Here is a 52,284-nt window from a genome sequence, read left to right on the forward strand (position 1 = left end):
CAGACATCCTCCAGCGACACGGCGAGCACGCCGGACGGGAAGCGCAGCGTCGACACGGTGATCCCGTCGGAATGGTCGAATTTCGTGCGCGGGTCCTTGCGCGTCAGCGTGGTGATCTCGTCGGGATCGCCAAACAGGAAGCGCAGCACGTCGAGGTGATGCACGCTCATATTGGCGAGCGTCAGCCGGTCATAGTCCTCGAGAAAACTCTGCCAGTGCGGGATGGCGTGCATGTCGATCTGCGCGAAGACGATGTCGCCCAGCGCGCCGCTGTCCATGATCTGCTTCAGCACGCGCATCGACTGGTCGTAGCGCATGTTCTGGTTGACCGAGAGGATCTTGCCGGCCTTCGCCGCCTCGTCGCGCAGCTTGACCGCTTCCTCGACCGACAGCGCCAACGGCTTCTGCGCCAGGATCGCCCTGATGTGCTTCTGCTTCAGCGCGTGCCGGATCAGCGCCGGCTGCTGGTCGGGTGGAAAGGCAAGATCGATGATCTCGACTTGTCCGTCCTCGATCAGCTTTTCCGGCGTATCGTGCACGGTGGGGATGCCCCAGCGCTTGGCGACCTTCTCGGCGCTGGCCTTGGTGCGCGAGGCGATCGCCACCACCGGGAAACCGGCTTCCTGGTAGGCGGCGAGATGGCACTCGGCCATGATCATGCCGGCACCGACGCAGCCGATCCTGTATTCTTTCGTGCGCACCTTCACGTCCGGCTCGAAGCCACTATCTACCATCTGATCCTCCCGAAGCTCTTTTCTTGCGGCCGCCGTCATCTCGCCAGCGCTCCCCCGCTTTGCCCGAAATAATGCACTCTGGCCGGCTCGCAGGATATCGCCACCATTGCGTCAGGCCGGATATCGGGCTGACCGCGCAACAATGCCTTCAGCCGCGCCTGCCCGGCAGCGAGTGTCACCACGGTGTAGCCGCCAAGCGGCTCAACCTCGAACACCCGCGCCGGGCGGCCCGTGCCCCCGTCCGCCCACGGACTAACCTTGATATCTTCCGGCCTGAGCCCGATCTCGACGGCATTGGCGGGAGCAGCCTTGTCGGCAATGCGGATCGCACCTTCGGCCGCCTCGACGCCGCTCTCGCCGCGCATAGATCTCAGGATATTCATCATCGGTGAGCCGAGCAGCCTCGCCACATAGGTGCTGGCCGGGCGGTCATAAATCTCGGCCGGCGCGCCGATCTGCCTGATCCTGCCGTCTTCCAGGATGGCGATGCGGTCGGCGACCGACATCGCCTCTTCCTGATCATGCGTGACATAGATCAACGTCTTGCCCAGCTCGCGCTGGATGCGTTTCAGCTCGACGCGCGTTTCCTCGCGCAGCCTGGCGTCGAGCGCCGAGATCGGATCGTCCATCAGATAGGCATTGGGATCGCGCACCAGCGCACGCGCAATCGCCACGCGCTGCCGCTCACCGCCCGAAAGCTGTGCCGGCGGCTTGTGCAGGATGTGGCCGATATGCAGCTTGGCCGCGACGTCGGCGACCCGCCTTTTGATCTCGAGCTCGGCGATCCGGCGTTCAACCAGAGGGAAGCGGACATTGTCGAGCGCGCTCATATGCGGAAAAAGCGCCAGGTTCTGGAACACCATCGCCACGTTGCGCTCGGCCGGCGACACCATGTTGACGGACTTGCCGCCGATCAGGATTTCGCCGGCGTCAGGCGTCTCCAGCCCTAGCACGAGGCGCAGGATTGTCGACTTGCCCGACAGCGGCGGACCGAAGAAGCAGAAGAACTCGTTGTCGTTGACAGTGAACGAGGCGTCGTCGACGGCGATTGTCTTGCCGTAGCGCTTGGTCACATTGCGAAAGACAATATCAGCCATCTCAACCTGCCTTGATCGCAAGGCCGGTAGCGGCATCGAAGACCCGCACCGCCGACGCGGCAGGCGCGACGACGGCGATGGCCCCGATCGCCAGTCCGACATCATTGTCGAACACCGTCTTCACCGTGCTCTCGCCCTGGCCGAGATGAACGATGGTGCGCGCACCGATCCGTTCGACGAAGCTTACCGGCATGGCGAGGCCCGGCCCATCTTGCACCAGCGACGCCTGTTCCGGCCGGAACCCGTAAAGCATCTCGCCGCGCGCGCCACGCATGGCCGCAGCGAGCGCGTCCGGCAGCGGCGGAGTGATGCCCAACGGCCCGAGATCGACGACCAGTCCGCGGTCGCTCTCCGCCGGCCTGCCCTTGAGCAGGTTCATGCCCGGCGCGCCGATGAAGCGGGCGACGAAGACATTGGCCGGATCGTTGTAGACCTCGAGCGGCGTGCCGACCTGTTGCAGCACGCCGTGATCCATCACCGCGATGCGGTCGGCCATGGTCATCGCCTCGAGCTGGTCGTGGGTGACATAGACCATGGTCTGGCGGAACTGGCGCTGTAGCTGCTTCAGTTCGGTGCGCATGACGGCCCGGAAAGCGGCGTCGACATTGGAGAGCGGTTCATCGAGCAGGAAGATCGCCGGCTCCATGATCGCCGAGCGGCCGATCGCCACCCGCTGCAAGATGTTGACCGACAGCCGGTCGGCCTTGCGGTCGAGCAGCGGCGTCAGTTGCAGCATCTCGGCGATCGCGCCGACGCGGCGGTCGATCTCTGCCTTCGCGGCACCTCGCATCTTTGGGCCGTAGGCGAGGTTCTGGCGCACCGTCATATGGGTGAAGATGGCATAGTTCTGGAAGACGAAGCCGACGCCGCGCCGTCCCATCGGCACACCGGCCATGTCGCGCTCGCCAAACAGGATCTTGCCGCCGGTCGGCTCCTCCATGCCGGCGATCATGTTCATTGTCGTCGACTTGCCGCAGCCAGACGGCCCGAGCAACGCCATGAACTCGCCATCCGCTATGGCAAGGTCCATGGTCTTCAGCGCGGTGAAGTCGCCGAATGTCTTGACCAGCTTTTGCAGATGGATCGCGCTCATGCCGGCACCTCGCGCGACCGCGCCATGCGCTTCATGGCCAACACCGCGACGATGGACAGCACGATCAATATGGCCAGCGCGATCGCCGCCACATAGCCCCAGATCAGGTCCTGCGTGGTCAGCTTGTAGATGTAGACGGAGATGGTTTCGGTGGCGACGCCAGGGCCGCCGCCAGTCATGATGTAGAGCGTGTCGAAGATCTTGAAGTTCTCGATCACCCTGATCGCCAGCGCGATGATGATGATTGTCTTCATCTTCGGCAGCACGATGGTGACGAAGCGCTGCCACGGATTGGCGCCGAGCAGCGTCGCCGCCTTGATCTGCTCCTCCGGCACGCCGACCAGGCCGGCAAGCAGGATGAGGAACATCAGCGGCGCCCACTGCCAGATGTCGGCGACCATGACGGCAAACAGCGCCAGCGTCGGGTCCGACAGCCAGGCAATGGTGACTGGAGAGCCGGTGAGCGACGACAATATGTCGTTCACCGGGCCGCCCGACTGGAACAGCATGAAGAACATGTAGCCGGCCACCGCCGGCACCACCATCATCGGCATCAACAGGATCGAGTAGAAGATGCGCTTGCCGGGAAAATCGTCGGCAAACAGCGTCGCCAGCGCCAATCCGAGCAGGAACTCCACTGGCACGCAGACGAACATGACGATGGCCGTGCGCTTCAGCGCACTCCAGAAGCGGGCATCGGCGGCAAGGTCGGTGTAGTTGGCAAAACTGTTCCACAGCGACCAGGCGTTCCACCAGCCAAGGCCCGACAGCGGCGACCAGTCGGTGACGCTGATGTAGAGCTGCATCAACAGCGGGAAGGCCGAGATGAACAGGACGAGGATCTGCGCCGGCAGTGTCAGCCGGAAGCCGAGCCTTGCCCCTTCGTCGCGCAGGGCCGGTCTTGCCTGGACGGTTTTCATCGCGTCCTCTGAAATCGTGGCAGTCACCGCGCTCATTGCTTGAGCGCTCCGAAAGTCAGCCCGCGCACCAGATGGCGCTGGATGGCGATGCCCATGATGACGGGCGGCACGGCGGCGATGAGGCCAAGGGCTGCCTTGGCGCCATAGAGCTGTCCGGTCATAGAGGAGGACAACGAAGCCATGTAGACGGGGATCGTCACCCATTCGCGCGTCGTCAAAAGCAGCGCGATCAGATAGTCTGACCAGTTGAGGATGAACACGAAGAGCGCGGCACTGGCCAGCGGCGCCTGCATCATCGGCAGCGTGATGCGGGTGAAGACGCGCAGCCGCGAACAGCCCTCGACAAGTGCCGCCTCCTCGATCTCGCGCGGCATGTCGTCGAAGAAGGTCTTCATCAGCCAGAAGGCGAAAGGCAAGGTGACGATGCCGTAGATCAGCGACAGCCCCCACCAGCTGTCGGTGAAATTGAGGAAGGCCCACATGATCATCACCGGGATCATCACCGCCATCGGCGGAAACAGCCTGAGCTGGATCAGCGCCAGCGGCAGGTTCTGGCCGGAGCCGAAACGCGACAGGCCGTAGGCCGCGGCCGTGCCCGCCGACATGGCGATAACCGTGCCGAACACCGCCGACAAGAGCGACGACAGGATCGGCTTCAGTGCGTTACGGTCGAGCGCGACGATCAAATTGTTTGTGGATTCGCCGAAGACGAAACGAAAATTGCTGAGCGTCGGGTTCTTCGGCCACCACGTCAGGTCGGCGCCGGTCGCCGACCATTCGGCGATCGGCTTGAACGCCATCGACACCATCCACAGGATTGGCACGAGCGTCACCGCCATCGCCGCGAAGATCGCGGCATAGCGGAATATCTCGAAGGGAATGGAACGCTTCATCTGGCAGCTTTGCTGGTGGCGTTGTGGGCGGAGGGGAGAAGCAAGCTCCTCCCCTCCTTCGACGGGATCCTGGGAGGATCAGGCGATCGGATCGAGAACTGTCGGCCAGGCCTCCTTGTTTGTCTTGATGGCTTCGAGCAGCTTGTCCTCGCCGGTGCGCCTAGCGATCTTCTTCCACTCGGCTTCGGTGTCGGCCATCGCCTGCTCGGCGGTCTTGGCCTTGGTCAACGCCGCCATGAGGTTCTCGTCCAGCGCATTGTGGAAGGCGGTGGCGCCGGGATAGTTGATGGTCGGCACGGTGCGGGCGACCGTCTCGCGCACCACGTCCATGTGGTAGGCATGGTAGGTCTGGCGCACCAGCGGATCGGAGAAATCCGAAAGCCGGAACGGGTCGAGATAACCGCCGGGGTTGGCGCTCATCCAGGCGTAGATGCGGGCGGAGCCCAGCCATTGCAGCAGGAGATACGCGACCTCCTGGTTCTTCGACTGCGACGAAACCATGCCGGTCAAAGAGAACCAGAGCACGGAGCGGCTGATCAGCTTGCCGTCGATTTCGCGGCCGGGCGGCAGCATCGAGCCGATCTTGCCGGTGACAGCTGAATCCTTGTTGCCGGCATTGTCGAGGAATTTCGGCAGGTTGGAGAAGGCGCAGGTCATCGCCGCCCCGCCCTTGGCGAAATTGCCGTATTGTTCCGGCCAGCCCCACGAGATCGCATCCGGCGAATGATGCGACAACGAGGCGACATATTCGTTGGTGGCTGCGATGCCTTGCTCCGAATTGATCAGGGGCTTGCCGTCATCGCCAAACAGGAACTGGTTGGGCGAGGCCATCGAGACATAGCGCTGATACCAGTTGGTGTAGCCCCAGCCCTGGTTGCGCAGGTCGGTCGAACCGAACAGGCCCTTGTCCGGGCGCTGGAAGAAGGCGGCGATGTCGCCATGCTGCTTCCAGGTCTTCGGCGGCGCCAGGTCGTAGCCGTATCTGTCCTTGAAGGCCTTCTTTTCGGCTTGGTCGCCGAACAGGTCGGTGCGGTAGACCCAGGTCTGGAAGTCGCCGTCCAGGGACACGCCATAATTCGAGCCGCGATATTTGTTGAGCAGCGACACGCCCTTGGCGCCGTTGACGTAGCCGGTCTTGGGATCGTCCCACTCAGGCTTGTACTGCGCGACAAAGTCGTCGAGCTTGGCGATGCCGCCGGTTTCGGCGAGGTCGCCGAGGCGGTTCCATTCCGTCGAGTAGATGTCATAGGCCCCACCCTTGGTGGAGATGTCCTGCATCGTCTTGGTGAATTCCTGGCCGTTCGGCAGGCCGACGATTTCGATCGGAATGCCGGTCTCCTTTTCCCACAGGTCCTTGATCGACGGCGCGCCGGCCGGGAACGGCTGCGTCAGCTGGCCGATCGAGCCGTCCGACAGGCCAAGCACGATCTTGGCCGGCGCCTTGCCGGCGCCCTTCAGCGCCTTGACCGCCTCGATGGCGCGGCCTTCCGGCGTGTCGGCGCCATACTGGTAGCGCTCGGCTCCTTCGAAGCCCGTCGGGCCGCCGATCATCCCTGGCGCCAGCGCGTCGGCCGCATAAGCGCGGCTGGGGCGAATGAATTTCGGTGCAATACCAGCGGCGGCCATGATCACGGCCGCTTTTCCTCCGGACGCCAGCAAGCGGCGCCGCGACATGCGGATCAAATTCGACATTGAGACTCCTCCCTCAGGGTCACGTTTCCTCCACGACCCTATTGAGGGATATTGACGACAGCAGGGGAAGGCTGTCAACATCATAAATAATCAAAACACCTCACAACATTGCAAATATAGCGAGAAAATGTGCCATACCAGGATCCATAAATCACTCCTGATGCCTCGATTTGATGGGAAATGCCTCTTTCCAGCCCTGCGCAGCTCTGTCGGACGATTTGAGTTAGCCCGGCGGCTTGCACATCGGCCAAGGGCGGATACATCATTTCCCATCAGAATCGCGGATGGCATGGAAGCCAGCGCCAGCCGACCTGACGCATACAGGAGATGAAAGACGGTGCGGTCCACCCTGACTGACATAGCCCGGGAAGCCGGTGTCTCGGCCGCCACGGTCGACCGAGTGCTCAACAACCGCCCCGGCGTGCGGGCGCGCACGCGTGAAATCGTGCTCGAAATGGCGCAGCGGCTCGGCTACATCGCCGAAGGCCCGAACGGGACGCCGCCGCGGCCCTTGCCCGGCGATGTCATCCGGCTCGACTTCGCGCTGCCCGCCGGCACCAATTCCTTCATAAAAATGCTGCACCGGCAGATCGAGGCGCAGGCGCAGTCACGGCCCGATCTCGATGTGCACATCGCCACCATCGAAGGTTTCAACCCGGACGGCCTCGCGCGCCTGCTGCAGGAATTGCGTGGCCAGACCCAAGGCGTCGGCGTCATCGCGCTCGACCATCCGACGGTGCGCGAGGCGATCCGTTCGCTGTCAGCCAACGACATCAAGGTGGTGACCATCGCCTCCGACATCCTGCATGTGCCGAGGGTCGCCTATATCGGCATCGACAACCGCGCCGCGGGGCGGCTGGCCGGCTATCTGCTCAACCGCTTCATGGGGCCGGGGCGTCCGGGCAAGGTGGCGCTTTTCGCCGGCTCGCTGTCCTATCGTGGCCACGAAGAGCGCGAGATGGGGTTCCGCCATATCCTGACGGAAGAATCGCCCAATCTGCAGATCGTCGAGATGCGCGAAATGCTCGACGACCGCGAAAAGGCCTATTCGGAGGCGTCCGCGCTTCTGGAACGCCATCCCGACCTTGCCGCGATCTACAATGTCGGCGCCGGCAACACCGGCATCGCCCGCGCGCTCAAGGAGCGCGGCCGCGCCCAGTCCATGGTTTTCCTCGGCCATGAGGTGACGGACGGCACCAAGGACCTTCTGCTCGACGGTACGCTCGACGCGGTCATCGACCAGAACCCGCGCGTCGAAGCCCGCGAGGCCCTCAACACCTTGACCCACGCGGTCAGGGGGCTGCCCTATGAATTGCACCAGCCAAGGCTGCAGGTGATCTTCAAGGAGAACATCCCGGAGATCTGACAGACCCAGCCGAACGGGGCACCGCTGCAAAGCAGCCCGCCCCATCAGATGCTTCTGGTCTACTGGACGGCGGCGATTTCCGTGGAGGCGGCGTCGACAAAGCTCTTGTCGACCCATTTGCCATAGTCGATCGAACCCTTCAAAAGCCCGGCGCTCGCCATGAATTTTTCCTCGCCCTGCAAGGCGGCGATCGCATCGTCGGTGAGTTTCGGGTCCTGGTGGAACACGCCGTCGGCATAGGTCTTGCGGACGGATTTTTCCGACGATTTGGTCGCCTCGACAAAGGTCTTGATCGTCTCGTCTGGGTGCGCATCGGCCCAGCGCGAAATCTCGATATCGACCTTCAGCAGCCGCTTGACGAGGTCCGGATACTTCGCCGCGAAGGCGCCGTTGGCCGAGATGACGTTCGGCACGTTCCATTCCGGATGGGTACCGGTGTCGAAGAGCACGCGCGCCTCACCGGTATCGACCAGCTTGGCCGCTGTCGAATCGGTCTCGACAATGGCGTCGATATCGCCGCGCAGCAATGCCGGACCCGATGCCTCGAAAGGCAGATTCAACCCTTCGACGTCATTGGTGGTCAGGCCGACGCTGTTCAGCGCCTTGCTGAAATTCGAATGCCGCACGGTGCCGGTGAGATAGGCGACCTTCTTGCCCTTGAGGTCCTGCAGCGTCTTCAGCGGCGAGTCGGTCTTGACGACGATGTAGGAGCCGCCGGCCTTCACATAGCTCGACAGGCCGATCAGCTTGACGTCGGCACCCGACGCCGCCACGCGCAGCGCCGGATTGTTGCCGGTGTAGGTGAACTCGATCGCACCAGTGGCCAATGCGGTGGTCGCCTCCGAGCCGCCATTGAAGGTCACCAGTTCGACCTTGATGCCGTCCTTGGCGAATTCCTTCTCCCACCAGCCGTCCTTCTGGGCGAGGATGAATTTGAGGTGCCCCGGCGCCGTGCTACCGATGCGGATGACATCGGGTTTGTCCTGCGCGAAGGCGGGCATGCCGCCAAGGCCGATGACGACGGCAATGGCGCCCTTCAGGAGCAACCGGCGAAATCCGTCGAATGAGGTGCTGGGCATGGAGAAATCCTTCCTGATTGGGTGAATGAATGGCTCAGATGAGCGAGGTCTCGGACTGGCCCTTCCAGGCAGTCGCCCAGCGTTCGAACCAGACGAGCAGGTAGTTGACGGTCAGGCCGATGACGGTAAGCGTCAGGATGCCGGCATACATGTCGGCCGTTTCCATCATCAGCTGCGAGTTCTGGATGAGGAAACCGAGGCCGGATTTTGCCGCCAGCATCTCGGCGCCGATCACCGCGAACAGCGAGGATTTCACCGCGAGCCGTGCACCGGCAACGATCGAGGGAATGCTGGCTGGCAGGATCACTTTTCGGAACAGATCGAAGTCGGGTGTACCCATCGAGCGCGCCGCCTTGATCAGCAGCGGATCGACCGACTTGACGCCACTGATCGTGTTGACCAGGAGAAAAAACACCGAGGAGTAGAAAGTGATCGCCACCTTCGATTCCTCGCCGATGCCGAGCAGCAGGATGAACACCGGCAGCAGTGCGAATTGCGAGGTGTTGCGCAGCGTCTGCACCAGGAGATCGCTGACCTTCTCGAACAGAGAATAGCGCCCCATCAACAGGCCGAGCGGGATCGCCACCAGCACGCCGAGTGCAAAACCGATCGCCGCGCGCTGCAGGCTGATGCCGATGTGTTCGATCAGCACGCCCGAGGCGAGCAGGTCCCACCAAGCAACCAACACTTCGCTCAGCGGCGGAAAGAAGATTCGGTTCAGCCAGCCGAGCCGTGGCGCGATCTCCCAGAGCAGGAAGAACAGGCCGAGCAGCGGCAGGCCATAGAGGAAGGTGCCGGAATGCGCCTTTTTCCTCCGAACCTTGGCGCCCTGGGCGACACCGCGCGCCTTGGTTGCGGGAACTTTTGCCGGAATCGCGGCCTCGCCGGTGCCGGCAAGGGCACGAAAGCCGATGGCGGGGCCAAACTTGTCGGTCAGATAGGCCATGGGTCTAGCTCCTCAGTGGCTGAAGGCTGGCGACAGCGTCCAGTCCTTCTGCGCCCTGTTGACCTCGTCGCGCAGCACGTCCCAGACGCGGGCGCGATATCCGTTGAATTCGGCGCTGGCGCGGATGTCGCTGTCGCGCGGCCGTGGCAGGTCGATGTCGATGATCTCCTTCACCGTGCCCGGGCGCGCCGTCATCACCACCACGCGGTCGGCCAGGAAGATCGCCTCGTCGATCGAATGGGTGACGAAGATCACCGTCGTCTTGATCTTGCCCCAGATCCGCAACAGCTCGCCTTGCAGGAGCTCCCGCGTCTGCTGGTCGAGGGCTGCGAAGGGTTCGTCCATCAAAAGCACTTCCGGATTGCTGGCCAAGGCGCGGGCGATCGCCACGCGCTGCTGCATGCCGCCGGAAAGCTGGTTGGGGAAACGGTCCTCGAAGCCGGCGAGGCCAAACAGCGACAACAGATGCCGCGCGGTCGCCGTGCGCTCTGCCTTGCCAACGCCGCGCACTTCCAGAGCATATTCGATGTTGGTGAGCGCGGTGCGCCAGGGAAAGAGCGCATATTGCTGGAAGACATAGCCGGTCTTGGGGTCGGGTCGGGTAATGCGCCTGCCGTCGAGCTGGACGTCGCCGCCGGTCGCCTGCGTCAGCCCGCCGATGATGTCGAGCAGCACTGACTTGCCCGAGCCGCTAGGCCCGACCAGTGTGATGAACTCGCCCTTGTGGATCGAGAGATCGACACCGTCGAGCACGGTGACGCGGTCAGTCGCCTCGCCGTCGACGGTGACGAACTGTCCCGGCTTGAGCTGGAAGGTCTTGGAGATCTCGCTGACGACAATGCGGTCCATGCTTGGGCGGTCCATGCTTGGGCGGTCCATGTCAGGGCGGTCCATGTCAGTCTCCGATCGGTTCACTGCGCCACGCGGATGCGGTGCGTCGGGTCGAATTCCGAGCCGCCGGCCTTGCCGCGCTTCCAGCCCAGCGCACGGGCATAGCCGCCGAATAGCTGGCGTGCATCGGCCTCGGCTTCGGTGATGCCGGTCGACCCTTCGGCGAATTCGGCCACATAAAGCGCGTCGGTCGGGCAGTAGATCTCGCACAGGAAGCAGGTCTGGCAGTCGTCCTGGCGGGCGATCACCGGCACGCCATTCTCCGTCGCGTCGAACACGTTGGCCGGGCACACCTTGACGCAGATGTCGCATTCCACGCAGCGCGTCGCCGAGACGATCTCGATCATGACGCCAGCTCCGCCAGCCGCTCGGGCGCCCCGGCGATGCGGAAATCATCGACGCCGGTGATCACCAGTCGGTGCGCCAAGGCCGGGCTCTTGCCCGGTAGATCGGTGCGGCGATGCATGCCGCGGCTCTCGGTGCGATGCAGTGCGGCTGCCACCGACCAGCGTGCGGCCGCGGCGATCGATGCCGCCTCGCGCGTGCGGACCCGGTCCAGCCCCTCGCCCTGCAGATGGTCACGCACGTCGCGCCAGACGCTCTCCAGCCGCTCGCCGCTCTTCTCCAGGCCGTCGCCGCTGCGGAAGAAATTCTTGTCGAGTGGTGTGACCTCGTTGCGCACCGTCTCGATCACCTCGCCTGCCGAGATGTCGGCGCGCGGCGATGCCGCCGGACGCAGACCGGCCTGGCCGAGCGATTGCACCGTGCCGCGAAAGGCCTTGCCGGTTCGGCGCCTGGCATGGGTCGAGGCACCCTTGCCTGCCCACCAGCCGCTGGCCAGTGCCCAGGACGAATTGACGGCGCCGCCGCCCGACACCGCCCCGGTCATGATCTCGCGGCTGGCGGCGTCGCCGGCGACGTAGAGGCCGGGCACGCCCGTGGCGCAATCGTCGGACACGATGTCGATGCCGCCGGTGCCGCGCACCGTGCCTTCGGCGCGCAAGGTGATGCGGAACAGCTCGCTGAACGGGTCGATGCCGGCGCGGTCATAGGGCACGAAGCAATTTGGCTGGCCCTGGCGCAGCCAGCCTTGCAGCGCCGGTTCGGCCTGGTCGAGTCGCGCATAGACCGGCCCGTCAATCAAAGCGCGCGCCACCTCTTCCTCGCGGTCGCCGATGCCGTTGCGCAACGGCTCGCCTGTCGGCCCGAGGATCGGCGAGCCATCCTCGCGATGGAACGAGGCCCAGCGGAACGGCAACCCCTTGTTCAGCGAGGAGCCGTAAGGCGCCAGCGGGTACTTGCCGGTGAACTCCATGCCCGACAGGCTGGCGCCGGCTTCGGCCGCCATCAGATAGCCGTCACCGGTCAGCCCGGTCGCACCGAGGATGCGTTCGCGGAAGGCGCAGCCGCCGGTCGCCAGCACCACAGCCCTGGCGTCGACGCGCCAGTCATGGCCGGCCTGCCTGGCGACGCCGGCGGCGCCGACGACGGCATCGCCATCCGACAACAATTCGAGCGCGGGATGATGGTCGAGCACGGTGACGCCGGCCAAGAGCACCCGGCGGCGCATGAAACGCATATAGTCCGGGCCGCGCAGATTGGCGATGTAGAGCCGACCGTCATCCTCGCTCGGAAACGGGTAACCCCATTCGGAGAGTTTCAGCAGGTTGCGATAGGCAGTGTCGACGCAGCGCAGCATCCAGCGCGGGTCGGCGAGTTCGCCGGTGCGCTGCCAGCGCCGCTCGACCACGGCGTGCCTGTTGTCGCCCGGCGGCACGCACCAGGTGCCGGTGTTGGACGGTGCGGTGGCGCCACTGGTGCCAAGATAGCCCTTGTCGGCCAGCACCACCTTTGCGCCGCTCTCGGCCGCAGCGACAGCCGCCCAGGCGGCCGACGGGCCGCCGCCCAGCACCAGCACATCGGCCTGGAGCTGCAGGACGTCGGAAACGGATCGTTGCGACTTTGGCATGGATGCTCGGTGACTGAGTTCGCGGCAGGAGACGGTGCTATGCGGCGCGGGCAGCGCTGGAGAGCCACACCGGCTCGTTGCCTGCGCTCCACTTGATGTTGCAGCCGATCGACGGCACCTGCTGGGTGGCGGGTCTGCCGCCCTCCAGCACGGTGTCGACCGCCGCGCGCAGATCAGCACCCGTCACCGGCTTGCCGTTGCCTGGCCGCGCGTCGTCGAACTGGCCGTGATAGGCGAGCCGCCGGTCGGCGCCGAACAGGAAGAAGTCGGGCGTGCAGGCCGCGCCATAGGCTTTGGCCGTCTGCTGCGACGCGTCTTTGAGATAGGGGAAGGAATAGCCGAATTTTTCGGCCTCCTCGCCAATGCGAGCCAGCGTCTCCTCTGGGTGCGCCTCATGGTCGTTGGCGTTGATCGCCACGATCTGAAGCCCCTTGGTGGCATAGTCCCTGGCGAAGGCAGCAAGCTGCTCGCGGATCAGCACGACGAATGGGCAGCGGTTGGAAATGAAGGCGACAAGCAGAACCGGCTTGGCATCGAAATCGGCAAGCCGGTGCAACACACCTTGCGCGTCCGGCAGCAGGAAATCGGCAGCACTGGTGCCAAGGTCGATCGGATTGGACTCTGTCTTTGGCATCGATGCACTCCCTTTTCAACCGGTTCCACAGGCCAAGGTGCGAGCGCTTTGAGCGTATGCAGTTAGTCTATGAATTTAGTAGAATTATAAACTGAAAGGCCCGCTCACGGTCAACCGCGCGGCTTAATGCATGTCGCCCAAAAGTGGCCCCGGTTTTGGGGCAACGACATGCATAAAAACAAAGACTTAAAGCGCGTCGCCTGAATCCGTTTCAATGCGACGCGCTTTAGAATATCGTGCCAATGTTTCCCGCCGAGCCGGCACGTTTTGTTCGAGCGCGGTCTGTCTGAAAGAAATGCGATTTGGGAAGGAAAGACATGCGCGGCGCGGGTCGGTGTTTGCGCTCCATCCAACTACCCCGCGCCGTCGTCGAAGTGGCGACGTGAAGACGGGCCGCACTTTCAGTCCACTCAGCCTGGGAGTCTCCCAATGCTGATGGTCGCCCGGCCATCCGCCCCAATGCCGATTGCGATACTGTCACCAGAAGCGATATCGCCGATGTCGCAGACCACCAGCGGCATGCGGATATCGTAAAGAAATTCGGCGACGATGGCGCCCACCGCCAGGATCGGGTCCGGCCGCTCCAAAAGAATGCCGGCTGGTGCCGTACCCCGGCGGATCGCTTCGGCCAGAACCGAGGATGAGGATGACGAGCCGCGCCCGCTCGGCATGACCAGGATCTTGCCTGCGACAGTTTGGCCGAGACCAGGATGCGAATGGTCCGTTATGGCGCCGGTCTCGGCGTCGATGCCGCCCCAGAAGCTGAGCGGCTGCGAAAACACCAGCGCCTGGCCCTCGGCCTCGCCAGCCAACTGGAAGGTGCCGGACCGCTCGACGGCCCTCGTTTCCACCGGCCGCGTCATGACGCACTCCGCACGACATGGCCGACCGCAGCGGAGCGGATGCAGTCCTTCATGTCGGCGAAGGCAACGGACACGCCGATATTGCCCGGCGCATAGTGCGCCCATTTGCCGGAATTGGTCATCACCACGCCGTCGAGCCGCTCCATGATCGAGGTGACATAAGTACAGGTATCGGCGACCGGGATCAGGCCGAATGCCTCCATGCCGGCCAGCGCGCCCTCCTCCTGCAGCCGCGTCAGCGTCACGCGGCCGGTGTTGACGTAGATCGGGATGCCCCTGCCCGGCGCGACCTCGCGCAGCAGCGGCAACAGCCGCATCCATTCCTCATGGGAAAAGTGTGGCGTGCCAAGCGACACGGCCGCTAGCGGCGCGCCGTCGGGCACACTCGACAGCCTGGCCAGCGCATGATCGATGTCGCTGCCGGTGATGCGGATTGGCTCCTCCGGCGCATGGCCCTGGAACGCCTCGTTAAGCGTTCTTGCCTCCGGCGTGACGCCGACGGCATGGAACAGCGCCACCGCGCCGGTCGTTGCCGCGGCGGCGCCCAGCGCCTTCAACTGGTCCTCGTCCCGCGGCCGCGGCAGGCCCGCAATTACCGGAACCCGGTCGCCGCTCGCTTGCCCGATGATCAGCCCAACGCCGACGAACAGGCTGTCGCTCGGTTCCGAATCAGGAATGGTCAGCTCGAACAGGATCCGGCCGCGCCGGTTCTCGCTCAGATGCAGGCCCCAGGCCGGCGCGCGCCCAGTCATGGCGCAGCACAGATCGATGAAATCGCCATAGCGGTTGGTGCGCGCACCGATCACCGAATTGGCAAACACGATGGCGTTGGATTCACCCCAGGCGATCTGCTGGCCGAAGCTTGGCCGAAACCGCGTCTGATAGGGTGCACAGGTGAACGTCGCCTGACAGCCAAGTTCCAGATGCGCCTTCATCAGCCGCCTCGCCGGCACTTCCTCCGCCGCCGGTATCTTCACCATGCCGGGGTGGATGAGGTCGAACGAGCCGACATTCAATGTCGTCGGCACCTGGACGCAGCCGCCGCCCTCGACCAGCCGCTCGACGAAATCGAGCCCGGCCTTGCCGTGATAGAGGCAACCATCGATATGGGCGCCGGCAATGTCGAGCAGGCTCTCCGCCCCGACCGCGTTGGAGAAGGCGACCAGGATTTTCATCGCGGCGGCCGCGGATGAACCTTGCTCGCCGTCGAGTATGGACTGGTCCTGGGCCGTCAATTCGAGCTTCATCGATGTGGCCCTTACTCGACGCTATGGCGGGACAGCGCCCCCCTCTGCCCTGCTGGGCATCTCCCCCTCCACGGGGGAGATTGGCTGTCATCACTGCTTTCGCAAATTTCCGGTGTTGAAGAAAGAGCAGCGACGCTGAAACCGCTGATCTCCCCACCTGAGGGGGAGAATGTCCGGCAGGACAGAGGGGGCGCGAAGGACCGCCAACCTCCCCATCCGGCGATGGCCCCGCCTAGCTCGCCGCGATCAGCACCGTACTTTCCGGCGACCAGCGCAACACCACCTCCTGCCCCTCGGCCAGCCGCTCGATGCCGGTGTTCTGCACGATGACCTTCAGCGTCTGGCCGGCACGTTCGACGAAGTACGTGCTGTTGTTACCGGCGAAGATGCGTTTCGACACTTGCCCCCGCAGCATGTTCGCATTCACAGCATCCGAGGCCGCGGCATCGGTGGCGATGCGGATGCGTTCGGGGCGTACGGCGCAGCTGGCCTTGGCACCGGCGGCAAGCTTGGCACCCGCGCCCGCGGCAATCGCCGTGCCGTCCGGCAGGCGGATGCCGTTGCCCGTCGTGTCGCCGCGAAAGATGTTGGCATCACCGAGGAAAGTGGCGGCGAATTCACTCTTCGGCCGGTCGTAGATCTCCTCCGGCGGTCCCTCCTGCACCAGCCTGCCGTCGCGCAATATGCCGATGCGGTCGCTCATCGTCAGCGCCTCTTCCTGGTCGTGGGTGACGAAGATGGTGGTGATGCCGATCTCACGCTGGATTCGCTTGAGCTCGATCTGCATGTCGACGCGCAGCGCCTTATCGAGCGCACCGAGCGGCTCGTCAAGCAATAGCACGCGCGGCTTGGTGACGATGGCACGCGCCAGCGCCACACGCTGGCGCTGGCCGCCGGAGAGCTGATGCGGGCGACGGCCACCGAGCTTGCCGAGTTGTACAAGGTCAAGGGCGCGCTGCACTTCGGCGGCAATCACCGGCTTGGCCTCGCCGCGCACCGACAGGCCGAAGGCGACATTGTCGGCGACGCTCATATTGGGAAACAGCGCGTAGTTCTGGAACACCATGCCGATGCGCCGCTTTTCCACCGGCACCCGCTCGACGCTCTCGCCGCCGATGGCGATGCGGCCTCTGTCGGGAAAGTCGAAGCCGGCGATCTGGCGCAGCAGCGTGGTCTTGCCGCTGCCCGACGGCCCGAGCAACGCATAAAAGCCGCCATCGGCGAAATCGATGGAGACATCGTCCAGCGCCTTGTGCGCGCCAAAGCTGCGCGAGACGTTCGATACCTGCACGCCGGCCATTATTTCTCTCCGCCGAATTTGAAGAAGCGCGCCGTGAGCAGCATCAGCGCCATCGACACGACAATGATGATCGTCGAGACCGCATTGATCTCGGGCGTGAACCCTTTGCGGATCGCGGCGTAGATTTCGACCGGCAGCGTCGTCTGCCCCGGCGTCGCCAGGAAATAGGACACCACGAACTGGTCGAATGACACCGCGAAGGCGAATAGGCCGCCGGCAATGACGCCAGGCATGATCCACGGCAGCGTGACGCGCCTTGTCACCTGCCACTGGTTGGCGCCGAGCGAGCGCGCCGCTTCTTCCAACTCCGGCGCGAAGGTCTGCAGCCGCGCTGAGACGACGACGATGACATAGGGCAGCGCCAGCGCGACATGGCCGAGCACGATCGCATGCAGGCCGCGGCCGATGCCGACGCCGAAGAAGAAGATCAGCATCGCCGTGCCGGTGATCAGCCACGGAATGGCAATCGGCGGAAACAAAAGCGCCTGCAGAAATTTCTTGCCGCGAAATTCATAGCGATAAAGCGCCAGCGACGCCGCCGAGCCGAGCACTACACAGATGATGGTTGTGATGACGGCGATCTCGACACTGTTCCAAGTGGCGGCAATGAGCTGGTCGTTCTGCCACAGCGAGGCGTACCACTCGATCGTCCATTCGAACGGCAGTTGGTAGAAGGGTGAGACGTTGAACGACATCAGCGCCATGATGATGATGGGCAGATAGAGGAAGGCGAGCAGCAGCCAGATATAGAGACGGCCGAGCCATTCGAGGATGCGCGTCGTCGCCATCAGGCGGCCCTCCGCAGCACCGGCGAGGCAATCGCCAGAATGACCAGCACCACGGCCAGCAGGATGAAGGAGAGAGCCGCACCGAGCGGCCAGTTGAACACGGCGACGAACTGGTCCTCGATGACCGTGCCGTAGAAGGTTCCGGTGCGGCCGCCGAGGATGCGCGGCTCCATGAAGGAGCCGACGACCGGTACGAAGATGAGCGCCGCGCCCGCCACCAGTCCCGGCAACGACAGCGGGATGATCACCCGCTTCAGCACCTGCAGCCGCGAGGCACCAAGAGATCGCCCGGCCTCGATCAGCGAATCGTCGATGGCCTGAAGCGTAAGATAACAGGTCAGCACCATGTAGGGCACGTAGGAGTGCACCAGCCCGATGATCACGGCCGGATAGGAATACATCAGGTCGATGTTGATCTTCAACGGCAGGATGGCATTCAGCGCCGTGTCGAGGATGCCGCCCTCGCGCAGCACCATCGCCCAGGAAAAGATGCGCACCAGCCCGTTCGACCAGAACGGCAGGATGACCAGCAGGAAGATCGCCTCGCGGCTGCGTCCCTTCAGCACCTTGGCGAGCACGTAAGCCGCGGGATAACCGATGACGATGCACCACAGCGTCACCTCGAGGCCGAGCCGGAGCGACGCCAGCAGCAGCGTCAGATAGAGGCTTTGCGAGAAGAAGGCGGCGTAGTTGCCGAGCGTGAACGCCCACGGCTTGCCCGACAGCGGCAACTCGGTCATGAACGAGAAGAAGACCATGGCCGACAGCGGCAGGAAGATCGCAACCGTCAGCCAGAGATAGGCAGGCGCCAGCAGTGGCAACGCAGATCTCAGCCCGCTTCGCGATGCAGTCGCAGCTGCCATGATGCTCTCCTCCCCAGGATTGGAAGACCAGCCGGCGCGAGCGCCGGCTGGTCCGGACGTGAACTCTACTTCACGTCGACCTTGAGCTGTTGCCACAGCGCCAGATAGGCTTCGCGCTGGGCATCGGTGATCGGCGCCTGGAACTGGATGCGCTTGGCGACTTCGGGGTCGCCCATCACCTTGCGGTTGAAGGCATCCTCCGGAAGCGCCTCCACCGCCTTGGTGTTGGCCGACACCGGAGCACCAACCTTGGTGACCCATTCGACGTAGAATTTCGGGTCGATCATGTAGTTGATGAAGGCCTCGGCCCCCGCCACATTCTTGGCGCCGACCGGAATGGAAAAGGCATCGAGCCAGGCAACGGCGCCTTCCTTCGGCACGACCAGCGAGACCGGCAGCTTGAAGTGGGTCTTGGCGCGATCGGCCGAGCCGCTCCAATAGGTGCCGATGTCGATCTGGTTGGAGGCGACCATCTGGTTCCAGTCGTTCTCCGAACTCCAGAAGGTCTTGATCTGCGGCATCAGCGAGGTGAGCTTTGCCTTGACCGCGTCCATGTCCTTGATGTCGTTGATGTTCTGGCCAGTCGCGATGGCGCCGAACTGGACCGCCTCGACGGCGTCGTCACGTATGACAACGCGGCCCTTGTGGGCGGGATTCCACATCTCGGCGATGCTCGTCGGCGGCTTGTCGAAGGATTTCTCGTTGATGGCGAGCGCCGTCAGGCCCCACACCCACGGCACGCCATAAACCTTGCCGTCATGGTCGAGCATCGGCGAACCCGACTTGTCCGGGCTGATATTGGCATAGTTCGACAGTTTGGAGACGTCGATCGGCTGGATCAGCTTTCCGCCCATCGCCTGGTCGTTGAAGGCCGCATTGATCATGACGACGTCGTAGAGGCCGGGATTGGTCCGGATCTTGGTCAGCATTTCCTGTTCGGAATTGAAGAAGTCGTTGACGACCTTGTTGCCGGTCGCCTTCTCGAAAGCCGCGACGGCCCACGGCTCGTCGGTGCCGTAGCCCTTCCAGTTGAGCACATGCACCTCGTCGGCCTTGGCCGCGAACGCGAGTGCGGAGGTGAAGACGGCGGTCGCCGTCAGCAGAGCAGTCAAGTCAGGCATGCGCATGGTTGGTTCCTCTCTGTGGGTTTGCCCGCTTCCCGGGCTTTCAGGCTTTCTGGCAGTTATGCATTGGCCTTATGTGTCCGGCCCTGCGCGCCGGACCCGTCGGCGGCATGGCTCAGGAATGTCTGGATTTCCTGGTCGGTCGGCGCCGACGAGCCGCCATGGCGGGTGACGGAAATGGCCGCCGCCGCATTGGCGTAGCGCGCTGCCTCGAAGGGCGCGATGCCCCGCGCCAGCGCGCAGACAAAGGCGCCGATATGCGTGTCGCCGGCGCCGTTGGTGTCGACGGCGGCGACCTTGAACCCCGGAATGATCTGGGCCGTGCCATCGGCCAACCGCACGAGGCAGCCCTTGGCGCCAGCGCGGATGATGACACCCGCGGCCTTCGGGCAGTGGTCAGCCAGCAGCCGCACCGCGACAGCCCCGACATCGCCAGGGCCCGCGATGTCAGCCGCCTCTGTCGTGTTGCAGCTCAGCCATGTGGTGCGGGCGAGCACCCGCGACAGGATGGGGCGGGGAATGTCTGAAATGATCGGCGTCGGATCGAAGGCGAACGGTGTTTCGGCCGGCAGCGCCTCGATCCATTCGGTGAGCGCATCGCGGCACTTGACATAGCTCAGCGTATAGCCGGAGGCGAATACCCAGTCGCCCGGCGCGACCGCCACGGGCGCCATCATGTCGAGGCTGAGCACACTTTCGGCACCCGGCCACGAGACGAAGGTGCGTTCAGCATCGGCGCTGATCATGGCGACGCAATTGCCGCTGTCCATCAAGGGCGAAGGCAGCGTCAGCGTCTCGATGCCCTCGTTGGCGAAAGCGGCGCGCAAAAAATCGCCATTGGGTCCACTGCCGAGCTGGCCGCCGAACACCACTTTCATCCCGGTGCGTGTGGCCGCGACCATCATGTTGAAGCCGCCGCCGGCGACCTGGGCAAAGCTCGACGCCGTCTTCTCCATGCCGGGCGCTGGCAAGGAGTCGATGCGGTAGACATAATCGACCACAGCACTACCGATATGGATGAGCCGCCCGTTCATGCCGCGGCATCCTTGCCTGATCCGGCCTTTGCCAGCCGCGCCGCAACAAGGTCGGCGGCGAGTTCGCGGACTTGCTCGATGTCGATGCCGACAAGCCGGGCTATGTGCTGTTGCGGCAATCGGGAAAAGCCCACGCAGGCTCCGGCCATGCCGGCGGCGATAGCGCCGATCGTGTCGGTGTCACCGCCGAGATTGGCGCTGATGACCGCCGCTTGCCACGGATCGCCACTGGCAACCTCCAGCACGGCGAAGGCCGCCGGGACAGATTCCTGGCTGGCGACGCCGGTGCCGACCAGGTCGGTGATCAGCCGGATCGCAGCCTTCATCGCCTTGCCGCGCACGATATCTTGCGCCCAGACGATGCGCGCGGCGATGTCGCCGCCGGTCACCCAATGACCAAGTGTCGCCCCTCGCCTCGCCGCCGCGATGGCGCTGTCGGATGCGGCGCGCCAGTCGCCGCCGGCGACGCCGCGGCTGATGGCAGCGGCAACGGCAGCGGCCGAAGCAATGGCGATCGAGGTGTTGTGCGTGGCGCGGCAAGTCTCCGCCACCTTGGCGACCAGCGCGTCGAGCGGCTCGAGCGGCATCATGATGCCGACCGGCGCGATGCGCATGGCCGCCCCATTGGTGTCGCCGCTGCGCCCGGCCTCCTCCGCCGGCGTGCCATTGTTGATGGCATCTATGGCGCGCTTGGTCGACGGCCCCAGCAGATCGTAACTGCCGCGCGCCTTGACCTCGCGCTCCCAGTCCAGCAGCGCGTTGACCCAGCGCGCATGGTCGAACCGATCGCCTGACTCAACCAGGATGCGGCCAAGCAGCAGCGCCTGTTCTGTATCGTCGGTGATGGTACCGGCCAGGAGCCCCTTCGACACCGGGTGGTCGGCGACGGGAGCGACGAAATCAACGACATGGCCATAGAACTCAGCGATGCGTGCCGGCGACAAGAGCTGCGTCGGCATACCGAGCGCATCGCCGATCGCCCCGCCGACAAGTGCGCCCATGGCTCGATCAATGGCTTTGCTGGTTGCATCCGGCATCGCTCAAAACCTCATATGCAGCGCGAAATGCGCGGGGTTGAGCAGGCTGGTGACATATTCGATCGGCCGGTCGTCGGCGGCACGCGTCAGCCGGCGGCCGCGCAGGAATGGCGTGCCTTGTGGGCAGCCGAGGATGGCGGCATCCTCGGCGTTGAGCATTTCGATGCCTACCCATTCCTCGCCATGGTCGGGAATAAGGCCGGCGCCGCGCAGCGTCTGGTGCAGCGATCCCTCGCGTAGACCGCGCAACGGCACATCTTCCAGTTCCGGCGACAGCGGCAGGCGGCTGCGCTCGATCGAGATCGCATGGCCATCGCTGGCGTTGGTGCGCACCCGGTCGACAGCGATGAAGAAAGAGCTTTCAATGCCAAGCCAGGCGGCAAGATCCGCGTCCTCGATCACTTCAAGCCGCAGCGTCCGCGTCTCGGCATTGGCGCCCGCATCGGCCAGCGCCCGCGACCAGCCGATCGCATCGTCGACCGGCTTGCCGTCGAAGGTGACGAACGAGCCGATGCCGACCTTGGTGGTGATCAGCCCACGGCTGGACAGTTCCTCAAGGCCCTTGCGGATCGTGTTGCGGCTGACGGAAAAGCGCTGGACCAGCTCGTTCTCGCTTTGCAGGCGATCGCCGAAACCAAGCACGCCCGAACGGATCTCATGCTCCAGAACGGTGGCGATCTGCTCGGGCTTGCCCGTGCCAGGAGACAGTTGAACCGCGCGCCGTTTCATATGCGTACCTGTCTAGTGAACCTGTATAGTCCTGTTCAATATACGGGTGCAAAATACAATGTCAACGGGATACCGAGGCAAGCCGAACGGGGGCAGTCAAATCTCCGAAAATAACGATGAATCAGGAGGATGGAGCCTAATCCTGATTCAAATTTGGCCGGACAGGCAACGGTCCTTCACGGGGTTCAACGAGGATGTCCGCCTCGATGGCGGCGTTGATGAAAGTCGCTCGTGCCACCGAGGCCTCTTTCTTTCCCTCAAGCACGGCCAGACAGGCCTTGCGGGCGACCATGTGCCTTTGCCCTGTCACAACCGGCCAACGGTTCATCAGAATGTCGGCGGCTTGAGCCACCCGCTCCACATTGAAGACCGAGTTTCGCGACCGGCCCAGCACAACCCTGACCGGCTCATCGAAACGCTGATCTTGCACTCACGTCACCTCCCGAAATCGAACGTGCCGACCTAATTCCCGCTAGTGTGATAGGTTCCCTGGAGAAGGTGCAAGATGTCCGATTCCAGTGGCCAGAAAAGTCCCAAACTGATCGTCGTGGTCGCGTTCGACCGCGGCGAGGACGGCGAACTGTTTCCGGCCTTCGGCCCCGCCGACCAGCAGAGCGAGGACCGCGCCATACGCACAGCGAGGGCACTGGCGGCAAAGCATGTTGGCGTCATCGCCTGGAGCCGGGAAGCCGATCCCATGTTGGGCGACTACGGCCCGCCGACGACGCTGTTCGTCAGCGGCGACGTGCCGGACATGGAGTAAGTCGACCGGCGCCAAGATCTAGGCCGCGCCACGCCTCCGGTTGACTTGGCGGCGTTCCACACAGAGCCGGTAAAATAAAACGTCGTTTTAATATATATCCATCTCACGGAACTGTTTTCCCTCGATCCCGTTTGTCTGCAGGTCGTTTATTTCAATGACCTCCACAGAGAGGAATATCCAGATGAACTTCAAGATGCTCACTATGGGCGCGATGGCGCTTGCGATGATGACTGGCTCGGCCTTTGCCGCAGCTACCCACACCTCGGCGCTCGACGACCCGGCGAAGATGTCGCCGTTCTTCACCGATGCCGGCATGAAGACCATGAGGACCGAAAAGGAATTCAAGGCTGCCTGGCTGGCGATGAAGGAAGAAGACCGCACCTCGATGATGAAGGATTGCGGCGACAACGTCATCGGCAAATCGCATGACAATTTCTGCAAGATGACCAAGCAGCTCGGCGGCGCGAACTGACGCACCACGATTCGGGCGCATACCCAAAGCGAACAGCTGGATGAAGGCGGGCCAAGTGCCCGCCTTTTTCAGCGGTGATGTGAAACATCAAATCACCGTGCCCCGGGGGATTCAATTCGCGACAACGGTCGGGCAAATGTGTAACGTCCACACTTGGAGTGGCAGAACGCCGCTCATTTGGCTTTGTGCCCATGTTTCAACCCATTGCGAATATCGAGGACGCGCAGACGCTGGCGCAGGCGATCGTCAATACGATCACCGAGCCGTTCCTCGTCCTCGACGAGCAGTTTCGCGTGCTGGCAGCCAGCCGCTCCTTTTACAAGACATTTGAAGTCGACCCCGAACAGACCCAGGGCTCGATGCTCTATGCGCTCGGCGACGGACAGTGGGATATTCCCGCGCTTCGCCTGTTGCTGGAAACAATCATTCCCGAGAAGACCGCCATGGACGGCTTCGAGGTCGAGCATGATTTCCCGCGGATCGGCCGCCGCACCATGCTGCTCAACGCCCGCAAGGTGCTTTACGACCACAGTTCGGCCATCACCATCCTTCTCGCCTTCAACGACATAACGGCTCGCCGTGTCATCGAGCGGGAAAAGGAAGAGCTGCTGCGCCGCACAGAGGATCTGCTTCTGCAGAAGGACGTCCTGCTGCGCGAGATGGAACATCGGGTCGCCAACAGCCTGCAGATCATCGCCAGCATCCTGTTGTTGAAGGCACGCTCGGTCACATCGGAAGAGACGCGCCAGCATCTGAAGGACGCCCACCAGCGCGTTCTGTCCGTGGCCGAAGTGCAGCGCCATCTTCATACCTCGGCCGGGATCGACGAGATCGATGTCGGCTCCTACCTTCCAAAACTGTGTAGCAGCCTTGCCTCGTCGATGGTCGGCGAAGCTCAGCCGATCACGGTCACCGTGACGGCCGAAGGCGGGAGGATGGATTCGCAAAGGGCAGTCAGCCTGGGACTGATCGTTACCGAACTCGTTCTCAATGCCATCAAATATGCTTTCCCCAAGGAGAAGGCCAGCGCTCGCATCCAAGTGAGCTACGAGACCGCGGGCAGTGACTGGAAACTGACGGTTTCTGACAATGGCGTCGGTAAGATCGCCAACGACATGCCGGCCACCGGCCTTGGAACAGCCATCGTGGAGGCGCTGGTGAAACAGCTCGAGGCCAGGGTGGACGTCATCAGCGACACCGACGGCACCACCGTGTCAATCACCCGGGCAACATTTACCTCACGAGTGCCGCGAGCGGCGTAAAAACCGCTACCACGATGCCTGCCTTCCGGATATCGCCTCGATCCTGATCTGATAGAAGAGATGGCTGCCCGAAACCGTTGGCGCAGCGCCAGGCTTCAGGGCTCCCGGTTCCCACCAGTTCGCGTGCGCGGCAAGAAGCGACCAGGCAAATTTGCGGTCACCGTCCATCGGAGCAGTCATCCTTTCGACGCCGGCAGCGCTATCGTCCAAGTGCGGCCCTTTGGGTAATTCCTCGAAGAGGCCTTCCACGACGACGCTCTTCCAGCCATGTGAACCACCGACATCATCGACTTGAAGGCAGACCTGGGGGTTGGCCTGCATCCACTCGACCTTCCTGCCGGGAAGCGAGAAACTGAAAATAGAGTTGTCGCCGAAGGCAAAATGGATCGGCACCACATAGGGTCGGAGGTCGCGCACGCAGGCCAGACGGCCAAGGCGTTGCGTCTTCAACAGGGCGACGCAGTCCTGCCGTGTCATCACCTTGACGTTCATCGCGATCCTTCTTTCTGTTCAGGCAGCGCGATCGATGCGGCAAATGACCTTGATGGCCGCTTCCGCCACCCCAATCCGTGCATCGATCCCCTGGATAGTCTCGATATGACCGCGAGCCGCCACCATCCGCCACAGGGCATGAGATCGCCGCGAATTTCGCAGAGTGTTGTCCGGAGCGTCAGGGGCATTGGCAGCCTCCCGCAACTCAACGGTATCGACACAGACCGGTTCCCTAGACCGGCAAGCAAAAGCCCGCTACGGCGAAGCCGGAGCGGGCCTTGGAGGAGGAGGAAGGGTGGGACCCTCTCCCTCTTGTTTCCACGGGGGGTGTGGACCGCGATCATCTTACAAAAGTTTCGAGACAAGCCGCATCACAATCCGGTGCACGCTGACACCGACGCGGTCACGAAATTGCGACCGCCCGGCGACGACCGAGCAGTGCGGCTAAATGCGCCCGAGCACGACAAGCACGATGATGATGAGCAGCACGAGCCCGAGACCGCCGCCACCATAGTAGCCGGTGCCATAGAACGGACCACCGCCGAAGCCGCTGAAGCCTCCAAGCAGCGCAATGACAAGAATAATGATCAGTATGGTTCCTAGGCTCATGGTTTCCCGCTCCTGTTTACGCGCTTCTGCGCCGGCTCAACATCGCGCCATTCGCGTGTTGCTGGGGATGTGAACGCTTTCAACGCATTAGCGTTCCGCCCGGCGCAGCGATGCCGGACGCACGTGAACTGCCAGGGCACTCGCACAGAAAGCCGCCCCAGGATGGCGGCTTCCGACCCGGCTGGAAGAGAGTGCAGGCAAAGCCTCACGGCGGGTTCGGTATTGCCAATCCCGGTGCGGCGGAACTGCCGAGCACGCAGCGCTTCTTCATTCTGGCCACCCGGTATCCGACATGTCGGCTACGGCACCCGGCGGGTTCGGATGTCCCGGGGTACCTCGAGCCCAGCATGAAAAAAGCCCGCCGCTTGCGAAGAGGCGGGCTCGATCGAGATGCGAAGATCATTAAAGGTTAAGGGCGTGAGCATCCATGTAGACGCGCACCGCGTCGACCCGTCAGACGATCCCGTAGAACAGCCTGTAATGGACGCGCTGCATATAGTCCCGGTATTCCGGCGTGGCGGCAAGCAGCGCCTCTTCGCGCAGGATGCGATGCACCTGGAAGAACGTAATGACGGCGTAGACGGCGAGATTGTAGAAGGAAAAGGCCGACAGCAGGAACAGGACATGGCCGATCAGATAACCGGCATAGATCGGGTGTCGCACAAGGCGATAGGCACCACCGGTCATCACACCGCGATTGCCTGGCAGAATGGCGAACGAACGCCCCAGCGATATCTTTCCCCAGATCACGAAACCCAATGCCAAGGCTTGCAGCGGCGCGGCGACATAGATCGGGATAATGGCCACGCCTGGTTCGAGGGCGATGAAGCCGACACCGAAGCTGGCGATCACGGAGACAATCACCGTGAGCGGGTTCCAGTCGCGAACCTGCGGCCGCCGCGACAGAAGCAGCCAGGTAAAGGTAAGGATCTCGGAAGTCGCCACCAGCGCCACATTGAGACGGGTCGGATCGAGCATAAGCTGATATATGCCGCGGTAGACAAACAGCGCCGCGAAAGCGAGCGCACAGGCGCGAAAGAAGCCCTCACGCAAGTCGACCAGGATTTCGCGCTTTCGGGCCGCGGACAAAATCCCGTCGTCGTTGACGTGCGGAAAGGTTTCATTTTTTGATATGAGCAAGGCAAGCATCCCAATGATCCCTCAAGGCGACCTTTGCACGCAACCATTGCCGTGCGGTTAATCAACAAGATCAGATCGGCACTAAACTGCTTCTATGTCCACAGGGATCAGCGTGGCGCAGCCTTCGCCGTTCGCTGGCAGATCATTCCATCGCATTGCAATTTATGCTTGCATTTTAGAACAAATAAGGAACAATAGATGGATTGCCGCCAAGGCGGACCAGGGTTTTCGGGGGAGGACCAGCGATATGGCGAGCTGCAAAAGTGCGGGGATGGCGCTCGCCGCGATTGGATTGCGTACACTGATACTGATGAAGGCTTCGCCCAGTTGGCGGCTGTCGGCTGCACTTGCCGTCTGCCTTGCTCTGAACGCACCGACGCTCGCGGCAGAGAAGGACTATGCCGGCTGTGTCGGCAAGGACGTCGAGCCGGACAAGCGCATCGCGGCCTGTACGCCGATCGCGGAGGACAAGGGGGAATTCTACCACAACCGAATGATCGCCTATTTCAAGCGCGGCATCGCGTGGGATGACAAGCGCGACTATGACCGCGCAATCGCCGACTACGACCAGGCAGTCAGCCTCGACCCGAACGAGCCGGAGGCTTACTACAACAGAGGCACTACGTGGTTCAACAAGGGCGATAGCGACCGCGCCATCATCGACTTCGATCAGGCAATCAACCTCAATCCGCAATATACCAAAAGCTATCTCAATCGCGGAACGGCATGGTTCAAGAAGGGTGATGACAAGCACGCCATTGCCGATTTCGACAAGACGATCAGTCTCGACCCGAGTCTCGCTGACGCCTTTTAAAAGCGTGGCATGGCAATGTTCCGCGCAGGCAAGAGCGACCGCGCCATGCTTGATTTCAACCAGGCGATCGCACTCGATCCGAAATTCGCCAAGGCTTACACGGCTCGCGGCTATGCTTGGGCGCAAAAAGCCGACGATGAGCGCGCCATGGCCGACTACAACACGGCACTCAGCCTCGATCCGAAAAACAGCGAGGCCTATCTCGATCGGGGCCTTGTCTGGATGAACCGGGGCGACAATGCGCGGGCCATCGCCGACTTCCAGCAGGCCATCATTGCCGATCCGAAAAACGGCAATGCGCACAACAACCTGGGTTTGATCTGGTCTCGAAAAGGCGACCTGGAGAGGAGCACGGCAGAATATGACGAGGCGATCCGCCTCGATCCGAAGGACGCCATGGCTCACCTCAACCGCGGTATCAACCTGGCGGCCAAACGCGACATCGATAGCGCCATTGCCGATTTCGACCGGGCGATCGAAATCGACCCACGTTTCGCCAACGCCTATTTTGCCCGCGGTACGGTGTGGGCCGACAAGAGGGACCATGGCCGGGCAATCACCGACTATGACAAGGCGATCAGCCTCGATCCGAAAAGCGGCGCTTACTTCAATCGAGCCTTGGCCAAGACGATCGAGGGAGACCTCGTCGGCGCGGCCGCCGATTGCCGAAAGGCCATCGAGCTCGATCCAAAAAAAGCCGGCGCGTGCAGCACGCAAGCGGCGGTCGCCGAGGCCCCGGCTGCGCCTCAGGCGGCCAAGCCGGCGGAGCCCATCGCCATTCCGAAGCAGGATGATTCCAGCGTCGTGGCCTGGAGCATCCAGCGCGGGCTGGACCTGCAGATGCGAGGTGATGTCAGCGGCGCCATCGGCGAATTCAGCCGGGCAATCGAGCGGGATAGCTACAACGCCGAAGCTTATTATGACCGGGCACTCGCCGAGGCATCCCTGGGAAACTATGCCATTGCCGCCGCAGACTGTCGGCGCGCAATCGAACTCGACCCAAAGCGCGCCGGCACCTGCCTTGAACACGCGCCCGGCGAAGAAGCGCGGTCGGATACGAAAGCGACAAGGGACCCCGCAACCGCAAGGATCCTGCTCGAGCGCGCCGGGGCGCGGCTTGCAAAATATGGCGTCGACGGCGCGCTTGTCGATTTCGACAAGTCCATCAGCCTCGACCCGGACAATGCCGACGCCTATCTCGGCCGCAGCCGCGCCAGGATGCTCAAGGGAGACAGTGCCGGGTCGGCGGCCGATTGCCGGCATGCCATAACGCTCGATCCGACGCGGGCGGCAAGCTGCAGCGACCGGGTTTCGAGCGACGAGAGCAAACCGGCACCGTTGCCAGACACACAACAGCCGAAGCCGCGAGCCGTCGTTCCGAATGTAACGGCCACGCAAGACACGCTGGCCGCGACGGCCATGGAGGCGACCGAACCGCGAGCTCTGGAAGCGATCCTTGGCGGCGACGCCTTCCTGGACATGGGCAAGTACGATCAGGCGATCGGCGCCTACAACCAGGCGATCTCGCTCGATCCGAGAAACCGGTTCGCCTATTTCGGCCGCGGCAGGGCTTGGGCTGCCAAACGCGCCTACGAGCAGGCGATCGCCGACTATGACAAGGTCATCGAACTCGCCCCCAATTTTGCCGCGGCTCATTTTCGCCGGGGCCTCGCCAAGGTCACGTCAGGTGATGCGGAGGGCGCGCTTGCTGATTGCGGCCGAGCCGCCGTGCTCGATCCGATGGCACCAGGTGCATATTTCTGCAAAGGCATGGCCTGGCATGCGAAGGGTGATGCCGCGCGCGCGGTCGCCGGCTATTCAGTGGCGATCGAGATCGATCCGAAGGATGCCGCCAGCTACTACGGGCGCGGCATGGCGCGGGCCGACGGGAAAGACTACGATGGCGCCATTGCCGACTTCAATCAGGCGACCAAGCTCGACCCGGACAACGCAGACTATCTCGTCAGCCGCAAGGCGGCGGTGGCGGCGAAAGCCGAGCTGCAGCCCGCGCCTTCCGTTGAACCCGTCGAACCAACCGATCCGCGAGTGCCCGCCGCTGTCAGGAACGGCGACAGTCTGGCCAAACAGCGCAAGTACAAACAGGCGGTCGCACAGTACGACCGTGCCATCAAGATCGACCCCCATAATCTGGAAGCCTATGTCGGCCGCGCCGATGTGTGGTTCAGGCAGAAAGACTACGACCGCGCGATTGGCGACTACGACAAGGCAATTCAGGTCGCTCCGACCGAGGCGAATCTTTTTGTCCGCCGCGGGCTGACGTGGCTGGAGAAGCGCCGCTTCGACTTGCCGTTGCCGATTGCGAGCAGGCGATGCAGCTCGATCCGAAGTCCATCGACCCCTATTTTTGCCGCGGACTCGTCTGGCAGAGGAAAGGCGATCGCGACCGGGCCATCGACGACTATAGCCGCGCGATCAAGATCGAGCCCGGCGACTATGCAATGTATCTGATCAGGGGCAAGGTTTGGGCGGACAGGAAGGATTACGACCGCGCCATTGCCGATTTCGACAAGGCGCTGAGCCTCAAGCCGGACAATGCCCGAGCCCGAACGGAGCGCGAGGCAGCGGTGGCGGCGAAGGGAAAGGGCGACACGGCCACCGCCGCGGTCGGCACCGAACCTGCGGCCCCGCAGCACGCCGACAACAATACCCAGTCCGACGGCAAGCTTTCCACCGCCAAGATGGCGGAGCTCATTCAGGCGACCGACCCGCGCGTTCTGGCCGCGGTGCAGAAGGGTGACAGCCTGTCGGATGCGAGCCAGTACGACCAGGCAATTGGTGCGTATGGCAGGGCGATCGCGCTCGACCCCGACAGCCCCCTCGCCTACTTTGGCCGCGGCAATGCCTGGTCCGCCAAGCAAGCCTATGATCGGGCGATTGCCGACTATGACCAGGTGATCCGGCTCGTACCGGATCTGGTCTCGGCTCTTGTTCGCCGGGGCATGGCCAAGGCCACGTTGGGTGATGCCGAAGGTGCTCTCGCCGACTGCGGCAGGGCCGCCGTGATCGATCCGAACGTGCTGGATGCATATTTCTGCATGGGCATGGCCTGGCACGTGAAGGGCGATACCGGGAGAGCGATCACAGCCTATTCGGCGGCGATCGAAATCGATCCGAAGGATGCCCCCAGCTATTACGGGCGCGGCATAGAACGGGCCGACAGCAAAGACTACGGCGGCGCCATTGCCGACTTCGACCAGGCGATAAGGCTCAATCCGGACAATCCGGACTACGCGGCTGTCCGCAAGGCGGCGGTGGCTGCGTTAAAGAAAGGCGGTGCCACACCTGGTGCCGTCGGCTCGGATCCGAAGAACCTCAAGGCCTTCATGGATCGCGGCGATGCGTTCTACAGGAGCCGCAAATACGATCGCGCCATTGCCGAGTACAGCCGCGCGATCGCGCTCGATCCAAGGAAGGCCGCCGCCTATGTCGGGCGGGGAATTTCGCGCGCCGAGAAGGGTGACTATGATGGAGCCATCGACGACTACGGCAAGGTGATCGAGCTCTATCCGGCCTATTTCGACGCTTACCTCGGCCGCGCCATTGCCTGGAGCAAGAAGGACCAATTGGATCGCGCCATCGCCGACTACAATCGCGCGGCCGAAATCGAGCCCGGCTATGCGCCTGTCTATTTCGGGCGCGGCAGCGCCTGGTTCGCCAAGGGCGACTACGATCGAGCCCTTGCCGACTACGACCAGGCGCTCAAGCTCGATCCAAAGCTGGCCATCGCCCGCAAAGGCCGCAAGCTGGCAGTGGCGGCGAAAGCGAACGCCTCAAAAACATCAGACGAAACCGCTGGCCAGGCTAGCGAGGAGGCGATCAAGCCAAGTGGCGCTTCGCCAGCCGCGCAGGCGTTCAGCAGGGGCTGGACGCTGCACGAGAGGGACGACTATGACGGGGCCATAGCGCTTTACGACAATGCGATTGCGCTCTTTCCGGCATTCCACGACGCCTATCTGGCCCGAGCGATGGCCTGGGGATCCAAGGGCGAATACGCTCATGCCGTCGCCGATTACAGCCAGGCAATCACGCTCAATCCGAATTTTGCCGATACCTACTACGACCGTGGTCAGAACCGGAGTGTCCAAAGAGATTACGACGGGGCGCTTGCTGACTACGGAAAAGCCATCGGTCTCAATACCAAGGACGCAAGGGTCTATGCCGATCGGGGCCTCATATTGATGGGCAGGCATGAGGACGTTGCAGCGTTACGTGATTTCGAAAAGGCGCTCAGCCTCGATCGCAGGAACGCCTTTGCCTATCTGGGCCGAGGCGTGATTCGGATCAGCAAGGCGGATTATGACGGAGCCATCGCCGATTTGAGCCAGACGATAAAGCTCAAACCGGATTTCGCCGCCGCCTACAAAGTGCGGAGCAGGGCGTGGGACGCCAAGGGCAACCACAAGCGCGCCGAGGCCGACCGCAAGAAAGCGATGAGTCTCGGGGCGAAATAGAGACAAGGTTCGGGAGGGCCGGCGGATGTCGCGTTGGAAAGGTTTGGGCGTAGCGGCGGTCGCCGCTTTGTCCTTATTTGCTGTAAAGGTATTGCCTTGGGCGCTCGGCTTTGCGGGTGGTAAATATATCTACCAGACGGTAGCAGGCTCGCCCGATCCACAGACGCTGACTACAGCTCAGGTGAGCGAACAGATTCAGAGTCAGGGAAGCCAGATATTCATGGCAATCAAGCAGGAGTTTCCGGGCGACTATGTCGCCGTCGTGGAAAAGATCACAGCCGTGGTCAGACTTGGAAACGTCGAGCAAGTGCGAAACACGAGCAGGTTGGCTGTCTCCGATCTCAGGCAAAGATACGCATCCCTGCTGTCTTCGGCCCCGGACAGCAAAGCCGCCGAGGCGCTGCGTGCACAATTGGCCATGCTCAACCATGTCATGGCGCGGGAAACCGCAGCAACCTGCAACAGCTATCTTCGCGAAGGGCCGGGCGCGCTCAGCACGCTAGACCAGGATTTCTTGACCGACATGGACAAGATCGGCGCCACCCTGTTCCACGCCTTCGGCGCAGCGAAGAATGGCGGTCTGCCGGCCGCTGCCGCCAGCGATGAAGACTGGTCGCTGCTGGCCGACGCTTTCATGAACGTTGGCGGCACTCCGGCCGAGATGGATGCGATTGCGAATATCAACCGGGAATTCGAGGGCCTTTGTCCGGCCGTGGTGAAACTCTACGCGGCCGCTTTGTCGCTGCAAGGCGAACCGGGGCGGCACGTAAAAGCCGCCCTTCTCTATGAGATCGCCCGAAACTAGGCCTAATCTGGAAACGGCCCCGGTTTTCCCGTCGGGGTCGTATTCGATCAAAGAGCCGACAAGCGGGCTTCAACGAAGTCGCCCGGGTTTTCGCACCGGCGAGCGAGGGCCGATTTCATTCCTGCCCCAGATAGTCATTGCTGAAATAGCTCTTGAAATCCGGCTGTCGGGCAATCGGCTTGCCATCGCCGTCCCGCAAGATGCCAGCGGCGACCAGATAGGTTCCGATCGCCTCCATCTTGGCGACGTCCATCACACCGACAGCGCCGTTTTGGCCGCGCAGGAAGTGCCCATCGATCAATGCCTTCAACGAGGCCTCGATCAGCGCCGGACTGGTCAAGGCATCCTTGTTTGCGGCAATCAAGAGGGCTGCCGCCTCATCGGGATGATCGACGGCGAACTGGTAGCCGCGCCGCGTCGCCTGGACGAAGGCCGCCGCAGGTTTAGGGTTTGCCTGGAGATAGGCTTCGCTCGAAGAGATCAGCGTCGTGTGCTCATCAGGCACGCCATAGTCGGCATAGACGAAACTTCGCTGCTTGACGCCTTTCAACGCTGCTTCAACGCCCTCCCAGGTCGAGACCTCCAGCGTGAAGTCGACGGAGCCGTTGGCCAGCGCCTCATAGGCTGACGTGCCGAGCGTCACCGTCTCGAAATTGCCCTTGCCGCCATCGTGGCGGATGATGGTGCCGATCAGCGCATTTTCCCAGGCGCTGCCGAAGCCGCCATAGGTCAGGCCGTCGAGTTCCCTCGGGCTTTTGATCTCGCTACGCGCCGCGTTGAACACCAGCCGGCCGGTTTCAGATTGCACCACGGCATAGACGCCCTTCAAGTCTGCGCCGGCGGTTTTCTGGGTGAACAGGCTGATCGTCCCGTTGATGCCGAAATCGGCGACGCGGTTGGCGACGAGTGTGCCGGCACCGGTATCGCTGTAGGGCAGGATGTCGACGTCGAGCCCGACCTCGCGATAAAACCCTTTGTCGCGGGCGACGAACAGGCCGATATGGTTGGAGTTGACTGTCCAGTCGAGTGCGACGGAGACCTTTTGCGCCGCCGGTTGCGCTTGGGCCCGGCCCGCTCCGGCAACCAGCGGAAGGCCGGAGGCAAGAGTCAGCAGCATGGCCTGCCGGCGCGTCAAGTCAATCATGGTCGTGTCCTTTGGGTGGGGTGCGGGTTGAGCAGGATGTCGAGTATCTCGGCCTCGATCGCGCTTGCCTGCAGCGCGGCGCCGTCGCCAAGGCTGCGCGGCCGTGGCAGCGGCACCTTGATTTCGCGGACGATGTGGGCAGGGCGCGCCGACAGCACATAGATGCGGTCGGACAGGAAAACGGCTTCGCGCACATCGTGGGTGATCAGGAGCGCCGTCCAACGGTGGTGCCGCCACATCTGCTCGAGCCAGCGCTGCATGGCGGTGCGGGTCAGAGCGTCGAGCGCGCCGAACGGCTCGTCGAGCAGCAGCATGTCGCGCTCCTGCACCACGGTGCGCAAAAGCGCCGCGCGCTGGCGCATACCGCCCGAAAGCTGCGAGGGAAAATGCCGCTCGAAGCCGGTAAGCCCGAATTCGGCGAACAACGGCGCGACGCGCGCCCGCGCGGCCTCGCGCCTGATGCCTTGCACTTCGAGCCCGAGCGTCGTGTTGTCGAGGATCCGCCGCCAAGGCATCAGCGCATCGCGCTGCGGCATGAAGGCGAAGTGCTTGCCGTGGTCGTCGAGCGGCGCGCCGTCGAACAACATCTCGCCCTCGCCATGCTGCGCGCCGGTCAGCAGTTGGAACAGCGTCGATTTGCCGGCGCCCGATGGGCCGAGGATGGAGACGAATTCACCAGCGCCGACGCTGAGCGAAATGTCGGCGAGCACGTCGAGTCCGCCGAACGCTTTGCGCACATGCCGCAGTTCGAGCCGGCTCATCGCTGCGGCCCCTTCCCGGTGGCTTGCCTGCCGGCCCGCTCCCAGGGCATGGCAAGACGCTGCAGCAGCACCGTCAGCCCAAACAGGATTAGCGTCAGTGCGGCGCTGACGCCGACGGCGGCCAGCACCAGATCGGGGCGGAAATTGTTCTTGGCGTTGAGCATGTAGATGCCCAGCCCGTTCGCCGCACCCGCATATTCGGCGAAAATGGCGCCGACCACGGCATAGGTGATTGATATCCTCAGGCCAGCGAAGAAATAGGGCAGCGCCGAAGGCAGCCGCGCCAACACGAAAACGCGCCAGCGTCCCGCCCCCATGGCGCGCAGCATCTGGCCGATCTCGGCCTCCGTCGACTCGTAGCCCTCGACCAAGGCCACCAGCATCGGAAAGAAGGTGACCAGCGCCACCAGCATGATCTTGGGCGCCAATCCGAAGCCGAACCACAGCACCACCAGCGGCGCAATCGCCACCAGCGGCAAGGTCTGGCTGACGATGAAGACGGGAAACAGCGCGCGCCGCAGCGGCTGGAAGAAGTCGACCAGCATCGACAGCGCAAAGGCCGCGCTGAGCGAACAGGCAAAGCCGAAAAGCGTGGCGCGGATGGTGGGAATGGCGTTGTCGACCAGCGCCTCGCGATTGAGCATCGCCTGCGCGAAGACGCGCGACGGCGCCGGCAGCGTTGTCGGCTTGATGCCGGAACAGGTGGCGTAAAGCTCCCACGCCACGAGGAGCAAACCGACCGAGGTGACGGCGGGCACTGCTTTGGCGATGAAACCCGAGAGCGGGCGCGAAGCGATTGGTGATGAGACCACGGGAATAACCTTGGCGGCGGGCGCGCGGAAGCGCTGCGGGCTCAGACAGCCGACGGGCTGTTGGCCGAGACCGTGACGTCGAGGGTTACGTGGCCGGCACCCGGCCCGAAGCGGCAGAAGGCCTCGTTCAGCGCACAAAAGATTGCGCCGACATCGCCGCGCAGTTTCGTGCAGAAATGTTTGGAGCGTTCATAGACGCCCGACTGCTTGAGAAAATCGATGCAGCCATAGATCTCGTCCATGTGGTCGTCGGTGCCCATCACATAGAGCGAGAACTGCGCCGCCGCCGGCTGGCTTGTCGAAGCCGCGCCGCGCACCGCCGCGATTGCCGCGTCCTTGCGCGGGGCGAGTGGCCCCACAGGTCCACCAAGCGCATCGGAGCGGCAGATCGGGTCATCCGGCTCACCCGGGCATCCGCGCGAGATGGTGGCCGACAGCACGCAGTGTTTGCCACTGCGTGCCGCCGCCACGAACAGGTCGCGCATGGCTGGGAACAGCACCTCTGGCGGCCCGATCAGTAGGGTCGAGATGTCGTCGGTCTCGATCCTGAGCCTGTCGCGGTAGGGACCGAGCGCGCCCAGCGCGCCAAGGATGACGCCAACGAAATCGTCGGTCATGGGATATAGGGAAATCTGTGCGCCTGAAAACATCGCCCGCCTCGCTCCGCTGGTATTACCCAGATCAGCTTCTAGGGTCTGTGAGCTTGCCGCCCCCGTCTCAGCCCCGACCGTACGGAGCACCCCTGTGGATGGGCGGGTTAAAGCACCATTCGAGCAATTGGGAAAGCCATTTTTTCAACGCGCTTCGCCAAAAGCATTGCGCCAGGGTTGGCCCCCGCAGCCAGCATGAATTCGAACGCGGATGAAAACCGCCCGTCCAGTAAGCATCGCCAGTCATAAAGAAAGCCACGGAGCGAATGCCCCGCGGCTTTCTTTATGAGGCCGGTGAAACCGGACCGTCAGGTGGCGCCAGTCCGGCCGTGCAAAGAAAAGTTTGGAATGCAATGACGCCGCTCGGCAACCTCGTCGAGCGGCGATACGTGCTGGAACCGAAAGCTGTGGACCCTACGAAACCGCCTTCTCGCGAACCGGCAGCTTCCAGCCGGGCCTGACGAAGTGGCAGGTGTAGCCGTTGGGGTATTTCTCGAGATAGTCCTGGTGCTCAGGCTCGGCTTCCCAGAAGTCGCCGACCGGTGCGAGTTCGGTGACGACCTTGCCCGGCCACAGACCGGAGGCGTCGACATCGGCGATGGTGTCTTCGGCAATGCGCTTCTGTTGGTCACTGGTGTAGTAGATCGCCGAGCGGTAGTTCATCCCGACATCGTTACCCTGGCGGTTGCGGGTCGTCGGGTCGTGGATCTGGAAAAAGCGCTCCAGCAGCGTGCGATAGCTGATCACGGCCGGATCGAAATTGATCTCGATGGCTTCGGCATGGCTGCCATGGTTGCGGTACGTGGCGTTGGGCACGTCGCCGCCACTGTAGCCGACGCGGGTGGAGATGACGCCGGGATAGCGCCGGATCAAATCCTGCATGCCCCAAAAGCAGCCGCCGGCAAGGACTGCGCGTTCGGTCGAAGTCGCCATATCACGTCTCCTCAAATGCAATTCCAGGAAAAGTGTAGCGGTTTTCCATCCGGGAATTGCGCAAAAGCAAGTTGGATCTCTCATAAATGGGCATTGTCTCTTGCTTCGTCCAGCGTATCGGCCGGCCTGCTTCAGTTGCCCGGCTGGGCGAGGCTGTCGATCACACTCGGCAACTGCCGCGCGCCTGGCGGAATGGCGGCAAAGCTGATCGCTATCGGCGGCGCCCTAAGCGACCAGTCGAAAAGAACGGTCTTGACCGGGATGCCGTCCAACCACGCCGCCGGCAGATAAGGTGGCACGTCGCGCCCAGGCCAGACCAGCAGCATGCCATGGTCGCGCAGCCGCTGGCTGGTGATCCAGGGGGCGAACCGCATGTTTAGATCGGTGAAGATCGACGGCTTGTCATAAGCACTGAGGCCCGCCAGCAACGCCATACGGGTGTCGCCGCCGACGATGTCGAGCCGACCGGGCGCGGCCGCGTGCCAGACGGCCTCTGCCTCATCGGAGATCTTCTGCGCCGGCCAGCAGACGGCGTCCATGCGCCCACGCAAATTGCAGGTCGTCCAGCGTATGCCCGCATAGGCGCCGGATATGCCGATAATGCAGATGAACGCGCAGATCGCCAGCTTTCGCATCTCGATGGCGCCAAGCCGATGGCCGAGCAACGCGATCGCCACCACGCCAACAAGATTATACATCGGCGCGCCCCACGACTCGCCAGTGCCGGTGAACAGAGATGCCACCATGACGAGAACCGCCGGGCCAAGCCCCATCCACACGACATAGGCAAGCTTACGGCGCTCGATGGGCTCTTCGGGTGCGGGCGAGCGCCGCAACAGCCCCGATATCGCCAGCACCAGAAGAAAGCCGCAGAGGCCAGCCATCTGGACGCCGATATAATAGAGGCGGGCGCGATTGGCCAGCACCCACTGATCACGCCCGGCGGCGTAGGTCAGCGGCAGGAAATCGATGCGGTAGAGTTCGACGGCCAGCGGCGCGGCGACGGCAAGAAAAACCGCTAGCCCGAGCCATGGCCAAGGCGTCGCGAGCCGACTGCGTGCCCGTGCATCGGACAACAGCCAGATGGCGCCGAACAGCAACAGTAGGCCGGTCGAGAACTTCGCATAGAGCCCGACGCCCGACACCAGCCCCAGCAAAAGCCACCATTTGGCCCCGCTGTCGCGGCTCGCACGCCACAGCAGCCAGCAGATGGCGGCCCAGAAAGGCATCTGCGCGTAGTCATGATTGAACTGCGGCGTCGGCCAGCCGAAGAAATAGAGCGACGGCATCAAAAGCACGGCGGCCAGCGCGCGGGTTCTCCCGAGCATGTCGCGAGCCAGCAGGTAGACGAAGATGAAGGTTGCTGAAACGACAAGCTGGGCGAGCAGATATTGCGGCCAGCGGAACGATCCGGTCAGAAGATGGCTGATCTCGAGCAGCCATCCGGGAAGCTGCGGATGCTTGTAGGTCAACAGCACCCATTCGCGGCCCCACATGAAGCCCTCTGCGACATCGTTGGGCGGTGAGACGTCGACAAGCGCCGGCGCCACGGTCCAGCAGAGGATCTGCGTCAGGCACAAAAGTGCCAGAACAACTTCCGGATAACGGATCAGGCGCGGCCAGGTCGACGACTGGCGCCAGTCGCCTGGAACAGACCTGTCGACCGGCAGCCAGTTGGTCATCGGTTCATCGATTCGCGTCATGCGGCGGATAAGTCACAACGGACGGTTTTCCGAACAGTCCCGAATTCAAAACTTACGAAAATGTATACTTGAGAGACCATTGCAAAACCAAGATTGAGGTGGACTTTCGCGGCCCGACGCTGCCCTCCTCTCATATGCAAAGCAGAACGGCAATGGAAGTCCTTACCCCGCAGCACCTCGAACATTCCAGGCATGGTGCATTGCGCGTGATCGCGGCAAGCGTCGTTCGCGCGTGACCGGGTCCCCGGCCCCCAACAAGCAGCCAGGATTTGAAATGCGCCATCAGCATGCCGTCATTCACTACCGTGCGCTCGACTTCTGGATGGCGCGTGCGGCCGTCCTCGTCATCATCTGCCTGCAGCTTCTCGTCATCAACAATCTCTCATTCGGACCGCGCTGGCTGGCGCCGGCGCTGGAAGCGGCCCTGCTGCTGCCGTTGTCGGTGGCCACGGCCTGGACACAGGCCGCCACCAGAAAGGCGGTCGAGGATCACGAGTGGCATTCGATTGGCCAGTTTCGGGTCATGATCCGCAGAACGGCCCTGACCATGACCGCCATCATCAGCATCATGAATTGCGGCTCCCTGGTCTTGCTGGTGCGAGCCTTGGTGGAGGGTCATGCCGGCAACAGCGGCACGACACTGTTGGTCGACGCGCTCAACATCTGGGTGACCAACGTCATCGTCTTCGCCCTGTGGTTCTGGAGCACCGACCGCGGAGGCCCGCCAACCTGCGGCCTCGTCAAGCTCGCGCAGGCCGATTTCCTGTTTGCGCAGATGACGCTGAAAGACCGTGACCTTCGCAATTGGCTGCCGGGCTTCGTCGACTATTTCTTCCTCGCCTTCACCAATGCGACGGCCTTTTCGCCCACCGATACCTTGCCGCTTTCCCAACGGGCCAAGCTGCTGATGATGGCCGAGGCAATGATCTCGCTGCTGACCATCGCGCTGGTCGCGGCGCGCGCCGTCAACATCCTGGCGTGATCGGGCTGGAAACGCAAAATAGCCCGCCCCGGCGAACCGGAGCGGGCAGAGCTTGGAGTGGCCAGGGATCAACCCAGCAGGGTCAACGAGCGGCGGAGGTTGATTGCCGCTGGCGGGTTCACTCTTCCGGGGCCGACTTGAACCTGCGCACGACAAACTCGAACAGGACGTCCGAGATCCACATCGCGCAGACGCCGATCAGGAACGCCGCCGCCAGCGTGGTGGTGTCGTCGGCGGGGTCTGGCATCGGCAGGCCAGTCGCCTTGAAATAGGACACGACCGGCGGCGTCAGATAAGCCGCCGCAAGCGCGCCACAGATCGGTGAGGCCACCATTTCGCGCAGCTTGTAGCGGTGCCGTGACAGCGCCCGCAGGACACCGCCGGCAAGGCCAGCGGCGACGACCGGTCCCTTGATGCCGAGCAGGTCGAACAGATCATGCATCACGGCCTCCATCCACAAAGCGTCTGGCCCTTTTCGTTGTGAGCCAGGATCGACGCGACAGACGCGTCGGAAAGCATGGTGACTTCCGCCTCTGTCGGCCTGATCGGATGTTCGATTGCGCAGAAGGAACCACCGGCCGCGGTGCAGCCGGTGACAGCGACGATTGTCAAAAGCGTTAGGACCTTGACCATGTGCCCAGCCTCCCCCGGTTGTCATCCGGCGCCCGGCCGGCGACGGCATCATCGATCTTCCGACCTTCGGTGCGCGCCGCGGCGTCGGCCGCGTCATGCTTCGCCTGATTTGTGGCCTTGCCCATGGCATAGGCTTTCCAGAGCGCGGTGAGCGCGGCGCCGGCCGCGAAAAGATACGGCCAAAACTGCACAAGAAGCGACGCGGCGCTCATCTCACATGTCCTTTGCGCGAATGCGGCGGGCGATTTCCGTGATGACGCCGGCGCCAAGGACATAGAACGGCAACCACCGCTCGGGGATGTGTTGATTGAACAGGCTAGGGTCCGTGGCGGCGATCACTGCCAGCACCGCGCCGCCAAGCATCTGAAGCCGAGCCCATGCGATGGTCTCGGAATCCTTGAACCAAGTGCGTATCTTGTTCCACATGTGCGTTCCCTTTCAGAAGAAGCTGTGAACCCAGGCCGACAGCTCGTGCCACCAGTTGGCGACAGCAGCAGCAGCGAGGACGAAGAGGCCGGCAGCAGCGGCCGACTTGCCAACGCCTGCCGGCTTTGGCTCGTCGGTCCGCAACTGAGGCTGCGGCGCCGGCGATACGGGAGCCGGTGCCGACGACTGCGGGGCCGGGATAGGCTGAACGGGTGCTGGCGGGGCTGCTTGGGGCTGCGCCGTCATCATAAGTGCTGCCGAGCGGACAGATGCCACGCGACTCTGCCAGCCCTTGCCGAACGTCGCCCAGGTCGGAAGGCGCTTCAGGAAAGCCAGACGGTTGTCGCAGAGCACGTCGACCACGACGCCGGCCGGCTTGGCTTTCGTCGCCGCGATGGTGGCTGGGCCTACGCGCCCGTCCTGAGAAACGCCGACAACCGCCTGCAGGTACTTCGCAGCTCGGCCAGGTCCGCTGTTCACCGCGAAATCGAACATCGCATGGTCGACACCATCCGGCAATTCGGCGCCAAGCACTGCGTCCCAGTAGAAGCGGCGGAAAAGCCTGAATTCCTCGAACCACGGCGACAGCGTCGAAAACACCTTGAAGCGACCGGATTGCATGCGGTCGAGCATCTCCATCAGCCCGGCCTCGACCGAGACGGAACCGTCCGGGAATTGCGCGTGGCGCGGCAGCATGTTCAGCCCGTGTGCCGCATATTGCCGGGCAAGCGCGACGCCCGCCCCTTCCAGCGTTTCGCGGCGGCCGTCGCGCGGCCACGCCCAGGGCAGCCATTCGCCCCACGGTTTCAAGGTCAGCGTCTGCATCGCCGGCGTCTGCTGCGAGGCGCGGGCCGCCTTGGTGACATAGACGACATCGGCCTCCGTATCCCACGCAAGCTCGACCGCGGCCGAGGGATGGTCCCAGCCGAAATCGAGCGCGCCGATGCGCGGCCAGTAGCGCGGCAGCCGGAACGGCTCGCAGGCAATCAGCGCCTCGGCCACCGGAAAAATGCGGCCGGACCCCAGCACCGGAATGCCCCGCGCCCGGGCCTCGCGCTCATGCCCCGGATAGGCGGCGACGATCGCCGCGCGTTCCCCGGGCGAATAGTGCTCAGCATCGTCGATGGTCATGAACGTGACATGACGCGCCATGGCGAATTCCTGAATCACTGTGCGAGGCGAAGGGTGTATGATATTGTTAAGGCGTTTCTTTTCGCGCCAGGCGCCGCGCGGTTTTACCTTCTCCCCCTGTGGGAGAAGGTGGATCGGCGCGCAGCGCCGAGACGGTTGAGGGGTGTTGGCCGGAGCGCAGTCGCCGCCAAGCTGGACCACCCCTCATCCGACCGAGCTTCGCTCGGCCACCTTCTCCCACAAGGGGAGAAGGGCAGTCCTGCGCGAGCTTCTCACCCCTTCGCCAGTCCCTCCACCTCTCCCGCTGACAGAAACAACAGCACCACATCCGACATGCCGAGCAGCGGCGTGAAGGTGACGATGGTGATGCCGCCGGTGGCGTTGGTGCGGGTCAGGCCTTCGGAATAGATGTCGAGCGGCGGTTCCTCGTCGAACCAGACGCCATGCAGTGTCTCGCCCTGCCATTTCTCGCGGCCCTTCTCGAAACTCTTGAACGACAGCACCGATTCATCGGTCTGCAGATCGCCACCGCCACCCCAGCGCACCACGACACTGTCGAGCGCGCCGGGCGCGCCGCGGCCCATGGTGGTCTGCAAAAGTGCGTCGGCCGGGATCATGCCGGTGCCCCAGGCCGCCGGCTGTTGCGGCGGGCCGACCAGCACGCGCTGCGGATTGTCGCGCGTGCCCTCGCCGGTGACACCGGCGGCCCACAGCCGCACCGCTGAGTCAAAAACCTTGCCTTGCCACCACGGCGGGTAGCGCCCGGTCAGGTGCATCGCCCATTCCGCCCCGCCGGCCCTTGTCTTGCCGAGCTGGTTGCCGGCCATGAACAGCCGCTCGCGGTTTTGCGCGCCCGCGGCATGGAATTCCGCTTGCCTGGCGTAGGGCCGGTAGGCGGCGAGCTGGTTAGTACGGCGCCTGCGGTCCAGTTCCGCCAGCAGCGCCAGATACTCCGTCTTCGCCGCCGAGGTCTTCGAGGAACGGCTTGAGGACGGCTTCGAGGCTGCGGATGCGGCTGCGGATCTCGTCATCGCTCAGCCCGTCCAGATGGTTGATGGCAACATGCAAATCCCTGGGCAGCACCGAAAGCACGATCTTCAGATACTGGTCCGGCTTGTCGGCACGCACCTCGGCGATGACCCCGGCGCCATGGGCGCGGAAATCGGCGCGCACGGCAGCCAGGAAATCATCGCCCAGCGTCTTCTTCGTGCGCTTCGGCTGGCGCTTGGCGGCGGCGGGTGTCGTGGTCCGGCTCTTTGGCGCCCGGCGCGCGGGCCTGGCCGGCGGCTTGTCAGCCATGCCCGGCCTCCGTTGTCTTTGCCGCGGATTTCGCCGCCCTGGCTTTCGCCGTCCTGGATTTCGAACGGGCGGATTTTCCTGTCCTCGATTTCGATCGCGCGGCGCGCTTGCCCGGCTTCCTGGCCGCCCGCGCCGGCTTTGCCGGGCCGGCCTCTGCGTCTGTTGCGCCGGCAGTTTTGCCGCTTCGCAGCTCGCCGCGCCGGACCGGCCGGCAAGGCGCAGCCGGCTCATCAGCCGTGCCTCGTCGACGGCTCCGTCGCCAGCGCCCTGGGAGCCCGGGGCAAAACCGAAACCGCCGACCGCATCGACCGGACCGCCCCGCACCATGCCGATAGTCACGCCGGGCGGGACCTGCTCGACACGGCCGAGACGCACGTGCGGCGCGGAACCCTCGAATTCGCCAATGGCACTGACGACCTCGCGGCCGTCATCGTCGGTGATGATGGTGGCGTAGCGAACCATGGGGATTCTCGCGGATGGTTAGTCGGGAAGCCGAAGGATGGCGTTCCGTCGCGCCCCCCTCTGTCCTGCCGGACATCTCCCCCACTTGTGGGGAGATTGGCAGCTTCGACGCTTCGCTATTTCTTGCAGCGTAAGCGATTGGCGAAAGCCGAGGTGACATCTGATCTCCCCCCTGGAGGGGGAGATGCCCGGCAGGACAGAGGGGGGCGCTGTCCCGCCAGCATGTCTAATCGTACGCCACAAACACAAAACCCGCCTCGGCGGCGGGTCATTGGCGCAAATCAGCACCATGGGCAAATATGTAGCATGGCTGCCCTCACCCGGTCAACGATTTTCTGAGAAAAAATTCCTAGTCCGCCCTTCTTCGGCACCGAGCAGAACAAGTGACCGGCATCGCTGAATGGGCTAGTTTTGGAAACCATGCATCGCGAGGGGATCAAAAAATGCCAAAACCATCCTACCTCCCCCGCAATCGCCTGGATGCGCTGGTCGACGGCATTCTTGCCATCACCATGACGCTGCTCGTGTTCGGGCTCAGGCTGCCGGACGACATCCATGGCAACCTGTTCGGCGCGCTCGGCGAGCTGCGCCCGAAGATCGTCTCCTGGGTGGTCAGCTTCCTGATCCTGGCGCTGTGCTGGCAGCGCCATGTCAGCGACTTCCGCAATGTCGGGCATATCGACGGGCGGCTGTTCCGGCTGGTCGTGTTGTGGCTGCTGGTGACCAGCGTCGTGCCGTTCACCACGACGCTGATCGGCGAGCATGACGAACTCCTGCAGTCGCACATCGTCTATGCCGTCAACATCGTCGCCATCCAGCTGGTGGCCGTGCTGCGCGACCTGCACCTGAAGGCCCTTCCGGCGCTGTTTCTCGACGGCAAGGCCGAAGGCCACGAGGTCGGCTGGCGGCCGGCCCTGATCATCGGCCTCAGCGCCCTGGCCAGCATAGCCCTCGCCTTCGTGCGGCCGACCTACGCGTCGCTCGCCTATCTCTTGATCTGGCCGCTGACGCTGCTCGCCAACCGGCTGCGGCCGCGATAGTCAAGGACGAGCGGTCGGAGCGGAAACGCCGCTCGCGCGTTTTCGACCATAGCCAAGGGAGCAATCGCCATGAATGTCGCCAATCTGCAACTCGAAGGCCTGCTGATGGCCGTCGCATCGATCAACCACCTCTTGGTTCAAAAGGGGCTGCTGACATCAGAGGAAATAGACCTGGCCTTGCGCAAGGCCGAGGCCGGCGAAACCAGCCAGGAGCGATCCGAAGGCATGTCCGCGTCAAGCCGTGACGCCGTCAGCTTTCCAATACGGCTGCTGGAACTCGCCAATCAGTGCCAGCCGGAGGCGGACATGCCCTCCTTTTCAAAGCTGGCCCGCATGGTCGGCCAGATAAAGGAGCCCTACAACGACCAGATGTGAGGAGGCCAACGCGGACCTGCCTTGGCTCTCCGCCCTGTCCGGCGATACCACCGCCCTGCGCTGGGATGCTTGGCACGCGTCCATCGAAGGCTTGTCAGCCTCCTACGCCCGGCCCGGCCATCCCAAATTCAGCGAAAGCACCCTGCCCGGCCCGTGCACCGCCGCGAACAGCAGTCCGGCCAGGAACGAAAAATGGTCGACGAAGAAGCCGAACTCGGCCTGGTTGGCGACCCAATGGCTGGGTCCGTGGAAAGAAAAACCGAGGAACAGCACGTAGGCGGCAGCGACCAGGGCTGCCGGCGTGAAGAAGGCGCCGGTCAGGAAGCACAGCACCAGGGCGACCTCCAGCAGCGCCGCGCACCAGGCCAGGAACAGCGGAAACGGAAAGCCGGCGGCGGCGATGTAGCCGGCGGTGTCGCCCATGCCCATGAACTTGAAGGTCACGGCCATCAGGAAGACGGCGGCGAAGATCAGGCGGGCGACGAGAAGTGCCGCGGTCTGCCATGGCGATTGGGCGGTTTGCGACTGAGTGGTCTGCGACGACATGCTTGTTCTCCAGCTTTGCAAAATGGTCGCTCCTAGGACGCGCGACCGGCGCCAGGTCCGACACCCCGGCAGATTTTTTTCTCGAGAAACCGCGATGACGATGCCTGCCGCAGCGACGGGGAGCATGGCGTTATTGTCGTACCGGTGGAACCCCGCGACGCCGATCTGTGTTATGTCCTGTTGATCGGGGGTTCGGGGGCCGACGGCTGCGCGTTTCCCCGGCAACAGAAAGCGAGGCCTGAGATGGCTGACGACAAGTCGAAGACAAAGCAGGACCGCAAGCTGGTTTCGAGCGAGGAGCCTTACGAGGTCGCTGCCTTTGCCCGGAAATACGGCATTCCGCCGAGCGAGGCGCAGACGATCATCAAGCGCTATGGGCCATCGCGCAAGAAGCTCGATGCCCATATGGCGGCCCGCGGCTAGGGCTGTTCTATCCCGACGGGATCGGGATGGGGCTCTGTCCCGGACGAGCGTGTCTCGGACGAGCATCCGCCCGGCCCGCACCGCCACGACTGATGCCCCGGGCTCAGCCGCAGGCTGATGCCATAGGCTCATGCCACAGGTTGATAGACGGAGGGTCGCATCATGTCCGACACCACACGCAGGACCGGCAGTTGCCTGTGCGGCGGCGTGCAGTTCTCGGTGAGCGGCGCGCCGCTCAGAATCGGTCTCTGCCATTGCAAGGACTGCCGCAAGGCCGGCGGCTCGGTCTATTCGGCCTATGCCATCTGGCCGCGCGAGGCCTTCGAGACGACAGGCATCGTCAGCACCTATGGGACGCGCAGCTTTTGCCCGACCTGCGGCGGCCGTGTCGCCTGGGTCGGCGACGACGAGGCCGAGGTGATGATCGGCAGCCTCGACGTCGCGCCGACCGATCTCACACCCGACTATGAATTGTGGACCAGCCGGCGCGAGACCTGGCTGCAGGCCTTGCCCGGCACCGAACAGTTCGAGCATGACCGTCCAACGGCGCACAACGCCGAATTGGCAGAACGCAGGCCGTTGTCGGACGCCGCCGCACGCGACTGAAAATTTGATCTCAAGGGCAGGGAACCCTGCCCTGTTGCCGACGTTGTTCGGCGCCGTGTTTTTGTGCATGTCCCCGTTTTTGTGCATGTCAACCAAGACCGCTACGCACTTTTTGGGCGACATGCACCAGTCATACATGCACCAGTCATGGAGACGACCGTTGATCGACAAGATGTTTCCCCAACCGGTCCGGCTGAAATTTGCTCCCGAGCGCGAACGCGTGGTGCGCAGTACCTGGGAGGGCCTGGAATGTCTCGGCGACTGGCCGGCGAGCCAGGGCCGGCGCTACCGGGCGGCATTGCGCAGTTGTCGCGATGCGCTGGATGGCTGGACGCCGCCGGAAAAAGCGATGCGGGCAATGATCGACGCCGCACGCGAAGCGAAATTCCTCCAGTAGCGGAACCAAGAGATGACCGAGTTGATGCTGTCGACGCCGATGCGGATCAGGCCGCATGGCTCGGACACGATCCGCGACATCACCACGCTGAGGGACGCCAGCGAAATCCTGATCGACTGGCCCCAGGCCAAGCGCGGCCCGTTCTACCAGGCCGCGCGCGAACAGGTGGAAGCGGCGCTGGAAAACAAGGCCGGAGCGGCACAGGCCCAGAAAGCGTTCGCTGCCCTGTGCAACCATGCCGATGTACTGGTTAGATAGGTTTCCTCTGGTTTATCGGCGGGCCATCGGCGCGGCTGCCGCGCCTTCTACTGTGCCGGCGGCTGGGCCGGCACTTCACCCGGTTTGATTACCGGCGTCCTGCCTTCATCCGGGGCCGGCGCGGCCATCCCTTGGTCACCGATGGCGGGCGGTGTCAGCACGCCACCGCAGTCATTGAGCTTGTCCGTCGGATTGTCGCCGCCAGGCTGCTGTTTGGCACCTTGCTCTGTCTGGACCCGGCATTTGTCGGCCCGCGGCGCCTGGTTGTCCTGAGGCTGATCCGTCTGGGCCGCAGCCGGCGCGAGCGCCAGCATCAGGCTGAATGGCACGATGGCGAGAGTTCGCATCTCGGCCTCCTTCTTGCTTTCACGACCGCCCGCGGCGGCCTTTCCCTTCACAGGGACAACGCCTGTCGACGGAAAAGGTTGGCCACTTCAGGCAGCAAAAGGGGGCGAGTTCAAGCGGTGCGCCCGAAGGTTCCTGCCCGTCGGTGAAATGACCGAGCCGACCCCTCAAGGGCCGAAGGACGGCTCGCTGTCGGCGGCCGGCAGTTCGCCGCCGAGCTGCGGAACGATGATCGATTCGAGCGGCGCCGTCAGCGACCAGCTGACATGGCCCGGGCTGCGCTCGAGCACCGCCGAGCCGTTCAGCGATTGTGGCGCGACCCGTTGCAAGACGACGGTGCCGAACCCCTTGCGCATGCTTTCCTCTCGCCGGTCCCCGGCATGGACCGGCATCGTCTCGTCCCAGACGAGATGGATTTCCCGCTTGCCCGAAACACCGGCGGCGATCTGCCAGGTGATCTCGAGCCGCCCGACATCACTCGCCAGGGCGCCGTATTTGGAGGAGTTGGTGCCGAGTTCATGAAACGCCATGCCGAGATTTTGCACGGCGTTCGGCTGCAGGGTCAGCAGTGGTCCCGACAGCGACACCTGCTCCTCGTGGCCGAACGGCTTGAGTTGTTCCTGGATGAGGTCGAAGAGGCTGGCGCCCGCCCATTCCGAGTTCACCAGCAGGTCGTGCGACCGCGACAGCGCCATGATGCGGGAGCGGATGCGGTCTTCGAATTCGCGCGGATCGGTCGAGCGCTTGGTCGTCTCCCTGACCATCGAGAGGATCACCGCGAACTGGTTCTTGACGCGATGGTTCACCTCGCGCAGCAAAAGCCGGATCCTGCGTTCGCTCTCCTTGGTCGCGGTGATGTCGCGGGCGATCTTCGAAGCGCCGATGATCTCGCCCTCTGTATTTCTGATCGGCGAGACGGTCAGCGACACCGCAATGATCCCGCCATCCTTGCGTCGCCGGATCGTCTCATAGCTGGCCACGAGTTCGCCATTGCGAACCCGGCCGATAATGTCGGCCTCCTCATCCCTGAGATGATCGGGAATGAGCATCAGCACGGATCGGCCGACAGCCTCCTCGGCGGTGTAGCCGAACATGCGCTGCGCCGCCCCGTTCCAGCTGGTGATGACGCTGTTCAGGTCCTTGCTGATGATGGCATCGAAGGACGAATCGACAATCGCCGCCAGCCGTGCGTCGGCGGTTCCGATCAGACCATCGATGCTTGCCAATTCCGTCATTGCCCACCTTCTCCCGCCACGCCGCCTTCAGAACTCACGTGACGGATTGCGCCCATGCCCAGCAATGCGTGGTGGGGTGTTTGGTTGCAATCGGCGCGAAGCATTCCGCATCTGCGGTCGAGAGCAGCGCTATTCAGGAGTGTGCTCGGGCATCCGCGGCCACGGGCACCCTGGTACGGGGGTACAAAACCAGCACCCCAGACCGGCTCGACAGGCGACGGGCCGGGCAACCTGCCTCAACGGCCATAAAGTCCGATCTCGTCGAACTGGAGCGGGCCTGAAAATCCCTCGCTCTTGCCGCCGTCGCCGACCTGTTTCTTCAGCGCCGCGTCAAGCTTTTTGCCGTCGTGCCCGTTCGGGTCGATGGTCGCATTGACTAGTTCGTCGAGCGAGATGCCGAGCTTGTCCAACCCCAGTCTCTTTTCGATCTGGAGGATGACTAGCGAGGAGCCGGGTTTCGCTATCAGCGCCTCGACAGCTCTCCGGATGTCCGCGCCGTAGGCAACCATAGACGTGTAATCGCTTTGCCTGATGCCGAATTCCTCGCCCAGGCGTTCGATCAGCCTGACCTTCTCCGCCGTCGGATCGACCCTATTCACACTGAACATATCGGAAATTTTTACCTGCGCCAGTGTAAGAGGCGAACCGGCACCAGTTCCGGCGAGGCCGGAAACGCCGCCGGTATCGGCGAGGCTGTCGCCGACGGACCTTGCCAAGGGGCTGGGCTGCTGCAGGATCAGCAAGGCCGTGGTGTTGACCGGAAATACCGAAGACATCGCCCTGCCCACTGACCGGCCGCGTTCCACATCGAACGGCGCGCCGGGAATCCAAGCCAAGGCATCATGCCCATGCCACCATGTTTTGACGGAACATGGTGGAGACTTTCTTAACGAGATGAGAGTGCTAACCCGTTCGAACGCCGCGTGACGATGGCTCAGCCAGGCCGGGTCAGCCAGCCTCGATCCCGTCCTCGTCAGGCGGGGCAAGGGGCGGATCGGCCGAAGCGTCCCTTTGCGGACAATCCTCGTAGCGGTGATTGCGACCGCCGCAGAAGGAGCAGCACATCGCCTCGCGATCCTCGTTTCCGGGCCGCCATTGCGGCATTTCGTAGGGCTTCCTGCTGTCCATCCCCAGCAATGCGCGACGCCGCATTTGGTTGCGCTGCAAAAAGCCGGTCAGACGGCTGTTGCGGAACCACCGGCCGAGATGCGAGTTTCGCCTGACACGCTCGCCCGAGCTACGTAAAACGCCCGAGGTACGTGAAGCGCCCTAGGTAACCGCCAATGCCCATCCGCCGACTTGTTTTGATGACAGCAGCGATCCTGCTTGCCGTGACCAGCCTCGCCGAGGCCCGTCCCGACACCCGAACTATGGGTTGCGGGCAACTGCAGCAGTTGATCCAGAGCGACCACGCGGTGGTATTGACCACCGGCCCCAACACCTATGACCGCTATGTCAGGCAGTTCGGCAACGAATGCGACTGGCCGGAGGTGCCGATGTCGGCCTATGTCCCGACCCGTGACGGCCACTGCCCGGTCTACCGCTGCGAGGAGCCGGTCAACAACTTCCCGAACTGATGCCGTTGCCGGCCACGCATCTTTGCCGCCGCAATGCGTTGATCCCGGCGCACGAACCGGCTACGGGTGTGGGCGCAAGTTGCATTTTCCCGCTTCGTCTAATGGTAGGACAGCGCCCTTTGAAGGCGTGAATCGTGGTTCGAGCCCATGAGCGGGAACCAGCAATTTCAAGAGATGGCTAGCCGGCGAGCCGCGTCTCGTTCTCCTCGACGCCAAGTGCCTCCTCTACGGCCTTGGGGTTTTTCTCGATGACGGTGAGATAGGCACGCACCGCGCTGTCGGGCGCGGACCGGCCCTGCTCCCAATCGCGCAGGCGAGCAAGACCGAAGCCGAACCGGGCGGCGAACGCCTCCTGGTTGAGGTGGAGGACCTTGCGGATCGCGCGGACGTCCACCCGCTCTGGCACATGGATCACGGCCCCGTCAGTATCCCCCCCGGCGAACGCGATGGCGTCGTCGAGGCCGGCCTTGATCTTGTTGAACGCGCTCTTGCTCATTTCGCTTTTTCCTTTCCGTAGGTGTCGACGAGGATCTTCGTCAGCTTTGCGAGGTCGTTGCACTCGGCCTTCGATAGATTGTCCTTCTCGCCCTTGCCGAACACGGTCAGCAGGAACACCGGAATGTCCTCGCCGCCGAATACGGTCACGATCCGATAGCCGCCGCTTTTGCCATGCCCGCGACCGGCAACACGGAACTTCCGGCAGCCGCCGGTGCCCTTCATCACTTTGCCGAACTGAGGGTCGCCTCCGAGGAGTTCGACAATCTCTGCCCGCTCTTCTTCGGACATGCCGGCAGCATGGGCGGCGGAAAGATATGCGGGCGTTTCGACGACAGTGTGCATGGCCAATACTACGGAATTTCCGTAATAAATCAACCAAAACTACGGATACCCCGTAGTTCGCTTACGCAGCTGTTCCCCTGAAACCATTTCGCGGACCCTGCGTTGATGCCTGGGGCACCGTCAGACACAGGAGACATTCCATGACCGTCAACTGCCGCATATCGATCGACAACCGGCCGGAAGCCACCGATGCCGTCTTCCAGGCGGTTCCCCGGATCGGCGAAAGCGTTTCCCCGTCGATCAACGGAAATGCGCAGGATTTGCGGGTATCGCGTGTCGTGCATGTCACGAATGGCAGCCTGGAGGGTGCCGCTATCGTCGTCGAAGTGACGACCAACATCCTGTAGAATCGAGAGCGGGCCCCGGCCTGTCGGCCGGCGGCCTGCTACTGGCTGACCAGCGCGGTTGCAACTAATCCTTGCCGCCCTCGGCAATCCCATTACCGTCGGTGGGCAAGATTCCGTAGTCTTGCGACTTCACCCCTTGCTCCGCCGTCAGGAACCCATCCGAGGCAAGGCCCCGCCGCAGCAGCTCTCTGACCGCGGCCGAGCGGCTCGGCATGCGCTTATCGTATCGCC

63 protein-coding genes, 1 tRNA gene, 1 pseudogene and 1 riboswitch (2 of these 66 cut by a window edge) are annotated in these 52,284 nt (G+C 63.4%); of the genes and pseudogenes, 18 read left to right on the forward strand and 47 right to left on the reverse strand.

Annotated features, from left to right (window positions below):
- The 6 genes from BPNPMPFG_RS09260 to BPNPMPFG_RS09285 form a co-directional block, all read right to left on the reverse strand.
- Positions 1 to 734, reverse strand: the 5' portion of a protein-coding gene (locus BPNPMPFG_RS09260) for a Gfo/Idh/MocA family protein (RefSeq protein ID WP_258594883.1). The gene continues 352 nt to the left of window position 1, outside the view; the window shows 734 of its 1,086 coding nt (coding positions 1-734); it begins with the start codon at positions 732 to 734; its stop codon lies off the left edge, out of view.
- Positions 735 to 769: 35 nt separating this feature from the next.
- Positions 770 to 1,831 carry an ABC transporter ATP-binding protein gene (locus BPNPMPFG_RS09265; protein WP_258594885.1) on the reverse strand — a complete coding sequence of 354 codons (1,062 nt, stop codon included), beginning with the start codon at positions 1,829 to 1,831 and terminating at the stop codon, positions 770 to 772.
- Between the two features lies 1 nt (position 1,832).
- Positions 1,833 to 2,924, reverse strand: coding sequence for an ABC transporter ATP-binding protein (locus BPNPMPFG_RS09270; RefSeq protein ID WP_258594887.1), 1,092 nt, complete (start codon positions 2,922 to 2,924; stop codon positions 1,833 to 1,835).
- Positions 2,921 to 3,880, reverse strand: a complete 960-nt coding sequence (locus BPNPMPFG_RS09275; RefSeq protein WP_258594889.1) for a carbohydrate ABC transporter permease — start codon at positions 3,878 to 3,880, stop codon at positions 2,921 to 2,923. Before BPNPMPFG_RS09275 ends, BPNPMPFG_RS09270 begins: the two co-directional genes overlap by 4 nt.
- Positions 3,877 to 4,737, reverse strand: coding sequence for a carbohydrate ABC transporter permease (locus BPNPMPFG_RS09280; protein WP_258594891.1), 861 nt, complete (start codon positions 4,735 to 4,737; stop codon positions 3,877 to 3,879). Before BPNPMPFG_RS09280 ends, BPNPMPFG_RS09275 begins: the two co-directional genes overlap by 4 nt.
- 78 nt (positions 4,738 to 4,815) lie before the next feature.
- Positions 4,816 to 6,429, reverse strand: a complete 1,614-nt coding sequence (locus BPNPMPFG_RS09285) for an extracellular solute-binding protein (RefSeq protein WP_258594892.1) — start codon at positions 6,427 to 6,429, stop codon at positions 4,816 to 4,818.
- A 337-nt stretch (positions 6,430 to 6,766) separates the two neighbouring features.
- Between BPNPMPFG_RS09285 and BPNPMPFG_RS09290 the strand changes: the two genes are divergently transcribed.
- The gene (locus BPNPMPFG_RS09290; protein WP_258594895.1) at positions 6,767 to 7,795 is read left to right on the forward strand and encodes a LacI family DNA-binding transcriptional regulator; all 1,029 of its coding nucleotides are present in this window, start codon (positions 6,767 to 6,769) and stop codon (positions 7,793 to 7,795) included.
- A 59-nt stretch (positions 7,796 to 7,854) separates the two neighbouring features.
- On the opposite strand, the gene BPNPMPFG_RS09295 is transcribed toward BPNPMPFG_RS09290, so the two are convergent.
- From BPNPMPFG_RS09295 to BPNPMPFG_RS09370, 16 genes are all read right to left on the reverse strand, one after another.
- Entirely contained in the window at positions 7,855 to 8,874 is a 1,020-nt protein-coding gene (locus BPNPMPFG_RS09295; protein ID WP_258594897.1) for an aliphatic sulfonate ABC transporter substrate-binding protein, read from the reverse strand.
- A 34-nt stretch (positions 8,875 to 8,908) separates the two neighbouring features.
- Entirely contained in the window at positions 8,909 to 9,820 is a 912-nt protein-coding gene (locus tag BPNPMPFG_RS09300; protein WP_258594898.1) for an ABC transporter permease, read from the reverse strand.
- 12 nt (positions 9,821 to 9,832) lie between these two features.
- On the reverse strand, positions 9,833 to 10,669 hold the full coding sequence (locus BPNPMPFG_RS09305; protein ID WP_258596686.1) for an ABC transporter ATP-binding protein: 837 nt from the start codon (positions 10,667 to 10,669) through the stop codon (positions 9,833 to 9,835).
- A 62-nt stretch (positions 10,670 to 10,731) separates the two neighbouring features.
- Positions 10,732 to 11,058, reverse strand: a complete 327-nt coding sequence (locus BPNPMPFG_RS09310) for a 4Fe-4S dicluster domain-containing protein (protein WP_258594900.1) — start codon at positions 11,056 to 11,058, stop codon at positions 10,732 to 10,734.
- Entirely contained in the window at positions 11,055 to 12,680 is a 1,626-nt protein-coding gene (locus BPNPMPFG_RS09315) for an FAD-dependent oxidoreductase (RefSeq protein ID WP_258594902.1), read from the reverse strand. Before BPNPMPFG_RS09315 ends, BPNPMPFG_RS09310 begins: the two co-directional genes overlap by 4 nt.
- 37 nt (positions 12,681 to 12,717) lie before the next feature.
- Positions 12,718 to 13,314 (reverse strand): thioredoxin family protein, encoded by a 597-nt coding sequence (locus BPNPMPFG_RS09320; RefSeq protein WP_258594904.1) that lies wholly within the window; start codon positions 13,312 to 13,314, stop codon positions 12,718 to 12,720.
- A 410-nt stretch (positions 13,315 to 13,724) separates the two neighbouring features.
- Positions 13,725 to 14,177 (reverse strand): aconitase X swivel domain-containing protein, encoded by a 453-nt coding sequence (locus BPNPMPFG_RS09325; protein ID WP_258594906.1) that lies wholly within the window; start codon positions 14,175 to 14,177, stop codon positions 13,725 to 13,727.
- Positions 14,174 to 15,424 (reverse strand): aconitase X, encoded by a 1,251-nt coding sequence (locus BPNPMPFG_RS09330; protein WP_258594908.1) that lies wholly within the window; start codon positions 15,422 to 15,424, stop codon positions 14,174 to 14,176. Before BPNPMPFG_RS09330 ends, BPNPMPFG_RS09325 begins: the two co-directional genes overlap by 4 nt.
- Positions 15,425 to 15,656: 232 nt before the next feature.
- Positions 15,657 to 16,724: an ABC transporter ATP-binding protein gene (locus tag BPNPMPFG_RS09335; protein WP_258594910.1), complete on the reverse strand. Its 1,068-nt coding sequence runs from the start codon at positions 16,722 to 16,724 to the stop codon at positions 15,657 to 15,659.
- The gene (locus tag BPNPMPFG_RS09340; protein ID WP_258594912.1) at positions 16,724 to 17,512 is read right to left on the reverse strand and encodes an ABC transporter permease; all 789 of its coding nucleotides are present in this window, start codon (positions 17,510 to 17,512) and stop codon (positions 16,724 to 16,726) included. Before BPNPMPFG_RS09340 ends, BPNPMPFG_RS09335 begins: the two co-directional genes overlap by 1 nt.
- Positions 17,512 to 18,375: an ABC transporter permease gene (locus tag BPNPMPFG_RS09345; protein ID WP_258594914.1), complete on the reverse strand. Its 864-nt coding sequence runs from the start codon at positions 18,373 to 18,375 to the stop codon at positions 17,512 to 17,514. Before BPNPMPFG_RS09345 ends, BPNPMPFG_RS09340 begins: the two co-directional genes overlap by 1 nt.
- 65 nt (positions 18,376 to 18,440) lie before the next feature.
- On the reverse strand, positions 18,441 to 19,502 hold the full coding sequence (locus tag BPNPMPFG_RS09350) for an ABC transporter substrate-binding protein (protein ID WP_258594916.1): 1,062 nt from the start codon (positions 19,500 to 19,502) through the stop codon (positions 18,441 to 18,443).
- Between the two features lie 56 nt (positions 19,503 to 19,558).
- Complete coding sequence (locus tag BPNPMPFG_RS09355; RefSeq protein ID WP_258594918.1) at positions 19,559 to 20,533, reverse strand: PfkB family carbohydrate kinase; 975 nt, start codon at positions 20,531 to 20,533, stop codon at positions 19,559 to 19,561.
- The gene (locus tag BPNPMPFG_RS09360) at positions 20,530 to 21,570 is read right to left on the reverse strand and encodes an ADP-ribosylglycohydrolase family protein (RefSeq protein ID WP_258594919.1); all 1,041 of its coding nucleotides are present in this window, start codon (positions 21,568 to 21,570) and stop codon (positions 20,530 to 20,532) included. The genes BPNPMPFG_RS09355 and BPNPMPFG_RS09360 overlap by 4 nt, the downstream gene beginning before the upstream one ends.
- Before the next feature lie 3 nt (positions 21,571 to 21,573).
- Positions 21,574 to 22,299: a GntR family transcriptional regulator gene (locus BPNPMPFG_RS09365; protein WP_258594920.1), complete on the reverse strand. Its 726-nt coding sequence runs from the start codon at positions 22,297 to 22,299 to the stop codon at positions 21,574 to 21,576.
- A gap of 136 nt (positions 22,300 to 22,435) precedes the next feature.
- Entirely contained in the window at positions 22,436 to 22,729 is a 294-nt protein-coding gene (locus tag BPNPMPFG_RS09370; RefSeq protein WP_258594921.1) for a DUF982 domain-containing protein, read from the reverse strand.
- A gap of 75 nt (positions 22,730 to 22,804) precedes the next feature.
- Between BPNPMPFG_RS09370 and BPNPMPFG_RS09375 the strand changes: the two genes are divergently transcribed.
- From BPNPMPFG_RS09375 to BPNPMPFG_RS09385, 3 genes are all read left to right on the forward strand, one after another.
- The gene (locus tag BPNPMPFG_RS09375; RefSeq protein WP_258594923.1) at positions 22,805 to 23,062 is read left to right on the forward strand and encodes a hypothetical protein; all 258 of its coding nucleotides are present in this window, start codon (positions 22,805 to 22,807) and stop codon (positions 23,060 to 23,062) included.
- Between the two features lie 181 nt (positions 23,063 to 23,243).
- Positions 23,244 to 23,534 (forward strand): hypothetical protein, encoded by a 291-nt coding sequence (locus BPNPMPFG_RS09380; protein ID WP_258594925.1) that lies wholly within the window; start codon positions 23,244 to 23,246, stop codon positions 23,532 to 23,534.
- A 191-nt stretch (positions 23,535 to 23,725) separates the two neighbouring features.
- Positions 23,726 to 24,796: a sensor histidine kinase gene (locus BPNPMPFG_RS09385; RefSeq protein ID WP_258594927.1), complete on the forward strand. Its 1,071-nt coding sequence runs from the start codon at positions 23,726 to 23,728 to the stop codon at positions 24,794 to 24,796.
- Positions 24,797 to 24,802: 6 nt separating this feature from the next.
- Here BPNPMPFG_RS09385 and BPNPMPFG_RS09390 read toward each other — a convergent pair whose 3' ends face one another.
- From BPNPMPFG_RS09390 to BPNPMPFG_RS09400, 3 genes are all read right to left on the reverse strand, one after another.
- Positions 24,803 to 25,288 carry a pyridoxamine 5'-phosphate oxidase family protein gene (locus BPNPMPFG_RS09390; protein WP_258594928.1) on the reverse strand — a complete coding sequence of 162 codons (486 nt, stop codon included), beginning with the start codon at positions 25,286 to 25,288 and terminating at the stop codon, positions 24,803 to 24,805.
- Between the two features lie 444 nt (positions 25,289 to 25,732).
- A complete protein-coding gene (locus BPNPMPFG_RS09395; RefSeq protein ID WP_258594929.1) occupies positions 25,733 to 25,897 on the reverse strand; it encodes a DUF3309 family protein in 165 nt (54 codons plus the stop codon).
- A gap of 453 nt (positions 25,898 to 26,350) precedes the next feature.
- Positions 26,351 to 27,046 (reverse strand): methyltransferase family protein, encoded by a 696-nt coding sequence (locus BPNPMPFG_RS09400; RefSeq protein WP_258594931.1) that lies wholly within the window; start codon positions 27,044 to 27,046, stop codon positions 26,351 to 26,353.
- 238 nt (positions 27,047 to 27,284) lie between these two features.
- On the opposite strand from BPNPMPFG_RS09400, the gene BPNPMPFG_RS09405 reads away from it, so the two are divergent.
- The 4 genes from BPNPMPFG_RS09405 to BPNPMPFG_RS09420 are packed head-to-tail and all read left to right on the forward strand — an operon-like array spanning position 27,285 to position 33,128.
- Complete coding sequence (locus tag BPNPMPFG_RS09405) at positions 27,285 to 27,851, forward strand: tetratricopeptide repeat protein (RefSeq protein ID WP_258594933.1); 567 nt, start codon at positions 27,285 to 27,287, stop codon at positions 27,849 to 27,851.
- 9 nt (positions 27,852 to 27,860) lie between these two features.
- Positions 27,861 to 30,320 carry a tetratricopeptide repeat protein gene (locus tag BPNPMPFG_RS09410; protein WP_258594934.1) on the forward strand — a complete coding sequence of 820 codons (2,460 nt, stop codon included), beginning with the start codon at positions 27,861 to 27,863 and terminating at the stop codon, positions 30,318 to 30,320.
- The gene (locus BPNPMPFG_RS09415; protein ID WP_258596687.1) at positions 30,290 to 32,323 is read left to right on the forward strand and encodes a tetratricopeptide repeat protein; all 2,034 of its coding nucleotides are present in this window, start codon (positions 30,290 to 30,292) and stop codon (positions 32,321 to 32,323) included. The genes BPNPMPFG_RS09410 and BPNPMPFG_RS09415 overlap by 31 nt, the downstream gene beginning before the upstream one ends.
- Before the next feature lie 25 nt (positions 32,324 to 32,348).
- Positions 32,349 to 33,128 carry a hypothetical protein gene (locus BPNPMPFG_RS09420; RefSeq protein ID WP_258594935.1) on the forward strand — a complete coding sequence of 260 codons (780 nt, stop codon included), beginning with the start codon at positions 32,349 to 32,351 and terminating at the stop codon, positions 33,126 to 33,128.
- A gap of 115 nt (positions 33,129 to 33,243) precedes the next feature.
- Here the strand turns inward: BPNPMPFG_RS09420 and BPNPMPFG_RS09425 are convergent, their stop codons facing one another.
- The 6 genes from BPNPMPFG_RS09425 to BPNPMPFG_RS09450 all read right to left on the reverse strand — a co-directional run bounded on the left by BPNPMPFG_RS09425 (position 33,244) and on the right by BPNPMPFG_RS09450 (position 39,110).
- Positions 33,244 to 34,272, reverse strand: a complete 1,029-nt coding sequence (locus tag BPNPMPFG_RS09425; protein ID WP_258594937.1) for an ABC transporter substrate-binding protein — start codon at positions 34,270 to 34,272, stop codon at positions 33,244 to 33,246.
- Positions 34,269 to 35,033, reverse strand: coding sequence for an ABC transporter ATP-binding protein (locus BPNPMPFG_RS09430; protein ID WP_258594939.1), 765 nt, complete (start codon positions 35,031 to 35,033; stop codon positions 34,269 to 34,271). Before BPNPMPFG_RS09430 ends, BPNPMPFG_RS09425 begins: the two co-directional genes overlap by 4 nt.
- Positions 35,030 to 35,851 (reverse strand): ABC transporter permease, encoded by an 822-nt coding sequence (locus BPNPMPFG_RS09435; RefSeq protein WP_413776865.1) that lies wholly within the window; start codon positions 35,849 to 35,851, stop codon positions 35,030 to 35,032. The genes BPNPMPFG_RS09430 and BPNPMPFG_RS09435 overlap by 4 nt, the downstream gene beginning before the upstream one ends.
- Before the next feature lie 35 nt (positions 35,852 to 35,886).
- Positions 35,887 to 36,495, reverse strand: coding sequence for a Ykof family thiamine-binding protein (locus BPNPMPFG_RS09440; protein ID WP_258594944.1), 609 nt, complete (start codon positions 36,493 to 36,495; stop codon positions 35,887 to 35,889).
- A riboswitch (TPP riboswitch) is annotated at positions 36,486 to 36,599 on the reverse strand. (Overlaps the previous gene by 10 nt.)
- 310 nt (positions 36,600 to 36,909) lie before the next feature.
- A complete protein-coding gene (gene msrA / locus BPNPMPFG_RS09445; protein ID WP_258594945.1) occupies positions 36,910 to 37,428 on the reverse strand; it encodes a peptide-methionine (S)-S-oxide reductase MsrA in 519 nt (172 codons plus the stop codon).
- Positions 37,429 to 37,559: 131 nt separating this feature from the next.
- Positions 37,560 to 39,110 carry a glycosyltransferase family 39 protein gene (locus BPNPMPFG_RS09450; protein WP_258594947.1) on the reverse strand — a complete coding sequence of 517 codons (1,551 nt, stop codon included), beginning with the start codon at positions 39,108 to 39,110 and terminating at the stop codon, positions 37,560 to 37,562.
- Between the two features lie 295 nt (positions 39,111 to 39,405).
- Between BPNPMPFG_RS09450 and BPNPMPFG_RS09455 the strand changes: the two genes are divergently transcribed.
- The gene (locus BPNPMPFG_RS09455) at positions 39,406 to 40,113 is read left to right on the forward strand and encodes a hypothetical protein (RefSeq protein ID WP_258594948.1); all 708 of its coding nucleotides are present in this window, start codon (positions 39,406 to 39,408) and stop codon (positions 40,111 to 40,113) included.
- Between the two features lie 118 nt (positions 40,114 to 40,231).
- Here BPNPMPFG_RS09455 and BPNPMPFG_RS09460 read toward each other — a convergent pair whose 3' ends face one another.
- From BPNPMPFG_RS09460 to BPNPMPFG_RS09490, 8 genes and pseudogenes are all read right to left on the reverse strand, one after another.
- Positions 40,232 to 40,555 (reverse strand): hypothetical protein, encoded by a 324-nt coding sequence (locus tag BPNPMPFG_RS09460; protein ID WP_258594949.1) that lies wholly within the window; start codon positions 40,553 to 40,555, stop codon positions 40,232 to 40,234.
- The gene (locus BPNPMPFG_RS09465) at positions 40,555 to 40,746 is read right to left on the reverse strand and encodes a hypothetical protein (RefSeq protein ID WP_258594951.1); all 192 of its coding nucleotides are present in this window, start codon (positions 40,744 to 40,746) and stop codon (positions 40,555 to 40,557) included. Before BPNPMPFG_RS09465 ends, BPNPMPFG_RS09460 begins: the two co-directional genes overlap by 1 nt.
- Positions 40,731 to 40,958, reverse strand: a complete 228-nt coding sequence (locus BPNPMPFG_RS09470; protein ID WP_258594952.1) for a hypothetical protein — start codon at positions 40,956 to 40,958, stop codon at positions 40,731 to 40,733. The genes BPNPMPFG_RS09465 and BPNPMPFG_RS09470 overlap by 16 nt, the downstream gene beginning before the upstream one ends.
- 1 nt (position 40,959) lies before the next feature.
- A complete protein-coding gene (locus tag BPNPMPFG_RS09475) occupies positions 40,960 to 41,172 on the reverse strand; it encodes a hypothetical protein (protein ID WP_258594954.1) in 213 nt (70 codons plus the stop codon).
- A 12-nt stretch (positions 41,173 to 41,184) separates the two neighbouring features.
- Positions 41,185 to 41,706 (reverse strand): lysozyme family protein, encoded by a 522-nt coding sequence (locus BPNPMPFG_RS43115; protein WP_413776866.1) that lies wholly within the window; start codon positions 41,704 to 41,706, stop codon positions 41,185 to 41,187.
- A gap of 15 nt (positions 41,707 to 41,721) precedes the next feature.
- A pseudogene (locus tag BPNPMPFG_RS43120) lies at positions 41,722 to 42,312 on the reverse strand (phage terminase large subunit family protein); the annotation flags it as partial.
- A 263-nt stretch (positions 42,313 to 42,575) separates the two neighbouring features.
- On the reverse strand, positions 42,576 to 43,250 hold the full coding sequence (locus tag BPNPMPFG_RS09485; protein ID WP_258596688.1) for a terminase large subunit domain-containing protein: 675 nt from the start codon (positions 43,248 to 43,250) through the stop codon (positions 42,576 to 42,578).
- Positions 43,210 to 44,064 carry a hypothetical protein gene (locus BPNPMPFG_RS09490; RefSeq protein WP_258594955.1) on the reverse strand — a complete coding sequence of 285 codons (855 nt, stop codon included), beginning with the start codon at positions 44,062 to 44,064 and terminating at the stop codon, positions 43,210 to 43,212. The genes BPNPMPFG_RS09485 and BPNPMPFG_RS09490 overlap by 41 nt, the downstream gene beginning before the upstream one ends.
- 443 nt (positions 44,065 to 44,507) lie before the next feature.
- On the opposite strand from BPNPMPFG_RS09490, the gene BPNPMPFG_RS09495 reads away from it, so the two are divergent.
- Positions 44,508 to 45,104 (forward strand): TMEM175 family protein, encoded by a 597-nt coding sequence (locus BPNPMPFG_RS09495; protein ID WP_258594957.1) that lies wholly within the window; start codon positions 44,508 to 44,510, stop codon positions 45,102 to 45,104.
- A gap of 69 nt (positions 45,105 to 45,173) precedes the next feature.
- Complete coding sequence (locus BPNPMPFG_RS09500) at positions 45,174 to 45,479, forward strand: hypothetical protein (RefSeq protein WP_258594958.1); 306 nt, start codon at positions 45,174 to 45,176, stop codon at positions 45,477 to 45,479.
- Between the two features lie 102 nt (positions 45,480 to 45,581).
- Here BPNPMPFG_RS09500 and BPNPMPFG_RS09505 read toward each other — a convergent pair whose 3' ends face one another.
- Positions 45,582 to 46,025: a DoxX family protein gene (locus tag BPNPMPFG_RS09505; RefSeq protein ID WP_258594959.1), complete on the reverse strand. Its 444-nt coding sequence runs from the start codon at positions 46,023 to 46,025 to the stop codon at positions 45,582 to 45,584.
- Between the two features lie 243 nt (positions 46,026 to 46,268).
- On the opposite strand from BPNPMPFG_RS09505, the gene BPNPMPFG_RS09510 reads away from it, so the two are divergent.
- The 4 genes from BPNPMPFG_RS09510 (at position 46,269) to BPNPMPFG_RS09525 (ending at position 47,709) form a co-directional block, all read left to right on the forward strand.
- Entirely contained in the window at positions 46,269 to 46,448 is a 180-nt protein-coding gene (locus BPNPMPFG_RS09510; protein WP_024501602.1) for a DUF3606 domain-containing protein, read from the forward strand.
- A 162-nt stretch (positions 46,449 to 46,610) separates the two neighbouring features.
- Positions 46,611 to 47,054 (forward strand): GFA family protein, encoded by a 444-nt coding sequence (locus tag BPNPMPFG_RS09515; protein ID WP_258594961.1) that lies wholly within the window; start codon positions 46,611 to 46,613, stop codon positions 47,052 to 47,054.
- Between the two features lie 160 nt (positions 47,055 to 47,214).
- Positions 47,215 to 47,451: a DUF982 domain-containing protein gene (locus BPNPMPFG_RS09520; RefSeq protein ID WP_258594963.1), complete on the forward strand. Its 237-nt coding sequence runs from the start codon at positions 47,215 to 47,217 to the stop codon at positions 47,449 to 47,451.
- Between the two features lie 12 nt (positions 47,452 to 47,463).
- Positions 47,464 to 47,709, forward strand: coding sequence for a DUF982 domain-containing protein (locus BPNPMPFG_RS09525; protein ID WP_258594964.1), 246 nt, complete (start codon positions 47,464 to 47,466; stop codon positions 47,707 to 47,709).
- Positions 47,710 to 47,756: 47 nt separating this feature from the next.
- Here the strand turns inward: BPNPMPFG_RS09525 and BPNPMPFG_RS09530 are convergent, their stop codons facing one another.
- The 4 genes from BPNPMPFG_RS09530 to BPNPMPFG_RS09545 form a co-directional block, all read right to left on the reverse strand.
- A complete protein-coding gene (locus BPNPMPFG_RS09530; RefSeq protein ID WP_258596689.1) occupies positions 47,757 to 48,056 on the reverse strand; it encodes a hypothetical protein in 300 nt (99 codons plus the stop codon).
- 165 nt (positions 48,057 to 48,221) lie between these two features.
- Complete coding sequence (locus BPNPMPFG_RS09535) at positions 48,222 to 49,289, reverse strand: PAS domain S-box protein (protein WP_258594965.1); 1,068 nt, start codon at positions 49,287 to 49,289, stop codon at positions 48,222 to 48,224.
- A 236-nt stretch (positions 49,290 to 49,525) separates the two neighbouring features.
- Complete coding sequence (locus tag BPNPMPFG_RS09540; RefSeq protein WP_258594967.1) at positions 49,526 to 50,065, reverse strand: hypothetical protein; 540 nt, start codon at positions 50,063 to 50,065, stop codon at positions 49,526 to 49,528.
- Between the two features lie 172 nt (positions 50,066 to 50,237).
- Positions 50,238 to 50,417 carry a hypothetical protein gene (locus BPNPMPFG_RS09545; RefSeq protein ID WP_258594968.1) on the reverse strand — a complete coding sequence of 60 codons (180 nt, stop codon included), beginning with the start codon at positions 50,415 to 50,417 and terminating at the stop codon, positions 50,238 to 50,240.
- A 155-nt stretch (positions 50,418 to 50,572) separates the two neighbouring features.
- Here BPNPMPFG_RS09545 and BPNPMPFG_RS09550 point away from each other — a divergent pair, with 155 nt between their 5' ends.
- On the forward strand, positions 50,573 to 50,866 hold the full coding sequence (locus BPNPMPFG_RS09550) for a hypothetical protein (RefSeq protein ID WP_258594969.1): 294 nt from the start codon (positions 50,573 to 50,575) through the stop codon (positions 50,864 to 50,866).
- Between the two features lie 87 nt (positions 50,867 to 50,953).
- Positions 50,954 to 51,027: transfer RNA gene (locus BPNPMPFG_RS09555), tRNA-Gln, on the forward strand.
- 17 nt (positions 51,028 to 51,044) lie between these two features.
- Here the strand turns inward: BPNPMPFG_RS09555 and BPNPMPFG_RS09560 are convergent.
- On the reverse strand, positions 51,045 to 51,362 hold the full coding sequence (locus BPNPMPFG_RS09560; RefSeq protein WP_258594970.1) for a helix-turn-helix domain-containing protein: 318 nt from the start codon (positions 51,360 to 51,362) through the stop codon (positions 51,045 to 51,047).
- A complete protein-coding gene (locus BPNPMPFG_RS09565) occupies positions 51,359 to 51,652 on the reverse strand; it encodes a type II toxin-antitoxin system RelE/ParE family toxin (RefSeq protein WP_258594971.1) in 294 nt (97 codons plus the stop codon). Before BPNPMPFG_RS09565 ends, BPNPMPFG_RS09560 begins: the two co-directional genes overlap by 4 nt.
- A 194-nt stretch (positions 51,653 to 51,846) precedes the next feature.
- On the opposite strand from BPNPMPFG_RS09565, the gene BPNPMPFG_RS09570 reads away from it, so the two are divergent.
- The gene (locus BPNPMPFG_RS09570; protein WP_258594972.1) at positions 51,847 to 52,053 is read left to right on the forward strand and encodes a hypothetical protein; all 207 of its coding nucleotides are present in this window, start codon (positions 51,847 to 51,849) and stop codon (positions 52,051 to 52,053) included.
- A gap of 64 nt (positions 52,054 to 52,117) precedes the next feature.
- Here BPNPMPFG_RS09570 and BPNPMPFG_RS09575 read toward each other — a convergent pair whose 3' ends face one another.
- Positions 52,118 to 52,284, reverse strand: the 3' portion of a protein-coding gene (locus BPNPMPFG_RS09575; protein ID WP_258594973.1) for a hypothetical protein. The gene runs 73 nt beyond the window's last position; 167 of the gene's 240 nt are visible here — the last part of the coding sequence; its start codon lies off the right edge, out of view — the gene reads right to left on this strand; it ends in the stop codon at positions 52,118 to 52,120.

The organism is Mesorhizobium sp. AR07 (genome assembly GCF_024746815.1).
GTDB lineage: Bacteria > Pseudomonadota > Alphaproteobacteria > Rhizobiales > Rhizobiaceae > Mesorhizobium.

What these genes read in the sequence shown, in the direction of transcription:
- BPNPMPFG_RS09295 (WP_258594897.1), bottom strand. Translation starts at nt 8,874, where the DNA reads ATGCCCAGCACCTCATTCGACGGATTTCGCCGGTTGCTCCTGAAGGGC.
- BPNPMPFG_RS09400 (WP_258594931.1), bottom strand. Translation starts at nt 27,046, where the DNA reads ATGCTTGCCTTGCTCATATCAAAAAATGAAACCTTTCCGCACGTCAAC.
- BPNPMPFG_RS09490 (WP_258594955.1), bottom strand. Translation starts at nt 44,064, where the DNA reads ATGGTTCGCTACGCCACCATCATCACCGACGATGACGGCCGCGAGGTC.
- BPNPMPFG_RS09275 (WP_258594889.1), bottom strand. Translation starts at nt 3,880, where the DNA reads ATGAGCGCGGTGACTGCCACGATTTCAGAGGACGCGATGAAAACCGTC.
- BPNPMPFG_RS09465 (WP_258594951.1), bottom strand. Translation starts at nt 40,746, where the DNA reads ATGGTCAAGGTCCTAACGCTTTTGACAATCGTCGCTGTCACCGGCTGC.
- BPNPMPFG_RS09270 (WP_258594887.1), bottom strand. Translation starts at nt 2,924, where the DNA reads ATGAGCGCGATCCATCTGCAAAAGCTGGTCAAGACATTCGGCGACTTC.
- BPNPMPFG_RS09305 (WP_258596686.1), bottom strand. Translation starts at nt 10,669, where the DNA reads ATGGACCGCATTGTCGTCAGCGAGATCTCCAAGACCTTCCAGCTCAAG.
- BPNPMPFG_RS09500 (WP_258594958.1), top strand. Translation starts at nt 45,174, where the DNA reads ATGAATGTCGCCAATCTGCAACTCGAAGGCCTGCTGATGGCCGTCGCA.
- BPNPMPFG_RS09265 (WP_258594885.1), bottom strand. Translation starts at nt 1,831, where the DNA reads ATGGCTGATATTGTCTTTCGCAATGTGACCAAGCGCTACGGCAAGACA.
- BPNPMPFG_RS09375 (WP_258594923.1), top strand. Translation starts at nt 22,805, where the DNA reads ATGTCCGATTCCAGTGGCCAGAAAAGTCCCAAACTGATCGTCGTGGTC.
- BPNPMPFG_RS09350 (WP_258594916.1), bottom strand. Translation starts at nt 19,502, where the DNA reads ATGCGCATGCCTGACTTGACTGCTCTGCTGACGGCGACCGCCGTCTTC.
- BPNPMPFG_RS09560 (WP_258594970.1), bottom strand. Translation starts at nt 51,362, where the DNA reads ATGAGCAAGAGCGCGTTCAACAAGATCAAGGCCGGCCTCGACGACGCC.
- BPNPMPFG_RS09340 (WP_258594912.1), bottom strand. Translation starts at nt 17,512, where the DNA reads ATGGCGACGACGCGCATCCTCGAATGGCTCGGCCGTCTCTATATCTGG.
- BPNPMPFG_RS09360 (WP_258594919.1), bottom strand. Translation starts at nt 21,570, where the DNA reads ATGCCGGATGCAACCAGCAAAGCCATTGATCGAGCCATGGGCGCACTT.
- BPNPMPFG_RS09395 (WP_258594929.1), bottom strand. Translation starts at nt 25,897, where the DNA reads ATGAGCCTAGGAACCATACTGATCATTATTCTTGTCATTGCGCTGCTT.
- BPNPMPFG_RS09365 (WP_258594920.1), bottom strand. Translation starts at nt 22,299, where the DNA reads ATGAAACGGCGCGCGGTTCAACTGTCTCCTGGCACGGGCAAGCCCGAG.
- BPNPMPFG_RS09390 (WP_258594928.1), bottom strand. Translation starts at nt 25,288, where the DNA reads ATGAACGTCAAGGTGATGACACGGCAGGACTGCGTCGCCCTGTTGAAG.
- BPNPMPFG_RS09510 (WP_024501602.1), top strand. Translation starts at nt 46,269, where the DNA reads ATGGCTGACGACAAGTCGAAGACAAAGCAGGACCGCAAGCTGGTTTCG.
- BPNPMPFG_RS09405 (WP_258594933.1), top strand. Translation starts at nt 27,285, where the DNA reads ATGGCGAGCTGCAAAAGTGCGGGGATGGCGCTCGCCGCGATTGGATTG.
- BPNPMPFG_RS09280 (WP_258594891.1), bottom strand. Translation starts at nt 4,737, where the DNA reads ATGAAGCGTTCCATTCCCTTCGAGATATTCCGCTATGCCGCGATCTTC.
- BPNPMPFG_RS09475 (WP_258594954.1), bottom strand. Translation starts at nt 41,172, where the DNA reads ATGTGGAACAAGATACGCACTTGGTTCAAGGATTCCGAGACCATCGCA.
- BPNPMPFG_RS09325 (WP_258594906.1), bottom strand. Translation starts at nt 14,177, where the DNA reads ATGACGCGGCCGGTGGAAACGAGGGCCGTCGAGCGGTCCGGCACCTTC.
- BPNPMPFG_RS09515 (WP_258594961.1), top strand. Translation starts at nt 46,611, where the DNA reads ATGTCCGACACCACACGCAGGACCGGCAGTTGCCTGTGCGGCGGCGTG.
- BPNPMPFG_RS09450 (WP_258594947.1), bottom strand. Translation starts at nt 39,110, where the DNA reads ATGACCAACTGGCTGCCGGTCGACAGGTCTGTTCCAGGCGACTGGCGC.
- BPNPMPFG_RS09530 (WP_258596689.1), bottom strand. Translation starts at nt 48,056, where the DNA reads ATGCGAACTCTCGCCATCGTGCCATTCAGCCTGATGCTGGCGCTCGCG.
- BPNPMPFG_RS09460 (WP_258594949.1), bottom strand. Translation starts at nt 40,555, where the DNA reads ATGCATGATCTGTTCGACCTGCTCGGCATCAAGGGACCGGTCGTCGCC.
- BPNPMPFG_RS09430 (WP_258594939.1), bottom strand. Translation starts at nt 35,033, where the DNA reads ATGAGCCGGCTCGAACTGCGGCATGTGCGCAAAGCGTTCGGCGGACTC.
- BPNPMPFG_RS09495 (WP_258594957.1), top strand. Translation starts at nt 44,508, where the DNA reads ATGCCAAAACCATCCTACCTCCCCCGCAATCGCCTGGATGCGCTGGTC.
- BPNPMPFG_RS09540 (WP_258594967.1), bottom strand. Translation starts at nt 50,065, where the DNA reads ATGTCTTCGGTATTTCCGGTCAACACCACGGCCTTGCTGATCCTGCAG.
- BPNPMPFG_RS09425 (WP_258594937.1), bottom strand. Translation starts at nt 34,272, where the DNA reads ATGATTGACTTGACGCGCCGGCAGGCCATGCTGCTGACTCTTGCCTCC.
- BPNPMPFG_RS09470 (WP_258594952.1), bottom strand. Translation starts at nt 40,958, where the DNA reads ATGAGCGCCGCGTCGCTTCTTGTGCAGTTTTGGCCGTATCTTTTCGCG.
- BPNPMPFG_RS09310 (WP_258594900.1), bottom strand. Translation starts at nt 11,058, where the DNA reads ATGATCGAGATCGTCTCGGCGACGCGCTGCGTGGAATGCGACATCTGC.
- BPNPMPFG_RS09455 (WP_258594948.1), top strand. Translation starts at nt 39,406, where the DNA reads ATGCGCCATCAGCATGCCGTCATTCACTACCGTGCGCTCGACTTCTGG.
- BPNPMPFG_RS09410 (WP_258594934.1), top strand. Translation starts at nt 27,861, where the DNA reads ATGGCAATGTTCCGCGCAGGCAAGAGCGACCGCGCCATGCTTGATTTC.
- msrA (WP_258594945.1), bottom strand. Translation starts at nt 37,428, where the DNA reads ATGGCGACTTCGACCGAACGCGCAGTCCTTGCCGGCGGCTGCTTTTGG.
- BPNPMPFG_RS09355 (WP_258594918.1), bottom strand. Translation starts at nt 20,533, where the DNA reads ATGAACGGGCGGCTCATCCATATCGGTAGTGCTGTGGTCGATTATGTC.
- BPNPMPFG_RS09420 (WP_258594935.1), top strand. Translation starts at nt 32,349, where the DNA reads ATGTCGCGTTGGAAAGGTTTGGGCGTAGCGGCGGTCGCCGCTTTGTCC.
- BPNPMPFG_RS09565 (WP_258594971.1), bottom strand. Translation starts at nt 51,652, where the DNA reads ATGTCCGAAGAAGAGCGGGCAGAGATTGTCGAACTCCTCGGAGGCGAC.
- BPNPMPFG_RS09335 (WP_258594910.1), bottom strand. Translation starts at nt 16,724, where the DNA reads ATGGCCGGCGTGCAGGTATCGAACGTCTCGCGCAGCTTTGGCGCGCAC.
- BPNPMPFG_RS09345 (WP_258594914.1), bottom strand. Translation starts at nt 18,375, where the DNA reads ATGGCAGCTGCGACTGCATCGCGAAGCGGGCTGAGATCTGCGTTGCCA.
- BPNPMPFG_RS09320 (WP_258594904.1), bottom strand. Translation starts at nt 13,314, where the DNA reads ATGCCAAAGACAGAGTCCAATCCGATCGACCTTGGCACCAGTGCTGCC.
- BPNPMPFG_RS09380 (WP_258594925.1), top strand. Translation starts at nt 23,244, where the DNA reads ATGAACTTCAAGATGCTCACTATGGGCGCGATGGCGCTTGCGATGATG.
- BPNPMPFG_RS09330 (WP_258594908.1), bottom strand. Translation starts at nt 15,424, where the DNA reads ATGAAGCTCGAATTGACGGCCCAGGACCAGTCCATACTCGACGGCGAG.
- BPNPMPFG_RS09570 (WP_258594972.1), top strand. Translation starts at nt 51,847, where the DNA reads ATGACCGTCAACTGCCGCATATCGATCGACAACCGGCCGGAAGCCACC.
- BPNPMPFG_RS09385 (WP_258594927.1), top strand. Translation starts at nt 23,726, where the DNA reads ATGTTTCAACCCATTGCGAATATCGAGGACGCGCAGACGCTGGCGCAG.
- BPNPMPFG_RS09315 (WP_258594902.1), bottom strand. Translation starts at nt 12,680, where the DNA reads ATGCCAAAGTCGCAACGATCCGTTTCCGACGTCCTGCAGCTCCAGGCC.
- BPNPMPFG_RS09285 (WP_258594892.1), bottom strand. Translation starts at nt 6,429, where the DNA reads ATGTCGAATTTGATCCGCATGTCGCGGCGCCGCTTGCTGGCGTCCGGA.
- BPNPMPFG_RS09505 (WP_258594959.1), bottom strand. Translation starts at nt 46,025, where the DNA reads ATGTCGTCGCAGACCACTCAGTCGCAAACCGCCCAATCGCCATGGCAG.
- BPNPMPFG_RS09545 (WP_258594968.1), bottom strand. Translation starts at nt 50,417, where the DNA reads ATGGACAGCAGGAAGCCCTACGAAATGCCGCAATGGCGGCCCGGAAAC.
- BPNPMPFG_RS09550 (WP_258594969.1), top strand. Translation starts at nt 50,573, where the DNA reads ATGCCCATCCGCCGACTTGTTTTGATGACAGCAGCGATCCTGCTTGCC.
- BPNPMPFG_RS09535 (WP_258594965.1), bottom strand. Translation starts at nt 49,289, where the DNA reads ATGACGGAATTGGCAAGCATCGATGGTCTGATCGGAACCGCCGACGCA.
- BPNPMPFG_RS09440 (WP_258594944.1), bottom strand. Translation starts at nt 36,495, where the DNA reads ATGTTTTCAGGCGCACAGATTTCCCTATATCCCATGACCGACGATTTC.
- BPNPMPFG_RS09525 (WP_258594964.1), top strand. Translation starts at nt 47,464, where the DNA reads ATGACCGAGTTGATGCTGTCGACGCCGATGCGGATCAGGCCGCATGGC.
- BPNPMPFG_RS09300 (WP_258594898.1), bottom strand. Translation starts at nt 9,820, where the DNA reads ATGGCCTATCTGACCGACAAGTTTGGCCCCGCCATCGGCTTTCGTGCC.